The organism is Pseudomonas sp. BT76 TE3572, assembly GCF_050435365.1.
In the GTDB taxonomy this organism is placed as follows: Bacteria; Pseudomonadota; Gammaproteobacteria; order Pseudomonadales; family Pseudomonadaceae; genus Aquipseudomonas; species Aquipseudomonas fluorescens_W.
The window spans coordinates 7,020,677-7,070,866 of sequence record NZ_JBNDKE010000001.1; the positions used below are offsets into that span (position 1 = coordinate 7,020,677).

At 55.7% G+C, this 50,190-nt stretch carries 41 protein-coding genes and 6 pseudogenes (1 of these 47 running past the window's edge); 28 read left to right on the forward strand and 19 right to left on the reverse strand.

The genetic code is table 11. The features are described from left to right. The 5 genes from ABH912_RS32135 to ABH912_RS32155 form a co-directional block, all read left to right on the forward strand. Positions 1–722, forward strand: the 3' portion of a protein-coding gene (locus ABH912_RS32135) for a cystathionine gamma-synthase family protein (RefSeq protein ID WP_429512916.1). It extends 556 nt beyond the left edge of the window; 722 of the gene's 1,278 nt are visible here — the last part of the coding sequence; the start codon falls outside the window, past its left edge; the stop codon is at positions 720–722. Between the two features lie 147 nt (positions 723–869). Then, positions 870–2,300, forward strand: coding sequence for an amino acid permease (locus ABH912_RS32140; protein ID WP_429512918.1), 1,431 nt, complete (start codon positions 870–872; stop codon positions 2,298–2,300). Positions 2,301–2,360: 60 nt separating this feature from the next. Then, complete coding sequence (locus ABH912_RS32145; protein ID WP_429512919.1) at positions 2,361–3,251, forward strand: LysR substrate-binding domain-containing protein; 891 nt, start codon at positions 2,361–2,363, stop codon at positions 3,249–3,251. Positions 3,252–3,267: 16 nt separating this feature from the next. Beyond that, positions 3,268–4,647 carry a threonine synthase gene (thrC, locus tag ABH912_RS32150; protein WP_429512921.1) on the forward strand — a complete coding sequence of 460 codons (1,380 nt, stop codon included), beginning with the start codon at positions 3,268–3,270 and terminating at the stop codon, positions 4,645–4,647. A gap of 22 nt (positions 4,648–4,669) precedes the next feature. Then, positions 4,670–5,107, forward strand: coding sequence for an Lrp/AsnC family transcriptional regulator (locus ABH912_RS32155; protein ID WP_429512923.1), 438 nt, complete (start codon positions 4,670–4,672; stop codon positions 5,105–5,107). A gap of 211 nt (positions 5,108–5,318) precedes the next feature. Here ABH912_RS32155 and ABH912_RS32160 read toward each other — a convergent pair whose 3' ends face one another. Continuing rightward, positions 5,319–5,630, reverse strand: coding sequence for a DUF6124 family protein (locus tag ABH912_RS32160; RefSeq protein WP_429512924.1), 312 nt, complete (start codon positions 5,628–5,630; stop codon positions 5,319–5,321). Positions 5,631–6,016: 386 nt separating this feature from the next. Here ABH912_RS32160 and ABH912_RS32165 point away from each other — a divergent pair. From ABH912_RS32165 to ABH912_RS32175, 3 genes and pseudogenes are all read left to right on the forward strand, one after another. Further along, positions 6,017–6,094 (forward strand): annotated as a pseudogene (locus tag ABH912_RS32165) (YqgE/AlgH family protein); the annotation flags it as partial. A 132-nt stretch (positions 6,095–6,226) separates the two neighbouring features. Continuing rightward, positions 6,227–7,276, forward strand: coding sequence for a homoserine dehydrogenase (locus ABH912_RS32170; protein WP_429512926.1), 1,050 nt, complete (start codon positions 6,227–6,229; stop codon positions 7,274–7,276). Positions 7,277–7,280: 4 nt separating this feature from the next. Beyond that, positions 7,281–8,693, forward strand: a complete 1,413-nt coding sequence (locus ABH912_RS32175) for an aldehyde dehydrogenase family protein (protein WP_429512928.1) — start codon at positions 7,281–7,283, stop codon at positions 8,691–8,693. Positions 8,694–8,968: 275 nt separating this feature from the next. On the opposite strand, the gene ABH912_RS32180 is transcribed toward ABH912_RS32175, so the two are convergent. The 3 genes from ABH912_RS32180 to ABH912_RS32190 all read right to left on the reverse strand — a co-directional run bounded on the left by ABH912_RS32180 (position 8,969) and on the right by ABH912_RS32190 (position 11,898). Beyond that, positions 8,969–10,162: an MFS transporter gene (locus ABH912_RS32180; RefSeq protein ID WP_429512929.1), complete on the reverse strand. Its 1,194-nt coding sequence runs from the start codon at positions 10,160–10,162 to the stop codon at positions 8,969–8,971. Positions 10,163–10,407: 245 nt separating this feature from the next. Beyond that, a complete protein-coding gene (locus ABH912_RS32185) occupies positions 10,408–11,475 on the reverse strand; it encodes an SDR family oxidoreductase (RefSeq protein WP_429512930.1) in 1,068 nt (355 codons plus the stop codon). Between the two features lie 3 nt (positions 11,476–11,478). After that, positions 11,479–11,898, reverse strand: a complete 420-nt coding sequence (locus ABH912_RS32190) for a nuclear transport factor 2 family protein (protein WP_429512932.1) — start codon at positions 11,896–11,898, stop codon at positions 11,479–11,481. 116 nt (positions 11,899–12,014) lie between these two features. On the opposite strand from ABH912_RS32190, the pseudogene ABH912_RS32195 reads away from it, so the two are divergent. The 4 genes and pseudogenes from ABH912_RS32195 to ABH912_RS32210 form a co-directional block, all read left to right on the forward strand. Next, a pseudogene (locus ABH912_RS32195) lies at positions 12,015–12,931 on the forward strand (LysR family transcriptional regulator). 99 nt (positions 12,932–13,030) lie between these two features. After that, a complete protein-coding gene (locus tag ABH912_RS32200; protein ID WP_429512933.1) occupies positions 13,031–13,573 on the forward strand; it encodes a DinB family protein in 543 nt (180 codons plus the stop codon). Positions 13,574–13,996: 423 nt separating this feature from the next. Beyond that, positions 13,997–16,681, forward strand: a complete 2,685-nt coding sequence (locus ABH912_RS32205) for a bifunctional diguanylate cyclase/phosphodiesterase (protein ID WP_429512935.1) — start codon at positions 13,997–13,999, stop codon at positions 16,679–16,681. 360 nt (positions 16,682–17,041) lie between these two features. Next, positions 17,042–17,205, forward strand: a pseudogene (locus ABH912_RS32210) (transcriptional regulator); the annotation flags it as partial. 80 nt (positions 17,206–17,285) lie between these two features. Here the strand turns inward: ABH912_RS32210 and ABH912_RS32215 are convergent. Next, the gene (locus ABH912_RS32215; protein WP_429512937.1) at positions 17,286–18,611 is read right to left on the reverse strand and encodes an APC family permease; all 1,326 of its coding nucleotides are present in this window, start codon (positions 18,609–18,611) and stop codon (positions 17,286–17,288) included. Between the two features lie 95 nt (positions 18,612–18,706). Next, complete coding sequence (locus ABH912_RS32220) at positions 18,707–19,531, reverse strand: carbon-nitrogen hydrolase family protein (RefSeq protein WP_429512939.1); 825 nt, start codon at positions 19,529–19,531, stop codon at positions 18,707–18,709. A 111-nt stretch (positions 19,532–19,642) separates the two neighbouring features. Here ABH912_RS32220 and ABH912_RS32225 point away from each other — a divergent pair, with 111 nt between their 5' ends. Beyond that, a complete protein-coding gene (locus ABH912_RS32225; RefSeq protein WP_429512941.1) occupies positions 19,643–20,401 on the forward strand; it encodes a response regulator transcription factor in 759 nt (252 codons plus the stop codon). Between the two features lie 299 nt (positions 20,402–20,700). On the opposite strand, the gene ABH912_RS32230 is transcribed toward ABH912_RS32225, so the two are convergent. From ABH912_RS32230 to ABH912_RS32250, 5 genes are all read right to left on the reverse strand, one after another. Then, positions 20,701–21,948 (reverse strand): aspartate aminotransferase family protein, encoded by a 1,248-nt coding sequence (locus ABH912_RS32230; RefSeq protein WP_429512942.1) that lies wholly within the window; start codon positions 21,946–21,948, stop codon positions 20,701–20,703. Positions 21,949–22,050: 102 nt separating this feature from the next. Next, a complete protein-coding gene (locus tag ABH912_RS32235) occupies positions 22,051–22,875 on the reverse strand; it encodes an ABC transporter permease (RefSeq protein ID WP_429512944.1) in 825 nt (274 codons plus the stop codon). A gap of 5 nt (positions 22,876–22,880) precedes the next feature. Beyond that, the gene (locus ABH912_RS32240; RefSeq protein WP_429512946.1) at positions 22,881–24,128 is read right to left on the reverse strand and encodes an ABC transporter permease; all 1,248 of its coding nucleotides are present in this window, start codon (positions 24,126–24,128) and stop codon (positions 22,881–22,883) included. A 10-nt stretch (positions 24,129–24,138) separates the two neighbouring features. Next, positions 24,139–25,218 carry an ABC transporter ATP-binding protein gene (locus tag ABH912_RS32245; protein WP_429512948.1) on the reverse strand — a complete coding sequence of 360 codons (1,080 nt, stop codon included), beginning with the start codon at positions 25,216–25,218 and terminating at the stop codon, positions 24,139–24,141. 173 nt (positions 25,219–25,391) lie between these two features. Continuing rightward, positions 25,392–26,444 carry an ABC transporter substrate-binding protein gene (locus tag ABH912_RS32250; RefSeq protein ID WP_429512950.1) on the reverse strand — a complete coding sequence of 351 codons (1,053 nt, stop codon included), beginning with the start codon at positions 26,442–26,444 and terminating at the stop codon, positions 25,392–25,394. A 386-nt stretch (positions 26,445–26,830) separates the two neighbouring features. On the opposite strand from ABH912_RS32250, the gene ABH912_RS32255 reads away from it, so the two are divergent. After that, the gene (locus tag ABH912_RS32255; RefSeq protein ID WP_429512952.1) at positions 26,831–27,466 is read left to right on the forward strand and encodes a cupin domain-containing protein; all 636 of its coding nucleotides are present in this window, start codon (positions 26,831–26,833) and stop codon (positions 27,464–27,466) included. A gap of 123 nt (positions 27,467–27,589) precedes the next feature. Here ABH912_RS32255 and ABH912_RS32260 read toward each other — a convergent pair. Next, positions 27,590–27,724: pseudogene (locus ABH912_RS32260) on the reverse strand (hypothetical protein); the annotation flags it as partial. A 743-nt stretch (positions 27,725–28,467) separates the two neighbouring features. On the opposite strand from ABH912_RS32260, the gene ABH912_RS32265 reads away from it, so the two are divergent. Genes ABH912_RS32265 through ABH912_RS32275 form a run of 3 tightly spaced genes read left to right on the forward strand, consistent with a single transcriptional unit; the run spans position 28,468 to position 32,324 of the window. Further along, positions 28,468–29,901: an aldehyde dehydrogenase family protein gene (locus ABH912_RS32265; RefSeq protein WP_429512954.1), complete on the forward strand. Its 1,434-nt coding sequence runs from the start codon at positions 28,468–28,470 to the stop codon at positions 29,899–29,901. Positions 29,902–29,905: 4 nt separating this feature from the next. Further along, on the forward strand, positions 29,906–30,736 hold the full coding sequence (locus ABH912_RS32270; RefSeq protein ID WP_429512955.1) for a shikimate dehydrogenase family protein: 831 nt from the start codon (positions 29,906–29,908) through the stop codon (positions 30,734–30,736). Next, positions 30,723–32,324 (forward strand): GMC family oxidoreductase, encoded by a 1,602-nt coding sequence (locus ABH912_RS32275; protein WP_429512957.1) that lies wholly within the window; start codon positions 30,723–30,725, stop codon positions 32,322–32,324. The genes ABH912_RS32270 and ABH912_RS32275 overlap by 14 nt, the downstream gene beginning before the upstream one ends. Before the next feature lie 312 nt (positions 32,325–32,636). On the opposite strand, the gene ABH912_RS32280 is transcribed toward ABH912_RS32275, so the two are convergent. Both ABH912_RS32280 and ABH912_RS32285 read right to left on the reverse strand, forming a co-directional pair. After that, positions 32,637–33,539 carry a LysR family transcriptional regulator gene (locus ABH912_RS32280; protein ID WP_429512958.1) on the reverse strand — a complete coding sequence of 301 codons (903 nt, stop codon included), beginning with the start codon at positions 33,537–33,539 and terminating at the stop codon, positions 32,637–32,639. A gap of 103 nt (positions 33,540–33,642) precedes the next feature. Beyond that, positions 33,643–34,179, reverse strand: coding sequence for a 2,4'-dihydroxyacetophenone dioxygenase family protein (locus ABH912_RS32285; RefSeq protein WP_429512960.1), 537 nt, complete (start codon positions 34,177–34,179; stop codon positions 33,643–33,645). Positions 34,180–34,544: 365 nt separating this feature from the next. On the opposite strand from ABH912_RS32285, the gene ABH912_RS32290 reads away from it, so the two are divergent. The 10 genes and pseudogenes from ABH912_RS32290 to ABH912_RS32335 all read left to right on the forward strand — a co-directional run bounded on the left by ABH912_RS32290 (position 34,545) and on the right by ABH912_RS32335 (position 43,918). Then, positions 34,545–34,703, forward strand: coding sequence for a hypothetical protein (locus ABH912_RS32290; RefSeq protein WP_429512961.1), 159 nt, complete (start codon positions 34,545–34,547; stop codon positions 34,701–34,703). Positions 34,704–34,925: 222 nt separating this feature from the next. Then, positions 34,926–35,090 (forward strand): annotated as a pseudogene (locus tag ABH912_RS32295) (MFS transporter); the annotation flags it as partial. 343 nt (positions 35,091–35,433) lie between these two features. Beyond that, the gene (locus ABH912_RS32300; RefSeq protein ID WP_429512962.1) at positions 35,434–36,327 is read left to right on the forward strand and encodes an amidohydrolase family protein; all 894 of its coding nucleotides are present in this window, start codon (positions 35,434–35,436) and stop codon (positions 36,325–36,327) included. Between the two features lie 35 nt (positions 36,328–36,362). After that, positions 36,363–37,337 (forward strand): alpha/beta hydrolase, encoded by a 975-nt coding sequence (locus tag ABH912_RS32305; protein WP_429512963.1) that lies wholly within the window; start codon positions 36,363–36,365, stop codon positions 37,335–37,337. Positions 37,338–37,581: 244 nt separating this feature from the next. Continuing rightward, positions 37,582–38,577 carry a GlxA family transcriptional regulator gene (locus ABH912_RS32310; RefSeq protein ID WP_429512964.1) on the forward strand — a complete coding sequence of 332 codons (996 nt, stop codon included), beginning with the start codon at positions 37,582–37,584 and terminating at the stop codon, positions 38,575–38,577. A 345-nt stretch (positions 38,578–38,922) separates the two neighbouring features. Continuing rightward, entirely contained in the window at positions 38,923–39,612 is a 690-nt protein-coding gene (locus ABH912_RS32315) for an ABC transporter permease (RefSeq protein ID WP_429512966.1), read from the forward strand. Continuing rightward, positions 39,609–40,607, forward strand: coding sequence for an ABC transporter ATP-binding protein (locus ABH912_RS32320; protein WP_429512967.1), 999 nt, complete (start codon positions 39,609–39,611; stop codon positions 40,605–40,607). Before ABH912_RS32315 ends, ABH912_RS32320 begins: the two co-directional genes overlap by 4 nt. 2 nt (positions 40,608–40,609) lie before the next feature. After that, positions 40,610–41,278 carry an ABC transporter permease gene (locus ABH912_RS32325; RefSeq protein ID WP_429512969.1) on the forward strand — a complete coding sequence of 223 codons (669 nt, stop codon included), beginning with the start codon at positions 40,610–40,612 and terminating at the stop codon, positions 41,276–41,278. A 53-nt stretch (positions 41,279–41,331) separates the two neighbouring features. Continuing rightward, positions 41,332–42,213 carry a glycine betaine ABC transporter substrate-binding protein gene (locus tag ABH912_RS32330; RefSeq protein WP_429512971.1) on the forward strand — a complete coding sequence of 294 codons (882 nt, stop codon included), beginning with the start codon at positions 41,332–41,334 and terminating at the stop codon, positions 42,211–42,213. Positions 42,214–42,373: 160 nt separating this feature from the next. Next, complete coding sequence (locus ABH912_RS32335) at positions 42,374–43,918, forward strand: amidase family protein (RefSeq protein WP_429512972.1); 1,545 nt, start codon at positions 42,374–42,376, stop codon at positions 43,916–43,918. 3 nt (positions 43,919–43,921) lie between these two features. Here the strand turns inward: ABH912_RS32335 and ABH912_RS32340 are convergent, their stop codons facing one another. Continuing rightward, complete coding sequence (locus ABH912_RS32340; protein ID WP_429512973.1) at positions 43,922–44,806, reverse strand: LysR substrate-binding domain-containing protein; 885 nt, start codon at positions 44,804–44,806, stop codon at positions 43,922–43,924. A gap of 159 nt (positions 44,807–44,965) precedes the next feature. Between ABH912_RS32340 and ydiJ the strand changes: the two genes are divergently transcribed. Then, positions 44,966–47,989 carry a D-2-hydroxyglutarate dehydrogenase YdiJ gene (gene ydiJ / locus ABH912_RS32345; RefSeq protein ID WP_429512975.1) on the forward strand — a complete coding sequence of 1,008 codons (3,024 nt, stop codon included), beginning with the start codon at positions 44,966–44,968 and terminating at the stop codon, positions 47,987–47,989. Between the two features lie 153 nt (positions 47,990–48,142). Here ydiJ and ABH912_RS32350 read toward each other — a convergent pair whose 3' ends face one another. The 4 genes and pseudogenes from ABH912_RS32350 to ABH912_RS32365 all read right to left on the reverse strand — a co-directional run. Beyond that, positions 48,143–48,343, reverse strand: coding sequence for a hypothetical protein (locus tag ABH912_RS32350; RefSeq protein ID WP_429512976.1), 201 nt, complete (start codon positions 48,341–48,343; stop codon positions 48,143–48,145). 108 nt (positions 48,344–48,451) lie between these two features. Next, a complete protein-coding gene (ehuA, locus tag ABH912_RS32355) occupies positions 48,452–49,246 on the reverse strand; it encodes an ectoine/hydroxyectoine ABC transporter ATP-binding protein EhuA (protein WP_429513194.1) in 795 nt (264 codons plus the stop codon). A gap of 80 nt (positions 49,247–49,326) precedes the next feature. Continuing rightward, the gene (ehuD, locus tag ABH912_RS32360) at positions 49,327–49,983 is read right to left on the reverse strand and encodes an ectoine/hydroxyectoine ABC transporter permease subunit EhuD (protein WP_060543916.1); all 657 of its coding nucleotides are present in this window, start codon (positions 49,981–49,983) and stop codon (positions 49,327–49,329) included. Continuing rightward, positions 49,980–50,190 (reverse strand): annotated as a pseudogene (locus ABH912_RS32365) (ectoine/hydroxyectoine ABC transporter permease subunit EhuC); the annotation flags it as partial. The pseudogene ABH912_RS32365 and the gene ehuD, both read right to left, overlap by 4 nt.

Sequence of the window (50,190 nt, forward strand, 5' to 3'; positions counted from 1 at the left end):
CCATTGTGGTGGCGGATAACACCTTCGCCACGCCATTGAATCAGAACCCGCTGGCGCTGGGTGTGGACGTGGTCATTCACAGTGCCACCAAGTTTCTCAGCGGCCACGGCGACGTGCTTGGCGGCCTGGTGTGCGGTAACGAATCACTGATGGCCAAGGTGCGTCATTACCGGGAAATCAACGGAGCGACGCTCGACCCGTTCTCCGCCTACATGATCATTCGCGGCATGAAAACGTTGGTGCTGCGCATGCGTCAGCAGCAACGCAGTGCCCGCGCACTGGCCGAGTACCTCTGCGTCGAGCCCTTGGTGGAGTCGGTCAATTATCCCGGTTTGCCCGGCCATCCGAATCATGCGGTGGCGTGCGCGCAAATGTCCGGCTTCGGTGCAATCGTCAGTTTTGTCGTGGTGGGCGGTATGGACACGGTCAAGGTGCTGTTGCCACGACTGCGATTCGCCCACTGCGCGGGCAATCTCGGTGCGGTGGAAACCATCTACGGTCCGGCCCGCACCACCAGCCATGTCGAGAACACGCTGGAGGAACGCCTGGCCCTGGGTATTTCCGAAGGGCTGGTGCGGGTCTCTGTCGGCATTGAAGACACCGACGATCTGCTCGACGACCTGAAACAGGCATTCGCATTTGTCAGGAGGGCGGGCAACGAGCCCACACAATCAAACACGCAGCTTTCAATCAATGAAAGTTGCGCCGAAGTCGCAAGCTGAAGTGTTAGCGTTAAACCTCACTGCAAGGATGTGAGTGGGGCGTTCATGAAGTGGAATAATAATAAAACTTAGTGGCGATCTTTTTCTCTGCCCAGTCAGTCATCGCAGACGTTAATTCGTGCCCTAATAACTTTCATGAGAACAACCATGTCCATAAAAGAAGAACAACTTCACTCGCGTTCCGGTTTTAAACAGGAAATGCAAACACGGCATATTGTCATGTTGGCATTAGGCGGCGTTATCGGTACCGGACTGTTTCTCACGTCCGGGTACACGGTTAACCAGGCCGGTCCCTTGGGCGCGGTGATCGCTTACATCATCGGCGCACTCATGGTTTACATGGTGATGATGTGCCTGGGCGAACTGGCGGTACAGATGCCGGAAACCGGTTCGTTCAGTACTTATGCCACCCGCTTTCTGGGGCCTGGTACCGGGTATACCGTGGCTTGGTTGTATTGGCTGACCTGGACGGTGGCCATCGGTTCTGAATTCACCGCCGCCGGTATCTTGATGGCGCGTTGGTTCCCGGATACACCGGTATGGATCTGGAGTGCGTTGTTTGCAGGTCTGGTGTTTCTGACCAATGTGATTTCGGTGCGTTTGTTCGCTGAGACCGAGTTCTGGTTGTCTCTGGTTAAAGTGGTGACCGTCATCGTGTTTCTGATGATCGGCGGTGGCGCGATTCTCGGTCTGCTGCACATCGATCAGGGCCACAGTATCGGGTTGAGCAACTTCACTCGCGAAGGACTTTTTCCTACCGGAGTCATGCCGATAGCAATGACGTTGTTGGCGGTGTCTTTTGCGTTCTCCGGCACTGAGTTGATCGGTATTGCCGCTGGGGAAACCAAGGATCCGCAGCGCAACGTGCCGCGTGCCATTCGCACGACGGTGCTGCGCCTGGCGATCTTTTTCGTGGGGACCATTTTCGTCCTGGCAACACTATTGCCCCGAGAACAGGCCGGCCTGGTAGAGAGTCCATTCGTCACGGTGTTCACTTACATCGGGATTCCATATTCGGCTGACATCATGAACTTCGTGATCATCAGTGCCTTGCTGTCGGCCGCCAACTCCGGTTTGTATGCCGCGTCACGGATGCTCTGGACGCTGAGTGACCAGGGTCATCTGCCCAAGCGGTTCTCGGCCCTGACTCGCATGGGTACGCCGCTCAACGCCATTATCGTCAGCATGGCGGGTGGGGCTGCCTCGTTGCTCAGCAGTGTGTTTGCCGCCGACACCATCTATCTGGCGCTGGTGTCGATCTCCGGATTGGCGGTGGTGGTGGTATGGATGAGCATCGCTGCGAGCCAGATTGCTTTCCGCCGTCACTATGTGGCCAACGGCGGAGACATCCGCGACTTGAAATTCCGTGTCCGGGGCTATCCATGGGTGCCGTTGGGAGCGCTGGTCTGCTGCAGTCTGGCGTGTTTCGGGATTGCCTTCGATCCGGAGCAGCGTGTGGCGTTGTACTTCGGTTTGCCCTTCATCGCCTGGTGCTACTTCGTGTATTACATTACCCGCAAAAGCCGCGAGCGACGCTTGTCGGTTGCCCCCTTGGCACAACCGTCCGATGCGTTCTAGTCCGCGTCGACGGGATGGGCAAGCGTGCTCGGTGGAGGGGGCGTCCTAGAGGTTCAAGCCATGAAGCAAAAGACGCTACCCCCATTGAACTGGCTGCGGGCATTCGAGGTGTCTGCCCGCTGTTTGAACTTCACCCATGCTGCCGAAGAGCTGTTTTTGACCCAGGGGGCAGTCAGTCAGCAGATCCGCCAACTGGAGAGCCATCTTGGGGTGGCACTGTTCAAGCGCTTGCCCCGTGGCTTGGGACTGACCGAGGAAGGCCAGGCTTATCTGCCAGTGGTGCAGGATGCGATCACGCGACTGGCAGTAGGGACAAACGAAATTTTTGGCCAGCACAAACGTCGACCGATCAAGGTGCGTGGCAGCCTGGCGTTCTTCGTGCATTGGCTGGCGCCCAAGCTGGCGGGGTTTAGCCAGGCGCATCCCCATGTCGATATCCGCTACATCAGCAATATCTGGGTCAAGGAGCTGGATGGTGAGGATGACATGGAGATTCGCTGGGGCCACGGTCAATGGCCCGGCCTGGTGTCGCAGCGCCTGACCTGGGACACGCTGTTCCCGGTCTGCTCGCCGGACTTGATGGCAAGGTCGCCGCTGACGGTCTCCGCGGACGTGTCGCACCATCCGCTGTTGCATGTTCTGGGCTACGAAGAGGGTTGGGGGTACTGGTTGAACATGGTCGGTGCTGACACCGTCGACTTCTCGACCGGCATGCAGTTCGACACATTGATTTCCACTTTGCGCATGGCCGAGTTAGGGCAGGGGATCGCCCTGGCGCGGTCCTCGATGGTGGAGGAGATGCTTCAGGATGGACGGCTGGTCGAACCCTTTACTCAGCGTATCGAAGCCAGCGAGTCTTTTTATCTTGTGCGCGGTTCCGGGGCCGAGCAACACCCCGACGCGGTGATGTTTTCCACCTGGCTGGTCGAGCAGGCACATCGTTTCAAATGAATGGCCGGAGCCAACCATGCGTTATGTGAGTACCCGAAATTCGGCCGTGCAGGTCGACTTCGAACAGGTCGTATTGTCTGGCATTGCCGAGGACGGTGGGCTGTTCGTACCGCTTGAACTGCCGCTGTTTGAATCGCAGGACATCGCCAACTGGTCGACCTTACCCTATGACGAACTGGCCTACAGGGTGATCAGTCCGTTTGTGGGGGAGGCGATCCCCGAGACAGACCTCAAGCGCCTGCTCAAAGAGGCGGGCAGTCAATTCAGCCATCGCTCCCTGGCGCCATTGCATCAGGTCGATCGTAACGAGTGGGTGCTGGAATTGTTCCATGGGCCGACTCGCTCCTCGAAGGATTTTGCCGCGCAGTTGCAGGCACGGCTGGTGCCGTATTTTCTGCGCAAGCGCAGGCGTCGAGGGGTGGTGATCGGCGCCACCAACGGCGATACCGGGCTGGCGGCCATCGAGGCGTTCAAGCACTGCGAGGACACCTGCGTGGTGGTGTTTTACCCAGCGAAGGGTGTCCCCCTGGAGCAACTCAAGCATCTGCACGCAGCGGCGCACCCAAGGGTTCATCAGTTTGCAGTCAACGGCAGCTTCGACGAGTGCCAGACCATCGTCACCCAGTTGTTCCGACAATGGCCGTATGCGCAGTACGAGGTGATCAGTTTCAACTCCAGTAACTGGGTCAGTGTGTTGGCGCAACTGGTGTTTTACTTCCACGCCGTGTTGCAACTGGGAGGCGGCCAGCGACCGATTGGTTTCAGCGTACCGGCGGCGAGCTTTGCCGAGGTATATGCAGGCTACATCGCGCAAAAAATGGGCCTGCCGATCACCCAGATGATTGTTGCGACCAACCAGAATGACGCGTTGCACCAGTTGTTTCAGAAGAACCACTACAGCAGGTCACGAGCCAACAAGACGCTTTCGCCTGCCATGGACCTGTCGATCTTTTCCAATCTGGAACGGTTCCTTTGGGAACTCTACGGGCGTGACGGCCAGGCGGTGTGTGCCCTGATGGAGGGATTCGAGTCCAGCGGTGAGATGGTCATCGCCAACGAGTTCTGGTTGCAGGCGCGGATGATCATCGACTCCTACGCCGTCAGTGATGAGCAGACGCTGACGGAAATCACCTCGCTGTATCGCGACACGGGTTACGTCATCGACCCGCATACAGCCACCGGCGTGCTGGCCGCCCGGTTGTATCGGCGAAGCCTGGTGGCGCCAATGGTGACCCTGGGGGAAATCTCACCGGTCAAGTCGGCGGCGCTGCTTGGCGAGTTGGGCATCAGTGTGGCGGGGCTGCACCCTGAGGTCGCGACGCAAGGACAGGCGCAGGTTTACCGGATTCAACCGGACGACCTCGATACCATCCATGAGCTGCTCGGCGCGCTGTGAAGGCGCGACAACAGGAGGCTAAGTGAAGCGAATTCTGGACCCTCTAGATGAACTGATCATCGCGCAACTACAGCTCAATGGCAGGGCTGCACACGCCGAACTGGCGGCCAAGGTCAATCTGTCACGCAATGCGGTGCGCCAGCGTATAGAAAGACTTGAACGCGACGGTGTAATACAGGGATATACGGTACGCACGGGGGAGGGGCGACAAGCCACTTCGAACATCAACGCGGTGATTTTCGTTTACCGCTATGACCGGATGCGGGGGGCGGAAGTGCTGCAAGCGCTACGGGCCATTCCGGAAGTCATCCAGTGCGATGTCATGAGCGGCGAGTTCGACCTGATGCTGCGAGTGGGCGCTGCGAGCCCGCAGCGGGTGCATAAGGTCTGGACTGAAATTGCCGCGTTGCCCGGGGTGGAAAACACCGTGACCTCCTTCGTGCTGTCGTCTGTCGTATAGCCCATTTTTCGTACCGCTGAAAGCCAACCTGTGTTGGCTTTTTTTTGCGTGCATCGCGAGCATTTGCGCTGTTTATCGAGTGGTTGCGCAGGCATTGAAAGTCAAAAGATCGCAGCCTGCGGCAGCTCCTACGGGGTTTGCGTACACGCGCAAAATGACGGTCGCAGCGGACCCATGTAGGAGCTGCCGCAGGCTGCGATCTTTTGATCTTCTACTCAGGCGGATCGATTCGATCCAGCGCCCGATTCACCGCCAGCTCGCCGAGCATGATGACCTGAGCAATACCCAGCAGTGTATTGCGACTCGATCCCTGCGTCCGGTCCGCCAGATCCATCGTCATGACATTGGCCGAAGCCAGTGACTCGCAGGCGTGAGCCAACAGGGTTTCGGTATCGAGTTGCGGATTGACGATGAACATGCTGCAGAGTTTGCGGGGAGTGGCCTGTAGGTCGGCGGCAGAGGGGATGCGTTCGGAAGATATTGCCGGATCATTGTTCGGGGGATTGGGTGTGACCTTGAACATGATTTTCTTTTCCTGTTGTAGTGCAGCCACGCCGTCGCTGCTAAACGAGGGGTGGCGGCTGTACGCAGGTTAGCAGACCGGGGAAAAGAAGAAAGCCGGCGCGCCCAAGGGCGCCCTACGCACAGCCACCATCAAATGCAGGTATGGAATACCTGCCTGACGGACACTCGTACGATCTTCAAATACCACGGGCTGCTAAACCCGATCACTGGAAATCAGTGACGCGGGCCAAGTTACCGATGGCCTCCAAGGCGCACAAGCCGGCGGATTCTGGCGTACCTGTAGGCAACGACGCAAGGCGTTGTAGCTTTCATCGAGTAACACTGACAGGCGTTAAACAGGCCCTATCTATAGGCCCAAAACCTGTAGGAGCGAGCTCGCTCGCGATGGTCGCCAACGATAACGCTGCAAGTCTGACACCCCGCGGCGCTCTTCGGTTTTTCGCGAGCAAGCTCGCTCCTACCCGATCCTGAAGCTTTGCCCGGGCACTGGTCAAAAAGCCCATAAAATAGAGCAAATTGGCCTATTTCACTGCCCTGGGCCCAACCCTAACCTAGTGCCCGACAACCCATCACCCGGATCAAGGGCATAACAAAATGACAGAATACAAATTGGCGCTGGTTGGCTTTGGCGGTGTTAACCGGGCATTGGCTCAGCTGATTGCCGAACGTAACGAACAGTGGAAAACAGAACTGGGTTTCACCCTGAAAATCGTCGGTGTGACTGACTTGTTTCTCGGTTCGGTGATTGGTCGCGAAGGGCTGGACGCCAATGTGCTCGCCCAATTGCCGGCAGTCAAAGGTGCATTGGCGCAACTGTCGGGTGGCGACGTCACAGCCCTCAATGAAGCGGTGATCAAGGATTGCGGCGCGGACATTATTGTTGAAGCCACGTTTACCAACCCGGTTGACGGTGAACCGGCGACGTCGTTCTGCCGTTGGGCGCTCGAGGGCGGCCAGCATGTCGTCACCACCAACAAGGGCCCGATCGCCTTGCACGGCGCCGAGCTCAAGGCACTGGCTCGACGCAAGCATGTCGCCTTTGAATACGAAGGTTCGGTCATGAGCGGCACGCCGGTTATCCGCCTGGCCAGGCAGGCACTGGCCGGCAGCTCCATTGTCGGTTTTGAAGGCATTCTCAATGGCACCTCCAACTTCGTGCTTACCAGCATGGAAGGTGGCCTGGGGTTTGCCGAGGCTGTCAGCAAGGCTCAGGAGCTGGGTTACGCCGAAGCCGACCCGACGGCGGATGTCGAGGGTCATGACGTACGCCTCAAGGTGGTGATCCTGGCGAATGAACTGCTGGACGCGAAGCTGACGATCAGCGACGTCACGTGCAGTGGCATTTCCTCCCTCAGCCTTGGCGACATCGAAAAAGCCCGGCAGGACGGCGCTCGCTGGAAGCTGATCGGGTCGGCGATGCGCCACGCCGACGGCTCGATCAGTGCCAGTGTCGAACCGCGGCTGTTGAACAACGACCATCCGCTGGCCAGTGTTGGCGGCGCAACGAACGCGGTGTCGTTTACCTCCGAACTGCTCGGTGCGGTGACGGTTTCGGGGCCGGGAGCCGGGCGTACGGAAACAGCGTTTGCGCTGCTCTCGGACATCATCAGCATCCATCAATCCATTGCACGCAACCAGGAGTAAGACTGTGAAATTATCGCGCCTGGTTCTGGATATCGTGGAGTCGCCCATTGAAGTCTTTAACGCCTATGACGGTTCCCTCATAGGTAGCGTAACGAATGTCTGTGCGGCGCAAGTTCCGCAGTTGTTGGAGACCGGCCGCAGTGGTGCACGAGCGTGCGCGGCGTTAGCGCGTCATCGTCGGGCTCGTATTCTTGAGCAAGCCGCAATCAACATCGAACGTGATGCCGATGTGTTTGCCAGGCTGATCGTCGACGAGGCCGGAAAGACCCTCAAACAGGCGGAAAAGGAGGTCAAGCGTTGCGTCAACACCCTCAAGCTGTCGGCCGAGGAGGCCAGGCGCAATGCCGGGGAAGTGGTGCCTTTCGACGCTTATGAAGGCTCCGAATCGCGTCAGGGCTGGTTTTCCCGTGAACCTCTGGGGCTAATCGTTGCGATCACGCCGTACAACGATCCGTTGAACCTGGTGGCGCACAAACTCGGTCCGGCCATTGCGGGCGGTAACGCGGTGATTCTCAAACCCTCTGAGCTCGCGCCATTGTCGGCCATTAAACTGGTGTCTTATCTGGTCGCGGCAGGCTTGCCTGAATCAGTGGTTACCGTCGCCACCGGCGGCGCGGAACTGGGCAAGGCGTTGGTCGCCGCCCGTGAGGTGCGGATGATTTCCTTCACCGGCGGTTTCGTCACCGCAGAGCAGATCGCCCGCACGGCCGGGTTGAAGAAACTCGCCATGGACCTAGGCGGCAATGCGCCGGTAATCGTCATGGGCGACTGCAACCTTGAGGCCGCTGTCGAGAGTTGCGTGTCCGGAGCCTTTTGGGCAGCGGGGCAGAACTGCGTAGGCACTCAGCGCTTGCTGATTCAGGCGTCGATTTATGAAGCGTTCCGGGAGCAATTCGTCAGCCAGGCCCGTGCGCTTGTGGTCGGCGATCCATTACTGGCCGTTACCGATATCGGCCCCATGATTACTGCGCAAGCCGCGCAGAATGCCGAGCAAGTGGTCAACGAGGCCTTGCAAGAGGGCGCCACGTTGCTCTGCGGCCATCGGCGTGCAGGATCGTGCTACGCCGCCACCGTGTTGGAAAACGTCGATCACGCCAGTCGACTCTGGCGCAATGAAGTCTTCGCTCCGGTGGTGGTATTGCAGCTTTTCGAAACCTTCGATGAAGCCATCGCGTTGGCCAATGAACCCGAATACAGCCTGCATGCCGGGATCTTCACCAATGATCTGGCAACCGCGATGAGCGCCGCACGGAGGATCGAAGCCGGGGGAGTGATGATCAACGACTCTTCCGACTACCGCTTCGATGCGATGCCGTTTGGCGGTTCCAAGTACGGTAGCCTGGGCCGGGAAGGGGTGCGTTTTGCCTACGAGGAAATGACCCAACCCAAGGTGGTGTGCCTTAACACGTTGGATTAGTCGATTCGCGGTAAATGGACCAGCTCGTATGGCATTGGGTCGGTTTGGTCACCGGCCCATTGCGTTTTGCTGAATCCCTGACTGATACGAGGTAAGGCATTTCCCTATGCACCTTGCTGACCAATCAATCGCAGGGGGAAATGACCAGTTTTTCGGATGATTGAGGGGGGCGTTCGGCAAACACGCCTTCCTGACGTTATCGCTCGGGATGCCCTGGGCTCGGTCAGTTGTAGTACCCCCATGTGAGCCCTGAAGGCTAAGCCAGTCCCGCGCAACTAGCTTGTGCGTTCCTGGATTGAACGCCAGGCGCGATGCTCGCTCAACATCAACGTCGCTATAGCCACCAGCACAGGTACAAAGGCAAGCGTACAGATAACGGTCCAACCGTATCGATTCAATATACCTCCCGATGCAAACGAGCCGAGCACCACGGCGCCAAAAACAATGAAATCATTGAGCGCCTGGACACTGTTTCTTTCGCTTGTTTTATGGCACTGAAGGACGAGCGCAGAGGCGCCGACAAAACCGAAATTCCAACCAATCCCTAGAAGCACCAAACATAGATAAAAGTGGTAGGACTGCACACCGGCAAGCCCGACAGCAATAGACGCGCCGGTTAACATCAACCCCATCAACACAACGCGGTTTGCTCCAAAGCGGCGGATCAGATTTCCAGTGAAAAAACTGGGTGCGTACATTGCAATGACGTGCCACTGCACTGCCAGGTTCGATGATTCCAGTGAAAGATCCTCATGCTTCATTGCCAGTGGGGCCGAAGTCATCAGGAAATTCATCAAGGTGTAAGTTATGACGCCACAGAGCATGGCGTTGATGAGTCGAGGCTGGCGAACAATCACCGCAAGTGGGCGGCCTGGAGTACGAACAGCTGCCTCATGGCGTGGCAAATCGACACCTAGCAGCACCGCCGCCGAAACCACTGCCATTAATGCGGCTGCAACGTAAGTAGCGATAAACAGGTGGGACTCCCATAGGTCCATCGTATAGGTGACCGTCTGTGGACCTAGTACACCCGCCACTAACCCGGCAGCCATGACGATTGAAAGCGCCCAGGGCTGCCTGTTTTCTGGAACACATTCTGCGGCGGCGAAACGAAACGTCAGCACCACAGCGGCATAAGCGCCACCAAACAGCATCGCAGCACAGAAAATGAAGAAGGAAGACAAATAAATGCCAATCGCAGCCAGCACTCCCATCAGGATGCCGCACAACGCTCCCAGCATAAACACGAGACTGCGCCCATAGCGCTGCGCAATGGCGCCGGCAGGCAGCGTGCAGCTCGCCATGCCCACGACAAAAATGGAGATAGGCAGCGTCGCCAATGCTTTATCCGGTGCAAGCATGTCTCCCACGATAGCGCCGGTTGCATAGACGATGACTGAGTTACCACCCGCCAATGCCTGGGCGGTTGCCAGTCGAAAAATTTTGCTGTTCCCAGATGCGGCTGACACGACTTCTCTCCCTTGAATGAATCGTCCCTTAATGCAGCTGCAGCGTGCCGATTATCTATGAAAGCTAATGGCCGCGCTGCTCCTTACGGTATCCACAAATTGACGTCCTTGTTCTGGTGTGTGGTAAATGACCAGGAAGTGCGGTTTCGGGAACTCAAGGTACACCTCGCGTACCCGCATAAAACCGCACAATGAGGCTCGAGATCATCGGCTTTGGGACTAGACGATAATCCTTTCTGCGAAAGTCAGTTGTCGACCATGACCGATGAGCTTTTTTTCTTCGAGGCGCGCGCACTGTGCTTTTCAAACCAGCCGTGATCGCGGTACCACGCCACGGTGTCAGTGATTGTCAACTCTAGCGCCCGGAAACTCAGGCCAAGTTCCTGTTCACTCTTGCGGTGGTTGAAGCAGGTGCGGTACTCCTCTCGTATCAACAGGCGCAACGTGGCCATGCTCAACAGAACGGGCTTGCCGGTCAGGCGTGCATAGATCTCCTGCACAGTCGCCAAGGTATATAGAAAGGGCAGTGGTAGTTGTCGAACGGGCGTCTTGACGCCAGCGATACGTCCTAGAACAGGGACCAGCTGACTCATCGTCATATGCCGGCCCGCCGCGAGATAGCGCTCACCTCGTCGGCCCTGTTTGGCGGCAGCAATCAGCGCCCCTGCCACATCACGGGCATCGACAACGGAGAAGGTGCCAGGGATCAGCCCAGGCAACTTGCCGTTCACGACATCGTTGACCAATTGTCCGGAGGAGGTCGGGCCAATGTCGGCAGGACCCCACATCCAACCGGGCAGGACCATGCAGGCATGCATCTCGGGATGTGCTTCCAGGAACGACAAGATGACACGGTCGGCGAGGATCTTGCTGCGGTAATAGTCATCCGCGTCGGCGTCGGCCCGCAGACATGTCTCATCGATGGACATACCAGGTGCGCCGTCGAGCACAGCAATGGATGACGTATGGACGAACCGTCGTATACCGGCGCGGTAGGCCTGGTTAAGCAGGCGCCGCGTACCAGACACATTGATCTTTTCGAGTTCTTTCCAGTGGCTGCCGCCCTTGTAGTTGTCGCGAAAGAACGCCGCGGTGTGAAACACCGTATCGCAACCTTGCAGCGATGCTGCGAATGCGTCGACATCGGCCATGTCACCCACGACCAACTCCACCCCCGGCAGATTGTTGAACTGCTGTTCGCCTTTGGCTCTTGAGCGGACCAGGCCTTTGACCGTGTAGCCACGAGCGACCAATTCACGTACCAGGTTGTTGCCCAGCAAACCGGTTGCACCAGTAACAAATGCGCTGCGCATGGCTCAACCCTCACCCTGTTCGGCTAACGGCATCAACACCGCACTGTCGAAGAAGGCCTCTTCACGGATGGCCAGTCCGTTTCTGAAGGTGAAGTGTGCGGCGTAGTGCACGGTAATATGGCGTCCATGGGGTGGAATCACCCGGCCTGGCAGCACCAAGGGTGCGGCGAAGGTGCCGGTCAGTAAGGCAGTCAGCGTCAAACGATCGTCAGCGACCATGAATGGGGTGAAGGTCACTTGGGCATCAGGGAACGCTTCGAACAGCGCAGTCTCTCGTTTGCGCATGGATTCGCGACCGGTTTGAATCCCCATACCATCGAGGTAGATGAAGTCTTCGCAAACCAACGCAAGCATCGCCTCCACATCACGGCGATTGAAGGCTCTTGAGGCGCGTTCCGCATAGTCGTTGGGGCCAGTAGTCATACAATTCATTCCATTCGTTTCGAGGGCCTGTAGATATACCTTTGAGGCCTCTGCCGAAAAACAGCGACTACTGCATAATGGATTTGCACATATGCAGACCAGGGAGGACAGGACGCATGGCGTTGCAAGCAAATTGGGACGATCTTCGTCTGCTGTTGGCAGTCTCGCGGCGTGGCAGCTTCCTTCAAGCTGGCCAGTTGCTGGGTATCGCGGCGTCTACCGTGTCCCGCCGCCTGACCCAACTTGAGGTCGCACTGGGCGAGCCACTCGTCGAGCGGGGCGTTGAGGGATGCTGGTTGACCTCGCGGGGCCAATCCCTCGTGGACGTTGCCCTGGCTGCGGAAGCGGGCTTGAGGCGTCAAACCGCTGCTGGCATATCCGAGCTGCACACAGAGCTATCTGGCAGTGTCCTGGTCAGTGCAGGCGAGGGGTTCTCGTCTTGCGTGCTGGAGGCCGCGAGTCGTTTCACTTCTCTGCACCCGCGTTGCTCGGTGGAGTTGATGGTAACAGCCGACTTTCACAAGATCGTCCGCGGCGTGGCAGACATTGCGGTACGTACAGCTCATCTGGGTGAGCCGTCGCTGATTTATCGACCCATAGGCCGGCTCGCCTACGGTGTCTTCGCTGATGCAGGTTATCTGAAGCGGTTTCCGGGGGTGACCCCGGCCACTGCGGTCAATGTTGCCTTGCTTCCCCCCTGGACATGTTGCCGCAAATGCGTGCGGCAAAGGCCGGTGGTCTGGACCGCGCGCAGATCAGCGTGAACTCGTTCGTCGTGCAGCTCGAATCGGTGAGGCGAGGTATGGGGGTGGCCGTACTGCCCCGTCTACTGGCGAAGGATCTGATCGGGTTGTTCCCGGATCTCCACCTTCCAGATATGGAGGTCTATCTGGTAACCCGGCCACAGGCATTAAAGCAGGCTCACATCAAATGTTTTTTTGCCATCCTGGAGCAGGTGTTGCTCGAAGCCCTGTCCATGGAAAATGTCGAAGGTTACCTCTTGGGGGGCGACCGGCGAGTATCGGAGCAATAACGATCTCTACCGCGTACGGGTCACCGTGCAATAGACTGGGTTTTGCGATGAACATGGAGCGTGGAGCGCTTGTCAAATACCCACTCAAAGGATGAGCACATGAGCCGTACCGGCCATATCTGCCTGATGGCGACCTATAACAAATGGATGAACGAAAAGATCTATGGAGCGGCCAGGTGCTTGTCCGATGATGAGCTCTCAGCTGATAGAAAAGCGTTCTTCAGATCGACTCTCGGGACGCTAAACCACGTGGCAGTCGGAGACACTGTGTGGCTAAAGCGATTCGCCAAACATCCAGCGAACCACTCGGCATTGGAGCCGGTCAGGCGACTTTCTGATCCGAAAAACCTTGACCAAGCGTTGTTCTCTACTATTCGAGAACTCTCAGTATATCGAGAGAGGCTTGATCAGATAATCGTCGAATGGGCCAGCTCTATTACAGAGTCCGATCTAGACCATACCCTCCATTACGCCAGCTTGAAGGGTGTAGTGTCCGACAAGGATTTTTACGGCCTGGTGATGCATTTCTTCAACCATCAGACCCATCACCGTGGCCAGGTTACTACGCTGCTTTCACAGGCAGGTGTCGACATAGGTGATACAGATTTAGTCGTCCTCATCCCATCCCGATCCAGCGTATGAAGAAAAGCTGGATACCAGTATTGAGAATTCACAGCCAAAGAGGGCAATTCGATTCGGATCGCACTGATTGCATCGCTGTTGCCCTGGCTTAATCCATGACGAACACCTTCGCACCGCTGGTGGTGAACGAGCGCTCTCCCACGGCGTCGTTGCCCACCTGATAGCTTATCCCGGAGGAGGGCAAGGTGAACTTGCGACGATCCTCCAGTGCGTGGCTTTCGCAAACCCGCGCGGATCTTTTTCTAGAGCGCCCGATGCGCTAACCGCAAACAGCCCGGTTTAGCGTCGCCCTTCGACGGCATTTTGCGCGTTGCTACTCAATAATCTGTGAGTATTTCAAGTTTTCGACGGCAAGTACTACCTGACCGACTAGCCTATGAAGTGTCCCGCTATGCCCTCAATTGGTTTTGTCGAGACTTCCTTATGCAGTGGCGATCACATTCCTTAGCGGCCCGTCTTGCGGCAGGTATTGTTTCCATCATTTTGTTTGTCTATGCGCTGGCGGGGCTGGCGCTCTACAAGAGCAAACAACAGCATGAGCTTCAAGCAATCATCACAACAGAGAACCTGGCGAGGTCCTTAGCTATCAACGTCTCCGGCATCCTTGATAAGGTTGATGTCGGCCTGTTTGCTGTAACCAGTGAAGTAGAGCGGCAAATGGCTGTCGGAGGCATTAATGGGGCGTTGCTGAACGGGTATCTAGCACAGCAGCAGGCGCAGATTCGGGATTGCGAAGGACTGTGGGTGGCGGATGAGAAAGGTGATGTCCCCTGGGGAACATTAATGACTGCCGGCAAAGTAACGAATATAACCGACCGAGAGTATTTCCAACGCCTGCATGAGAACTCGCATCTCGGAATGGTCGTATCCAGGCCGGTGATAGGACGCAGCACAAAAACCTGGTCGGTCCTCCTGTCCAGACGTATCAACTACGCTGATGGCTCCTTTGCGGGTGTGGCGCTGGGCTCGTTGCGCATGATGGAGTATTTCAGCGATATGTTTTCCACTATTGATGTTGGAAAACAAGGGGTCATCGCTATTCGTGATGATGAGATGGCGCTCATAGTCCGGTATCCGAAAGCAGCGAATGAAAGCGGGCAAGTGGGTGCCAGGCTGGTTTCAGCCAAAGCTACTGAAACCACTCGATCGTCCCCGAATGCAGGGAACTACACCGCAGTTGCTCCAGTAGACGGCATCGAACGACTCTATAGCTATCGAAAAATTGCGAATTACCCTCTCTATATCTTCGTCGCAAAGAGCACCGACGACATTCTTGCTCCCTGGCGAAAGGAAGTTGTCATAACACTTTTACTGGTGGCAATTTTCACCCTGGTTATTCTTGTTTACACGCATACCAGCTATAGACGTGAAACTGAATCGCGTAAGACGAAAAAAATGGAACTCTTTCGTACTGTGTTTCGCACCAGCCCGGATAGTCAAGTCATAACCCGCCTGGAGGATGGGCGACTTCTTGAGGTCAATGACGGATTTACGCCCGTATTTGGCTGGACACGGGAAGATACTATTGGCAAAACGGTTTTTGATATCGATATCTGGCGCTATCCGGAAGAGCGTCACAAGTCGGTTTGTCTCCTGCAGCAAAACGGATACTTCATTGATCGTGAAGCTGAATTTGTAAGCAAGGATGGCCGAACGTGGCCCGGTCTGGTTTCGGCGCACATGATGACCCTGGATGACACTCTATGCATTCAGGCGATCGTCCGGGAAATCAGCGACCGAAAGGCTGCTGAGCAGCAGATCCAAAGACTATCGTTCGCTGACCAGCTCACGGGATTGCCAAATCGCCGACTCTTTATGGATCGGCTGGAACAAGCGTTGATTTCGAGTGCTCGCCATCAATGGATGGGCGCATTGATGTTTGTCGATCTCGATGATTTCAAGTCCATCAACGAAACCCTGGGGCATGGACAGGGCGACTTGATTCTAAATGAAGTCGCCCAGCGATTGAGGCGTTGTGTGCGGGAGGGTGACACCGTTGCCCGCCTTGGAGGCGACAAATTCGCTCTTATTCTGGAGAGCCAGAGCACCAATCCCCAGGAAGCGGCGAGCCATGCTGAAAACATTGGCGAAAAAACCCTGCGGGAGATCGAGCAGCCTTATGACGTGTGTACATCCATACTGCACCGAACCTGCAGTATAGGTATCACACTGTTCGGCGAGCAGCATGAGGATGCAAGCGAGCCCTTGAAACGCGCCGAGTTGGCCATGTACCAGGCCAAAGCCTGCGGGCGCAACGTTTTGCGCTTTTTTGACCCCCAGATGCAGGCGATCGTCAGCGCTCGAATCGCGCTTGAGGATGGCTTGCGCAAGGCTATCAAGCAACACCACATCCTGCTGCACTACCAGCCGCAGGTTACGGATGAAGGTCGGATTACAGGCGTGGAAGCGTTAGTGCGCTGGAAAGACCTGCGCGGGGGGATGATTTTTCCGGCAGAGTTCATTCCACTGGCAGAGGCGAGTGGCTTGATTTTGCCGCTAGGCCAGCAGGCGTTGGAAATCGCCTGTCAGCAGTTGGCCGCATGGGCGGATAGATCCGAGTTCTCGCACCTGAGCATCGCCGTCAACGTCAGTACTCGGCAATTTAATCAGGATGACTTTGTCGAACAAATACGGTCTGTGCTCAAGCGCTACGGTGCCAATCCTCATCGTCTCAAGTTGGAAATTACTGAAAGTATGCTGGTTTCTAACGTCGAGGATGTGATTGCCAAGATGAATGCGTTGAAATCCATCGGCGTTGTCTTTTCGCTGGACGATTTTGGCACCGGTTATTCCTCCCTGTCGTATCTGAAGCGCCTGCCGCTGGACCAGCTCAAGATCGACCAGGGATTTGTACGCGATATCCTGGTGGATCTAAACGACGCTGCAATCGCCAAGACGGTGGTCGCGTTAGCAAACAGTATGAACTTGTCGGTCATTGCTGAGGGTGTAGAAACGGAAGCGCAGCGTGACATGCTGGCTGCTTTGGGTTGCCGTAACTATCAGGGATATTTATTTGGTCCCCCGATGGACATAGATGCATTAGAGGATTTTATCGAAGGTGGAATCGGCCTCGTCCTTCTAGACCGCTCGGGGTATCGGAGCAAGTGAATTGCCCTTGGTTTCGTAAATCCTCCCTAAAGAAGTAACCCGGTGGTAACTTTTCGGGGATTCGCTAATTTCGGTTCGACTCTCTTAGGCACCGTTGGCAGCGAGCGCCGCTAGACGACTCAGCAAATGCTATGCCCATTTCAAGCATGGATCAGGTTCTCCGGTGGTGGCCATGCCTGAGTTCAGTCGAGCTGAAAGTCCGACTTTTTCAACAGAGTCGACCCAATATAGCTGTCGGTCGGCATCGACAGACGTTGGCGGTTTTCTGCCGATCACGAAAGGCTAGAGTCGACGAAAAACAGCCGATTAGACTCGTTTAGGAAATTAGGGACGATTCACTGCCTGATCACTTCAGCAGGGGATCCTCAGGCTCGCCGTCGCGCTCCAGCCGTTGAGTCCAAAGCAGGTATCCGTAAGCCACGCCAAGTGAAGACGTAGAAACCAAAGGTGGCAATCACCAGACTCTGAAAGAGTGGAACGCTGAGTACGGCTCCGCGACTGTCGAGTCCTGGCTATCCAAGTGATCTTGGTTTGAGTACAAAAGGGCCCATTGAGGGCCCTTCTGTTGTTGAATAGATGTTGAAATGGCGGCTTAGCAGACTGGCTAAATTGCCTCTTCCAAAACCAATTCTGGCGGCTGGTTACGAAGCCCGCCTGTTAGGAAGATCAAGTAAACGAAGCCGATCGCCAGCCAAGATAAGCCCAGCTCCACAGCCTTGTGATCCAAGCTGAACATTAGCCATAGATCAGCAACCATTCCTGCGATTGGAAGCAGCAGGTACAGAACAAACGCCGTAAACCCACGGCGCTTTTCGGTGCGCCAGTAGTGGAAAACTACAGAGAGGTTGACCAGGATGAAGGTCAGAAATGCCCCGAAGTTGATGAAAGAGGTCGAGGTAGTCACATCCATGTTGAGAGCAAGCAAGGCTACTACTGCGCTTAATATCAAGCACCAGATTGGGGTGCCAAAGCGTGGAGAAAGGTAGCCGAAGAAAGCTTTCGGCAGCACCGAGTCTCGTCCAAGCACGTACAGCAATCTTGAGCCGCTCGCCTGAGCAGCAATGCCGGATGTGAACTGTCCAAGCACCAAGCCAATCAGGAAGATCGAGACGAACAGGTCACCTCCGATATTGCGAGCGATTTCGTAAGCGGCAGAATCTACATTAGCAAACTCAAGTGATGGCTGAGCCAGTTGCACAACGTATGAGGTGCCTACAAAAATCAATCCACCGATCAAAGTTACCCAAAGGATTGCCCTTGGCATGTTGCGCTCTGGATTATGGGTTTCCTCAGTCAAGGTGCTGACAGCGTCGAAGCCAAGATACGAATAGCATGCGATGGCTGCGCCGCTCATGATCATTGGCCATTGGATGCCCCCGCTTACAAATGGCGCCAAACTGAATAGTGGTTTAGTAGGGTCTCCAAGGGTGTAGTGGATGCACATAACCACGAACGCACCTAAAATCAGTACCTGCAATAGCAGCAGTAGAATGTTCACAGCTGTGGCCAATTTAAGGCCCACCACGTTGATCAGCGTTGTCAGCCCAATAAACGTTAGCAGCCACACGAACGCAGGCACCCCAGGAAAAGCCGAGTTGAGATACGCTGTCCCGATCAACCATATCGCCATTGGAAGGAACAGATAGTCCAGGAGGATCGCCCAACCCGTCATGAAGCCAAGGCGTGCATCAATCGCTTTACGTACGTAGGTGTACGATGATCCAGAAACTGGGAAAGCCCGGGCCATGTGGGCGTAGCTCAGTGCTGTCAGCAACATGGCTACAAGGGCTGCAAGATAAGCCGTCGGAACATGTCCTCCACTCGACTGTGCCAAGATGCCAAATGTGCCAAGCACGATGATGGGGGTCATGAGCCCGACCCCGAAAATCACCAGTGTGCTCAGCGACAAGGTGCGTTTTAAGTTAGCCATTGACGTCTCCGATTATGTTTTTATCGTCCGCCAGGAGCGGCCGGATACACGGTAGATATTTCAAAAAAAGCTGCTTGCTGTATCTGTTGGTTTGGCTATTGGTACTTAGTGATAATTAGCTCGCGGCGTTCACCGTCTTCCCGCAATTGCCCGTTCAGGCGCATTCGTTGATCGTTGCCGTAGATGTAGGGGATACGTGCCTTCGCAAGCAAAGATGTGTCCAAGGACATGCGAATACGCGCTTCCTCTCGACCTGCTTCAACCAGTAGGTCGCCAAAGGGATTCACCACAGCAGAACCACCGGCAAACACTAATCCGTCATCGCTAGGGCCGACTCGGTTAACCATGATTGCGAACGCTTGATTCTCTAACGCGCGAGCCATGATGCAGGTTCGGTGATTTGGCCCGTAAGGATCAAAATTGCCGTTGGTAACGATCAACAACTCAACGCCTAGCTGACCAAGCGCGCGGGCTGTTTCGGGAAATTCGATGTCGTAGCAAATCAAGAGGCCAACTCGAAGTCCGTTCCACATTCCCGTCACCATGCGGTCGCCTGGCTCAAAGACATCCCGCTCACCTGACCAAAGATGAGTCTTTCTATAGTGGAGGACTATGCCCTGATCCGGAGTTATCAACACCGTGGTGTTATAGAACCGACCACCATCGTTTTCAGCTAAACCTACGGCTACTGATAAGCCCTTTTTCTTCGCCGCTTGGCATATGGCTTTTAAGCTTGGGCCGTCGAGAGGCTCAGCGATTTGCGCAACATTCGCCTTAGTAGGAAATCCCGTGAGGTACGTTTCCGGTAGCACCAACAATTGCGTTTCGCTCGCGCACGTTTCGATGACCCCCAGCGCCCGAGCAAGGTTGTAAGCCGTATCGCCATCACGCCCGGTAATTTGGGCTAACTCGACATTCATTCGCAAACTCCACTAGACATTAATCAGGTCTCAACCTGTGACACTGCGGTATTATGGCTAGTCGCCGTTAGGGCGGTAATCGCACGAGATAGGTAATCCTAAGGAGTGACAATGACCCCCGCATTGCGAGAGATCGCCTGGCACCGAGCTTTTGGCATTCTCATTGAATCCATCGACCAGCCAGGCTTCTGGCAGGCTGTGGTGAGGCGAGTGGGTGATGTCCTTCATTTTGATAATTGGGTAGCACTGCTTTTTCAGGATGGCCGTCCCCATTTGTTAGCGGAATCTACTGCACCCGGCGGCGGCCCTGACCCACTATTCCAAGACTACTTAAGCGGAATCTATCTGATAGATCCGTTTTACCGTGTGAACTGTGAAGATGCCCGCAGTGGGTTGTTTCAGCTTCGGGACGTTGCGCCGGATTGTTTTGAGGAAACGGATTACTATCAACGCTACTTCCATCTGAATGTGGTAGCCGACGAAATCCAGCTCAACTGCCGTTTGGATGAACGACGTTTAGTCTGCCTGTCGTTCGGATCTCAGCGCAGGATCACTGATGAAGAGGTGGCTTGGCTGACATTGATGCAGCCTTGGTTACTGGCCTTGATGAGGCAACGAATGGCTTACGAGCGGCAAGATCTTGCAGGTGTGGAACCCAATGATGGGCTTGATGGTTTGAGAGCTGCTTTGACTTCGCGAGAGTTCGACATTTGCCAGCTCATGCTGAGTGGGCACTCCAGCAAAGGAATTGCCGACAAGCTTTTAATCTCGGTTGATACAGTGAAAACACACCGACGGCACATTTACAGCAAACTGAACATAAAAACCCAGTCGGAGCTTTTTGCCAGCTTCCTGAATAGTCACACCTAAACGGTAAACCGCATTCTCAAGGCTATGTGCGCGACGATAAAAATGGTCGAATGGGCCGATATATTTCCAATGGCTAGCACACCTGAATGTTGAGCCATTCGAGCTGAAAAAGTGTATTTGTCATGTTTTCGGGCCAAATGGCAGTGGGAAGACCAGTCCAGGCATTCACCCGGGAATGCCTGGAACCGGACGTCTCTGTTGCCAGTGTCGCGATGAGGCTCGGCATAACGCGAACGTCGTACACAAATGGTTGTCACTTATTAGATGGTGAAAGGAGGTCTGAAGGCCTCCTTTCTTGATCAGGCGTTCGCGAATTCAGCGCTTAACTTGGCAGCAGCTTTCTCAAAGGCAACTTTCATTTCTTCGATCACGATGCTGTTGTGCTCAAAGGAAATGTAGATGCGACCGTACGCAGACGGCATGATCAACACTCCTGCTTCGCGCAGCGCAAGGTGCAGGGCCTTGGTGAAGGCAGGGTTCGCTATCTCGACGGCCTGCTCGTATGTCACTGGAGTCGTCATTCCCAGCCACACACCAAACACATTCCCGTAGCCGCTGGTTGAAATGATCACGCCATGCAATTCGAAAATGGTCTCAATCGCAATGCGTAGATCGTTGCCGCGTTGAATGAGCTGCTCGTAGTCGCTGTTATCCAGTTGAGTCAGGGTGCTCGTCATGGCTGCGCAAGCCAGCGGATTACCACTGAAGGTGCCCCCGCGAAGGACTCGGCCTTCTTCAAAGCCTGCCAGGATATGAGGTTTGCCGACGATGGCGGAGACTGGGACACCGTTACCTATCGCTTTGCCGACACTCGCAATATCGGGGCTCAAACCTTCACGCAGCCCTGCCAGACCCGCATACAGCCGGAAGCCCATCAGAACCTCGTCACAAATCACGAGTGCACCGTGTTTATGAGCAATGTCCTGCACATGTTTGAGGTAACCAGGCAATGGCATGATGCAGCCAGCGTTGGCCAGCATCGGCTCAAGGATGACCGCCGCGATGTCATTGTCTTCTTCGAATAGACGCTCTACATCTGCGAAATCGTTGTAGCGGATCAGCGTGGTACGTTCGGTAGACGGACGCTTTCCGTCCTGGAAGCTCGCTTCCTTGGAGGTGACGTTGCCGTGGCTGACATCATCGAACCAGCCATCGAAACCGGCAGCCATCTTGGCAATTTTTCCACGGCTGGTATAAGCCCGAGCTGCACGGCAGGCGAGGTGCACAGCTTCGCTACCGGAGTTAGTGAAGATCACCTTCGAGAGCTCGCCGGTATGTTTGGCCAGTTCAGTCGCGGCTCCATGCTCACGGACATGAGCCCAGGATGGCGCCGCACTGTCGCCTAATGCTTCAGTAACTGCAGCATTTACCGAGTCGTTCGAGTGGCCAAGCAATACCGCACCAAAGCCCAGCGCGGTATCGATGTATTTGCGACCTTTGTCATCCCAAAGGTACGCGCCTTTGCCTTTGCTAATGAACAGTTTTTCACCATTCAGGTCAGGCAGGATACGAGCAGCACTGGAAACATCACCAACTAAATTAGGCATAAAAACCTCTGAATTTTGACAGTAGTTAGCCGTCCCGGGTATTGGTCCCGAGAGGGGTTTTACGTAGCTTTTAACGAGCCTGAATAGGCTACGTGTGCCTTCTTATTCTTGTTTTATCTTCATTTTCTCGTTGCGACGGCGGAGTAACTCCAGTGTCAGCAACATCAATACGGACAGGATGACCATGATGGTGGCGACAGCCGCGATGTTTGGACTGATGTTCTCTCTGATACCCGAGAACATCTGAAGCGGAAGCGTTCTTTGCGACGGGCTGGCCAGGAAGAGAGTGACCACCACTTCATCGAAAGACGTGGCAAACGCGAACAGTCCTCCCGAGATCACCCCAGGGGCAATCAAAGGCAACACGACCTTAAAAAAGACCGTGAGCGGCGGGGCGCCAAGACTGGCAGCTGCTCTGCTCAGATTGGTGTTGAAGCCCTGCAAGGTCGCGTTAACCGTGATAACTACGAAAGGGACACCCAGCATCGCGTGCGCCAGTACCAATCCAATGTAGCTATTGAGCAACTGCAGTTTGGCGAAGAAGAAGTACAGACCTACTGCGACAATGATCAGAGGCACGATCATTGGCGAGATAAGGAAGGCCATAACCACGTTTTTGAACGGGAAGTTGCCCCGACATAAGCCAACGGATGCCATCGTCCCGAACACCATCGCCAGCAAGGTGGCGCCTGGAGCGATGATGAAGCTGTTCTTGAATGCTTGGCGCCATTCTTGAGACGACGTCAGCTCTTCATACCAACGGAAGGAGAAGCCATCCATTGGATATGTGAGAAAAGACGACGAATTGAACGATAAAGGAATGATCACCAGTATCGGAACAATCAAAAACAGCAGTACAAGGATTGAGGTAGAGACCAATCCAAACCTGGCCAGTTTCTCTGCTGAGGAAGCGTAAGGCTGCAACATGTCGATTACCTCGCCTGGGTTTGGTTGGTGAGCTTTCCGTACACCACATAGAGCAGCAGTGTTGCGATCAGCAGCAGGCTACCTAGCGCCGATGCCATGCCCCAGTTGACGGTTTTGTTGGTGTAGAACGCGACGAAGTAACTGACCATTTGATCCGCTGCACCACCTACCAACGCTGGCGTCACGTAGTAACCAATCGCCAGAATGAAGGTGAGCAAACCACCGGCTGCCAGACCCGCGAAGGTCTGGGGGACATACACTCGCCAGAAGGCAACGAAAGGGTGTGCCCCAAGAGAAATGGCGGCGCGAACATAGTTCGAAGGAATGCTTTTCATCACGCTGTAGAGCGGCAAAATCATGAACGGCAGAAGGACATGAGTCATCGCGATGATTACGCCAGTCCTGTTGAAAACAAGCTGGACAGGTGCGTCCACAATCCCCAGGAACATGAGCGAGCGGTTGATCAGACCATCTGACTGCAACAGTACGATCCACGCTGCTGTGCGAACAATCAGAGATGTCCAGAAGGGCAGCAAAACGCAGATCATCAACAGATTGCTTTTACCCTCTGGCAAAGTGGCCAGCCAGTAAGCGACTGGAAAACCGAGTAACAGGCAGAGGATCGTTACAACGCCGCCGATGTAGAAGGTGCGTGTGAAAATATCCAGGTAAATCGATTGGTTCGGCTCTGCTTTGACAATGCTGCCGGTGGCGGAATCAACACGATGATCAAGGGCTGCAAGCAAGAAATAAGGCGTCAGCTTCGACGATGCCTGCTTCAGGGCCTTCCAATAGTTCACGTCTCCCCAAGCACTGTCCACCGCGATCAGCGCCTCACGCTTAGACGTTGCGGTGCTGTCCGGGAGCTTGCGCAGTGTCTTGGTGATAACGGTTCGGTAGGCAGGGATTTCGTAACTCAAGCGTTTTGTAAGCGCTCCGATCTGACCGCTCTCTTTTGCGCTGGCCAGGTCTTGTACCAAGGCATCGAAAGTGCCCTCGCTTGGCAGCGAGGTAGCGTCCCAGGATTCGAGCGCCAGTGTTGTTGCAGGCATGGCGCTATGCACGTCGGGGTTGTCCACGCTTCGAGTAAGCATGGTGCCGATAGGGAAGGCAAAGCATACGAGTACGAACAGAAACAGCGGCGCGATGAGCGCTAGCGATTTCATTTTGTATGAACGTTCGGATTTTCTAAGCTTGGCTCTAAGATCTGTCGCTTCGGCCTTGCCTGAAAGAATTACTGCTGACTGACTCATGATCGGCAACTCAGTGTGTGGTCACGTCCAAGGCACGAATGTGCTCTGGCGCCCAGGAAATGGAAATCGAGCTACCTACGGTCCAGCTGCTATCCATTTGCGAGGCAGGAAGCTTGATCATGAAATTCGGTTGCCCTGCAATTTCAGTAATCATTCGAACGTGGTCACCCAGGTAGATGTACTCCTGAATGCGAGCGGTCAAAGGCGTACTGCCAGCCGGCCCAACCACAACGCGCTCTGGTCGAATGCAAAGCGCGACCTGATCTCCAGGCTTGGCTCCAACTACCGATATCGCCCGGATCAAGCTGCCGTCAGCCAGGCGTGCGATGGTGTGACGTTCGTCTCTGGAAACAAACGTTGCGATCAGGGTGTTGTTTTCACCGATGAACTGAGCCACGAAGCTTTTGGTCGGGGACTCATAAATTGCTGCCGGGCTGTCGATCTGTTGGATCACGCCATCATTGAAGACAGCGACACGGTCGGACATGGTCAGAGCTTCGCTTTGGTCGTGTGTCACGTAAACAACGGTCAGTCCGAGCTGCTTGTGGAGGTGTTTGATTTCCAGTTGCATGTGTTCGCGCAACTGTTTGTCCAGGGCACCCAGTGGTTCATCCATCAATACAAGTTTGGGTTCAAATACCAGGGCACGGGCCAACGCGACCCGCTGTTGTTGACCACCCGACATTTGAGCGGGGTAGCGTTTTGCGAAGTCGGTGAGCTTCACCATGTCCAATGCACGGCGAACTTTTTCCTTTCTGTCGACGCTGTTCATTTTGCGGACGGAGAGCGGGAAGGCGAGGTTTTGCTCGATCGTCATGTGAGGAAACAGTGCGTAATTCTGAAACACCATGCCGATATCGCGCTTGTGCGGCGGTAGGTTGTGAAGCGGCTTGTCTTTCAGAAAAATCTCGCCGTGCGTCGGTGTTTCGAAACCGGCCAACATCATGAGACTCGTGGTCTTACCGGAGCCCGATGGGCCGAGTAGCGTCACGAATTCGCCCTCTTTGATATCAAGGTTCAGATCCTTGACGACGGGCCGAAAACCATCGTAGGTTTTCTGGATGTTTTTGAAGCTGACCAAGTGATTCATGTGGCATCCCTCATTCGGGAGTAGGCAGAAATAATCTTCGCTACTCATCCGCCTATTCATTCAAAAAAAGAGAAGCAATCGTTATTTGTTCAAGTCGCAGGTTGGAACTAGGTCTTGCTGGTAGTTGACCTGCCACCTAGTAACTGGTGGCAGGAGCAACCTAGGTGGATCGGTTACTTCTGGGCGATCCAAGCGTTGAAGCGCTCGGTCAGTGGTTCAGTGTTTTCGACCCAGAACTCGACATCCAGAGGCACCGATTGAGCAAGGTTCTCTGGGGTTGTTGGCAGGTCAGCTTTCAACTCCGCCGGTACATGTTCGTTGGCGTTTTTGTTGGTCAGGCCGTAAGCGATGAACTTCGGCAGCTTTGCCTGGTTTTCAGGTTTGCTGGCATAGCCAATGAAGTCCATGGCGGCTGCTTTGTTCTCGCTGCCTTTGAGGACAGTCCACGAGTCGATGGCCGAAACGCTGCCATTCCACAGGAACTTGAAGTGCTTGCCCTCGTTGCGGTTGAAACCGGTGATGCGGCCGTTGTAGGCAGAACTCATGACAACGTCACCCGCAGACAGCATTTGCAGCGGCTGTGCGCCGGCTTCCCACCAGACAATGCTTGACTTGATCTCGTTGAGTTTGTTGAAGGCTCGGTCGACACCTTCTGGAGTGCGCAGCACGTCGTAGACTTCGGCTGGTTTTACACCGTCTGCAATCAACGCAAATTCAAGAGAGTATTTTGGGCCCTTACGCAGACCACGTTTCCCTGGGAATTTCTTGGTATCGAAGAAGTCGGCCCAAGAAGTTGGAGTGGCCTTCAGTTTGTCGCCATCCCAGGCCAGACCGGTGTTCCAAACGATGGCGCCCACGCCGCAATCGTTCACGGCTTCGGGGATGAAATCGGATTTGTTACCGACCTTTGCCCAGTCAATTTTTTCGTAGAGGCCGGAGTCGCATCCGAGAGCCAGATCCTCGGCTTCGACTTCAACGACATCCCAGTTCGGTGTTCCTGCTTTTACTTTTGCGTCGAGGACACCGACGCCGCCATCCCAACTTTGGTCGAGGACGTTTTTTGCGATCTGTTTTCCGAATGGCGCGAAAAATATCTCACGTTGTGCATCCTGAAAATTTCCTCCCCAGGAAACGATCGTGAGGTCACGGGCGTTGGCAGCTTGTGAAGCTGCAATCCCAACGAGGGCAAATCCAAGTGCTGCTACAGCGTGGCATGGCTTGTGCATTTTAAACCTCGACGCAGGTTGTTGTGTGGTGTTGGTAAAAATTTTTACCACTCGAAAATAACCTAGGCAAGTTTTATTTTTGTAACGTCGAAAAATCTTCAATCGCCCGGATTAACGGTAAGCGGTTGTTTTTTAACGCCTAAAATTTGTGATTTTGAGCATTAGGTGGTCAGATATTGGTGGTTTTTTTTTGCTGGCTAAGGGTTTTTGTCATGGGCGAGCAATCTTGAAATCGTGTTACTTTGCTTCCCTAGGGGCGCATTGCATGGTGCGAAACAACCCAAATTGGTGCGTATGATTCGTGTTGGCTTCAAAGAGAGTGGGCAGTTCAAGTCATCGAATTGAAGTTTGGCCCCCTCGGGTGCCGTTTATCTGAGGATTTAACCGTGATAGAAACATCGGCGATTGGTCGAAGCCCCCATGCTCCAGAAGTGCCATCTGAAGACCCTTCAGAAATCCAGGAGACTGCTTCGGTGGGTGCGAGACTGAAAGCATTGCGACAAAGTCGCGGGCTTTCGATTCGAGGGTTGGCTGAGCAGGCCGGAGTTCCTCATGCCACGCTTTCGATCATCGAACGAGATAAATCCAGCCCGTCCGTAAGTATTTTGAAGCGCTTGCTACGCCCTCTGAATGTCACCCTTAGTGTGTTTTTTTCAGATTCGGCAGTTGTAGATCGGGCCGTTTTCTACAAGGCCGATGAATTGGTGGAGCTTGCTGATGGCAAGAAACTCTCCTATCGACAGGTGGGAGCGAACCTGGCGAACAGCTCCATGATGATCCTGCACGAGCGGTACGAGCCTGGAGCTGACACTGGGCAAGAGGGTGAGGAACTTTATTCCCACGAGGCCGAGGAGGGCGGAATCATCATCGAGGGCAAGCTTGAAATGACCGTTGGGGATGAAGTGCGAGTCCTTTCGGTGGGTGATGCTTACTACTTCGACAGCAGACTCCCGCATCGCATGCGCAATCCTTTTGACGAGGTTTGTATCGTGGTGAGTGCGGTTTCTCCCCCAACGTTCTGACCGATCTACTTCCTTGAGTTATCGGGTGTTTGTCTGCACGCACGCCAATTGGCTGCGCGTGCAGGCACCAGGCTTGATCCCATAAGCATCCTCCCCTGTGTTCTTACTCCGCTCGGAGCTTTCGGCTGCGGCGATAGCATTGGATGAGCCTACGAATAGGCCCGCTCCAATAACACCACCGATAGAGATCATCGTGACCTGTTGGCTTTTTAAGCCGCTCCCTGGCTTGTCGTTAGCTAACTGTTTGTTTTTACGCATCGGCTGGTACCACGGCACAAAGACTAATTTTTCTTGTATTGATCGATTCAAGACGATCATGACCGCCTACGGTACTTCGTATGCTGCATGGAGATTAGGTCGCGCCGATTCATATTCGGTGTGAATGCTCGTCACAGACGGGAGGGCGAATGAGCTTGAAGAGGTCATTCAAGGCGACTCATATTGATGATGGCTTTGAGGTGTCTGTGACGCAAAGGCATATTGGTATAGATGTTAGATGGCATGAGTTCAAGTCGTCGCAGGATTAAACTTTTGCTCTATTGCTGATTTATCAATGAGCGCGCGTATCGGGATTTTGTCGTTTAGATCTGAGTAAGCACTGTGAGCTTAATCTAAGTAGTTACAGGCCAAATTTTTTAGTGCGAGCTCTTTCATTCGTTGTATGGAAGAGATGGCAACATCCTTCCGTTCTTGTTCTTCATACCGGGTATGAACTGTAGGCACAGCTAGGCCGTAGACAGTAATGGGGGCGGGGGGGTAAGGTTTTATTCAATACTTGAGATGCTTGCAAGGCCATTATCACGGCAGCCTGAATAATTTGTGAAAGCTCACTGGCTCGAATGTAATTCATTGGCCTCATTTTGTTAGAGCCAAAATGTATTTCGGTTATTGCGAGGCGTGGCTGGCTCAGCTTGTTACGTGCTTGTTGATTGATCTGCGCTGACGAAAGTCATATTTACCCTTCAGTTCACCTACATCAATATCAGTGTCTGGGAGAATGCATGAATAAGAATTTTATTGCCGGAGAGTGGCTCGAAGGCGCCGATATCAACCTGAATATCAATCCTTCCGATACTAATGATGTGGTCGGTGAGTACGCGCGCGCTGATGCTTCTCAAGCTGCGATGGCTGTTGATGCGGCTTTTGAGGCGGCTCCGAACTGGGCTCGATCTACCGCCGAGGTGCGAGGTGACGCGCTCGACCGCATTGGCACTGAGATTTTGGCTCGTCGTGAAGAGTTGGGCCGATTGCTCGCGCGCGAGGAAGGGAAAACCCTGCTTGAGGGTATTGGTGAAGTGGTTCGCGCCGGCAGGGTTTTTAAGTTTTTTGCGGGCGAAGCATTACGCCTTTCGGGCGAACGCCTGGCATCCATTCGCCCTGGCGTTGAGGCAGATGTACGGCGCGAGCCAGAGGGCGTGGTCGGCATCATCACTCCCTGGAACTTCCCTATCGCAATCCCAGCCTGGAAGATCGCCCCTGCACTGGCGTTCGGTAACGCAGTCGTTTTCAAACCAGCTGATCTGGTGCCTGGCAGTGCGTGGGCACTGGCGGAAATTATTGTTCGCGCAGGTGCGCTGCCCTCCGGAGTGTTCAATCTGGTCATGGGGCCCGGCTCGAAAGTGGGTGATGTCTTTGCGAAGTCTAAAAAAGTACGTGCTTTGACATTCACAGGTTCCACTGGAACAGGTCGTAGTATTGGTATGACCTGCATGGAGCGCGGTGCCAAAGTCCAGCTGGAAATGGGCGGCAAAAACCCGCTCATTATTTTGGATGACGCAGATCTCAATCAGGCAGTTGAAGTAGCTGTCTCCGGCTCATTCTTCTCTACAGGCCAGCGATGCACCGCCTCCAGCCGATTGATTGTCCAGGATGGCATACACGATCAATTTGTTGAGGCTGTGATCAAGCGTCTCTCTTCGCTCAAGGTTGACCACGCATTGTCTGAAGGCTGTGACATGGGCCCTGTCGTGTCACAGGCGCAGCTCAAGCAAGATTGCGATTACATCAAGAGCGCCCAGGAAGAGGGTGGGAAACTCGCTTACGGCGGCGAGATGCTGATAAGGGACACACCAGGCTTCTACCTTTCTCCGGCGTTGATCACTGAAACCACTAACCAGATGCGTATCAACCGGGAGGAAGTTTTCGGCCCGGTGGCGAGTGTCATCCGCGTTAAGGATTACGAGGAGGCAGTCACACTGGCTAACGACACCGAATTCGGATTGTCATCCGGGATTTGCACCACTTCTCTCAAGCACAGCTCGGACTTTAAGCAACGGTCTACCGCCGGCATGGTGATGGTCAACGTCCCGACGGCAGGAGTGGACTACCACGCACCTTTCGGCGGTCGCAAAAACTCAAGCTATGGGTCTCGCGAGCAAGGTGGGTACGCAAAGGAATTTTATACCTCCGTCAAAACCACCTACACATTGGCCTGAACTCATGGAAAATAAAAACAAGATCAGTGGTACCACACGGGTATACGCGATCATCGCTGACCCCATCCATCATGTGCAGACACCAGGTGCGATGAACCGCCTGTTCACTGAGCGCGGTGATGATCGGGTAATGGTGCCATTTCATGTCAGCACAGAAGGTCTCCACGGCGTTGTTGCAGGACTGCGCGGAATACAAAGCCTGGATGGATTCATCGTTACGGTGCCGCACAAATCTGCAATCGTTGAGCTATGCGATTCTGTGTCAGATGCTGCGCGACTCGTAGGTGCGGTCAACGTCGTGAGACGCAACGAAGATGGAAGCCTGCATGGCGACATTCTGGATGGTGCGGGTTTCTTGGCAGGTCTACGTCAACGGGGCGTAGTGCCGACCGGCATGTCGGTCTACTTGGCAGGTGCTGGGGGCGCAGCAAAGGCAATCGCGTTCGCTCTCGCCGCTGCAGGCGTCAGAAAAATCACCATCTTCAATCGCACCACATGCAAGGCAGAGGCGCTTATCCAAAGACTCGCCACTGTCTTCCCTGCTGTGGAATTGTGTGTCGGCTCAGATGATCCATCTGGCCATGATTTGGTAGTGAACAGCACATCCCTTGGTCTCTCTGTGGATGACATTCTGCCCTTGAATGTGGCGTTGCTTACCTCATCGCAAATTGTCGCAGAAATCATTATGAAACCTGCGATCACTCCCCTGTTGGCAGCCGCAACTGAAAAGGGTTGTCGAGTGCTTGATGGAATGCCAATGCTGCTTTGCCAGATAGAGTTGATGGCTGCGGCGATGGCGACTAATAAGAACGAGCAAAATCATGAGTACATTTGATTACGTCATTGTTGGTGGCGGCACTGCAGGCTGCATCCTCGCCAATCGGCTCACTGCTTCCGGCAAATACAAAGTTTTGGTGCTGGAGGCGGGGGGTGAACCGAACGGTTTTTGGATTCCTATTCCTGCTGGCTTCACCAAACTGCTAGTGGACAAGCGATACAACTGGCGATTTAAGACCCAGGCCGAGGCGAACACGCGCGGAAGGGAAATTTCCGTACCCCGTGGTAAGGGCCTCGGCGGATGTACCCTCATTAACGGGATGATCTATGTGCGTGGGCAGCCAGGGGATTATGACGCTTGGGAGTCCACAGGGGCGAAGCAGTGGAATTTCGCCACGCTCAAGCCCTACTTCAAAAAATTCGAGACTTATGCTCAAGGCGATGACTCGCGTGGGCATGAAGGCCCGATGCATATTCAACAGGTTGCAGAGCGCTATCCCGTGTCGGACGCCTTCCTGGAGGCAAGCATTCAAGATGGACACCGACACAATAAAGATTACAACGGCGACGATCAGACGGGATTTGGTTACTACCAGGTTGCCCAGCACAAGGGGCGGCGCTGGAGCGTTGTGGACGGCTATCTCAAACCGGCAAGAGCACGCGCTAACCTGCATATCGAGACCAACGCACATGTGTTGCGCCTCGAACTTGAAGGCTCACGTTGCACTGGTATCACTTACCGTCAAGGCGGTCGCGAGGTCACTGTCAGTGCCCGACAGGATGTCATTCTGTGTGCCGGAGCCATTCAATCGCCGCAAATCCTGGAGTTGTCGGGAATCGGGCGACCTGATGTGCTAGACAAGGCTGGCATCCCACTCAAGCACCGTCTTGATGGTGTTGGGGAAAATTACATTGATCACTTTGCCACCCGTATGAACTGGCGGCTGAAGAACACGGTGACTCTCAACGAGCTGGCACGCGGATGGAGGCTTGGTCTTGCCGTGGCTGAGTACTTCACCAAGCGCACGGGAATTCTTACACTGGGTACCGGTTTGGTTCATGGTTTTGTGAAGACCAAGCCTGAAATGCCTACGCCGGATGTGCAATATTTCGTCGTACATGCAAGCTATGCGAATGCCGCCGAGCGAATTTTGGACAAGCACCCAGGCTTCACGATTGGAGTCAGTCAGCTACGTCCTAAGTCTCAGGGCAGCATTCACATCCAATCAAAGGATCCTGATGTCATGCCGGCGATTCGTCCGAATTTTCTGACCGAGGACGAAGACTGTACGAGTCTGATTGATGGCATGAAAATCGCGCGAAGAATTATGGAACAGCCGGCGATGAGTGCATTCGTCGATGCAGAAACCAGTCCGGGCTCCGAAACCAGGAGCGATGAAGATTGGCTCGAATTTGCACGAGACAATGGCCAGACGATTTATCACCCCATCGGCACCTGCAGGATGGGAGAGGACGAGGGCGCCGTGGTCGACTCACAGTTGCGAGTCCATGGCCTAAGTGGTCTTCGTGTCGTCGATGCCTCGGTCATTCCATCAATGATCTCCGGCAACATCCAAGGTGCGGTAATGGCTGTTGCTGAGCGTGGGGCCGACTTGATACTTGGCTCCGCGCCAATTCATTACTGAGAGCAGGCTCGCCACAGCAATGCTTGAAGTACCACTAAGCATTGCTGTGGTGTTGTGTTCCATGGATGTTTAATCCCGGAACGATGGGGGCCGCAGTCAAGCGCTGAAGGTCTTTAGCACAGACAGATATTGATAGCGTGTGGTATACGCAAGGTCGTAATTACGACCGCTTACCATTGGGTCGAACAGTTTTACCAGCGCTCCGGATTTGAGTTCGTCCTGCACCAGAATGTCGGGAACCAGCTCGATAACCGCCTCGCTTTTTCGCGTGAGGCTGGATGGTAAATGGGGCACGCTGTTTCTAGGCGATGCCTATATGGCCCAGGGTTGCTCGGCAATTTTGCTCTCAAGAAAGTCACGAAAAACCCTGATCCTCGGACTGAGGTGTTTGCGGTTTGAGTACACCAAGTAGATGGGTTCCTTTTCATCCAGGGCGTACTCCTCAAGCAATGGGATCAGGCGCCCGTTCCTGATATCCGCCCCGATATGGAATTGCGCAAGCTTCACGATACCTGCGCCCGATAGTGCCATCTGACGCAGAAGGTCGCCCTGGGCAAAAGACGCTTTTGCGCTGACAGGGATCAAGGTCTTGTGGTTGTCGATTTCGAACTCCCAGTTATTCCATGCGCTTTTGAAACTGAAGTTAAAGCAGTCGTGGTTCACAAGGTCTTGTGGGTGATTGGGCCTACCGCAACGCTCGATATATTCCGGCGAGGCGCAGATGACCCATGCACTTTCACCCACCTTTCTGGCAATCCGTGATGAGTCGGGTAAGACACCGCTGTGGATGGCTATATCTAGACCCTGTTCAAATTGGTCGATGTATTGGGGGCCAACTTGAATGTCGACGCTCAGGGCAGGGTATGTGGCAAGGAACTCTGGTAGCCAGGGCAAAATTTGATGCTTGGCGAAGGTTGTCATCGTATGGATGCGCAGAGTTCCGCTAACGCGCGTAGGGAACGCTTCAGCCAGGGAGTCTGCCTCTGCCATGGCGTTGACCACTTCCCGCGCACTGACCAGGTAAGCAGCACCTTCTTCAGTGAGTGTGAGATTGCGAGTGCCTCGCTGGAACAGGCGAGCTTGCAGCCGATCTTCAAGGCGAGTGATGAGCTTGCTGATGGCCGAGGGTGTCAGTCCATTTGAGCGCGCTGCTGCAGAAAAATTTCCGTGCTCGGTGGCCCAAATGAAGGCCAACATCTGCGAGTAATTGTCCATTGATCTACCTTGTCGGCGGGTTTTTCAAAAATCAGCGTGCCACCTTTCTGGGGCTGAAACAACAAGCGCGCCATAGGCGCGCTTATGATCTTCAGATCACTGATCAGCGAATAAATTGCTCGATATAGTCGTCAGGTAGACCCAGCTCTTTGTAGTGCTTGCGGGCTGCTTCAAGTTTGGTGAAAACGTCTTCGTAGCCGACCGCCACACCTTGTGGATCGACATAGGTGTATCCGCCCTGGACGTGGAACCAGGTGATCATTTCTTCAACGTCTTGCGGAACGAAAAGGGTATGGGTTTCGCCTGGAGGCTCATACGCAAAGGAGCCTTCGGATGCGACCCAATCATGCTCCAGGTAATACCAGCGGCCCTTGAGCACGATGGCGTGAACGCCGCCGGTGTGGCGATGGCGGGACAGCACGCCGGCCTGGCGTACGCGGAGCAGGTTGATGTAGTAACCGCCAGTGACGCTCAGCAGCAATGGCTTGAAGGAGACGGAGCCGGTGACAGGTACCCACAGCTTGTCGTCTTCCAGCCAGTTCGTCAGGACGCCTGGGTGCACCATGTCTGGCGACATGAATGGAACCTGAGGCAGTTGATAGGGGATCGCAAGTTCATCAGGCTTCGGTGCAGAGCTCATTTATGGTTTCCACGGCTAGGTTAGTGGGGCCCTAGTGGTGTCTTGAGGGCTTGAACCAAAGAGTAAGGCAGCAAGACAGGCGGAAAAAGACGGAAAACTTCACACTAAGTGTGAACGCTCGTCACAGTTTGAAGGGGCGGATTATGGGATTTTGGGTTGCGGATTGATTGGACAGTTCGGGTTGAATACCTAAGCCGTGTTGACTCCTACGCCGAATTGACCCATGTGCTGACGCAAGTCTGACCCATCTTCAATTCAGCACAAATCCAGCAAAGGTAATAGTTCGCGAGAAATCAGTCTGGGTCAGTGACGTCTTAGCAACTGGGTCAATTCGGCGTCGGTATCAACAGGACGATATTCTGAGTTTGGCGCTGGGGCCGGAAGGGCGGGGGATCTTTCCCAAGCTCGCGCTTCAGACCTGTCAGCGCGTGTATGTGATCGATGGCGGTCGCATTGCACTCGAAGGACAAGCGGACGAGTTGCTGCACAACGAACAAGTGCAGAAAGTCTACCTCGGCGAGTAAATCGTACGCCTGCCGAAAAGCCATCGGATGTCATCCACCTCAGCGCAGGTAGCCCCTCGTGCTGGCGTGGCTGGCTTTGTCGCCCCGTCTTTGTGAGTCATTCTCCAATGATTGCTCAGCTCTCGCCGAGCCTGACCAAACCTGATTACAGTGGTTTCTTGTGGTTTTGAAAAGGGATGGATTCAAGGGGAGGTGGGCATGGATTACGCCATTCGCACCGTATTGGCGACGGACACGCCCACCTATTATGTTTTGCTGATGGCAGGCGGTTACCTGTTGTAGATCTGGCGCGCTGGAGGTGTGCTTGCGAGCTTGAGTTCGCTGGCCGTATTGAGCGTGCAGTTGGTCTCGCTGCTAATTCGACTGGTATGCAAAGAACGGCGCTGACCCAGTGACAGGTTCAGCCGTGCACGCTGCCTGGGCACTCGAAGATCGCGATACACAACTCGTCTCTGATCATGTGACACATCAATTTTTCGCCATCCGCTTGACGGACTGCCGACCCATTGACCTCTGCGGTCTTTATTTTCATGACTCCAGAACCTTTCCAGGGCTTTAAAAGAGAATCCCGGGGGTACTTCGCCGCTACTCAGTCAGACGCCGATTGCCAAAGCCTGCGTGCTGAAAAAAATGCGCATGGCGAAATTTTGATACTACACGTCGAGTTGGCGGGAGCGACGAAGCACTGACGACGATTATTGTTTTCGCACAAAAGCAGGAAACAATAATCATGCTGCCGTTGATCAAAAGAATAGACAGTCACGTTCATTTTTATACATCGCAAGACCTGCGCCGAGTGGCTGGTTCGCTGCCCTATGCGTTACCTGCTCCGCATCCGCTGACTGCTTATCTGGATACATTGATCGATGCCGGAATTGCTCCGACGCTCCTCAATAACGTCCATTTGAGCATTCTGCCGGATTCAGAAAACGTATTTGCTTCATTTGACGAACTCAAGCATCTCCAGGCGGCCAACCCTCTACGCTATGGGGACGTCAAATTGGTGGGGACGATCAAGGCAGAGCCTGCTTACGCCACACAAGAACGTCTCTCGCACCCGCAGGTGGTTGGCGCCCGAATCGTTCTGCACGATGCAAGACCTGAAACGGTTTCCGATACGCAATTAAGCGATGGGCGGTGGGCGGCGTTTTATCGCCGCTTGCTACCACGCCAGCATCTGCACATTTACGCGAAAGAAGCCGAGACGAATCTGCGCGTATTGCGCCAGATCCCTCGCGATGTGCGGGTCATTATCGATCACTTGGGCACTTGTCACAGCGAGCGTGACATCACTGAGCCGGCTTACATCGCGCTACTCACTGAAGCCAGAGAACGAGGCAACGTGTGGTTCAAGGGCCCTGGCTATCGCACTTGCATCAATCCCGAGGAAACAGCTCGTTTCGTGACGCAAATTGTTTGCGCAGTCGGCGCGGACAAGATTCTTCTGGAAGCAACGGATGCACCTCATGTTGGAACTGACAACAAGGGAGTGCCGTATTCCAACCTCTTCAATCTGGACAAGGCTTTCAACTTTGTGGATGCCGTTGCCCAGCATGTTTCCAAAGAAACCCGAATTCCTGTTGGCCAACTTCTGCGAGGAGCATCTGGCCAATTGGTAAGTTGATCTACGCCCACGCTCCCACTTCGAGATAACCAGCAATGACGAACATTACAACAAAAGACATCAACTTCACCGTCAAGTATGGCGATGAAACCCTGAGCCTCAAAGGCACGGTATTTCAGCCAGAACAACTCGACGCCGCGGCGCAAAAACTGCCACCGGTCATCTTCAACTCCGGCTTCACCGGCGGGGTCACGATGTACGGCCAACTGTTCGGTCGCGCCCTGGCAGGCCTGGGTTATCGCGTCATGACCTACGACGTGGCAGGCTTTTTTTCCAACAAGCACATCCGTAACACCATCGAGTCGGGCGACAAGGTCATCACCAACGTCATCCTCGAAGACCAGAAAGATGAAGTGCTCGGTGCCGTTGAATGGGCGCGCGAGAATTTCGGTGAGATGCCGGTGGTTGCATCGTGGGCGATGGGCTCGGTGGCAAGCCTCGGTGCAGTGGCTGAACTGGCCGCGGCCGGCGGTGAACAGATCCGCTTCTGGGTGCCGATGAGCTACACCAACATCCGCAAACTGCAAGCCTTGCGCGCTGATCAGGCCGCAGCTGACGCGGCCATCGGGCAACTCGCGGATGACGCGCCGATCCCTCCGTTCGACACCGGTACTGATGCAACCCGTCTCGGTTACTACCCGCTGGATCCTGAAACTCAGGCTTATGTCGATCAGCAACTGGGCGGCTACACCGAAGCGGGCGGTGCGGACCGTTGGCCCGGCTGCACCTACGTGACGGCGAAGTCCTACAAGTCCTACGTGGCGTATGACCCGGAGCAGTCCATCGAAAGTGCAAAGGGCTTCCCGCCTGCGCTGATCATCCACGGCGCCGACAATACCTTGCACATGCCGTCGGAGTCTGTGCGTCTGCACCAGAACTATCCGGGCGATGCCGGCCCGAACGCGCTGATCATTTCGCACATGCAACATGGCCAGCAGAATCAGGTCGACAGCCCTGTGTTCAAGTCGATGATCCAGAGCATCGACGAAGCCATCCGCGCGCGCGGCTGATCCGCTCGCCATTTTCCTGCGAGACCTCGGGCGTCGAAGTCTCGCAGCGATTTCCAGCATCGCGGGGTGTGTTCCTCCCGTTGTCCTGATCTGTCGTAACGTTTCGGCATGGCTCGTTCGCTGTCTCAACGATTCAATCTGGCTGAATGCGTGCCCAATCCCTAACATGGCGGGTGCAAAGCCACTTCTTCGGGTGGCCCAGGCTGTTCACTTGAATGGCTGCCCCCCATGAAAGGATCTGGCGATGACAGCCCCCAGTGAGTCAGCGACGTCTGTGAATAGCCACGCAACCAAGCGAATCGGACTGTTGATTCTCCCTCAGTTCTCCATGATGGCCCTGGCGGGTGCCAGCGAGCCTTTGCGCGCGGCCAACCGGCTGTCCGGCAAAGCGCTTTATGAGTGGACCCTGCTCACGGAGTCGGGCGGACCGGTCAGCTCCAGCAGCGGTATCGAAATCCAGACCGTGCCGATTGATCAGGCGCCGGAACTGGATCGCGTTTTTGTCCTGGCGAGCCTGGACATCGAACATCAGAAACCACCCAAAATGCTGCGCTTCCTGCAGCGCGCAGCGTCCCGCGGGATCACCGTCGGCGCACTGAGCACCGGCACTTTCATCCTCGCACGCGCCGGGTTACTGGAAGGCAAGCGCTGCACCTTGCACTGGGAGTCCATCGGCCAGTTTTCGGAGGAATTCCCCACGATCGAAGTCACCAGGGAGCTGTACGTCAACCATGGCAACCGCTGGACGTGTGCCGGGGGGACGGCGGCCATCGACCTTATGCTGGCACAAATCGCCCTTGATTTCGGTAACCCGCTCGCGGCGAGCATTGCCGAGCAATTTCTGCACGCCAGGATACGCGCACCGGAAGAGCATCAGCGGATGTCGATCCAGTGGCGGTTCGGCATTCACGATCGCAGGCTGACAGCCGCCATCGCCTTTATGGAGAACAATCTGGAGAACATAGTCGGCATCGAAGAGATCGCCGACCGTTGCAATCTGTCCCACCGTCAACTCGAACGGCTGTGGCATCAGCACTTCGGCATGACGCCGAAGAAATTCTATCTGGAGGTCAGGTTGAATGAAGCACGCCGGTTGCTGCGTGAAAGCACCCAGCCCATTGCGTCCATTGCCTACGGCTGTGGGTTCGTCTCAGCGTCACATCTGGGTGCTGCTTACCGTCGCGTCTGGGGATGTACGCCCGGTGAAGAACGGCGGAAATTTGATGATGCCCACTCCTGATTTCAGTCATTGAGTGCATGGGTCAACAAACGCCAATGCCCTGAAAAACCTCTGAATCAATCCTCTCTGCAAAATCCCATAGCAAGCTAATGACTCGGCCCGACAGGCGGTGCGCTCTGGCAAGCCTTGGTCATTTGGCGATCCCGCATACTGCCGTCCTCAATCGACCCTTCGCCTTGCATTGCGAGTTGGCTTACCGCGTGACGTCGTTTTTTTGATAGAAATCGTCGAACTCGAAGCTCAGAGTGCCTGCAGTAGCGCGGTAATGTTTCCTACAGATCCGGCGTTCAATTCCAGATGCGCGACCGATAAAAACAACAATGACGTACAGAAGGCATAACAATCATGGAAACCTTGAGTTTCATTCTGGAAAACGGTGGGCTGATCAGTCTGCTACTCGGGCAGCACCTTCTCATCGTGGCGGTTGCGGTGGGTTTGGCGATCCTGACTGGCGTGCCTGTCGGGATCGCGATCTCCCAGCACCCCAGAACGCGCCGCTGGGTCCTGGCCTTCGCCGCGGTCCTGATGACCATTCCCTCCGCCGCGCTGTTCGGGCTGATGATTCCTGCGCTGTCGCAGATCGGCTACGGGATCGGTGTCGTGCCGGCGGTCATTGCGCTGTTTCTCTACTCCCAATTGCCCATCATCCGAAACACCACCACTGCGATCTCCAACATCGATCCTGCCTTGCGCGAAGCGGCGATCGGGATGGGCATGTCGACCGGGCAACGATTGCGCAAGGTTGAGTTGCCGATTGCGGTCCCGCTGATCATGGCGGGCGTGAGGATGGCGACCGTCATCAACATCGGCATCGCAGCCATCGCGGCCTACATCGGCGCCGGCGGCCTGGGCAGCCTCATCATTCGCGGCATCGCGCAATCGGATACCCGACAGCTGTTGGCCGGCGCGATCGTCATCAGTGTCATCGCCATTGCGGCCGATTACGCGTTGTACGGCTTGCAGCACCTGCTGACGCCAAAAGGCTTGAACAAGAACAAAGTGGCCACCGGCCGAATGAAGGAAGCGACGACGTGATCCAGATCGAAAACCTGAACAAGCAATTCGGCTCAATCACAGCAGTAGAAGATGTCTCATTCAATGTTGAAGAGGGGCAGATCTGCGTACTGCTTGGGCCGTCGGGCTGCGGTAAAACCACGACGCTGAAAATGATCAACCGTCTGATCACGCCTACCTCCGGCACGATCAGAATTGGTGGTCGCGACACGTCCGAACTGGACAGCGTCACCCTCAAACGCTCCATCGGCTATGTGATCCAGCAAGTTGGCCTGTTCCCGAACATGACTGTTGAGGAAAACATCTGCGTCGTTCCGAATCTGTTGGGATGGGACAAAACCAAAAGCCGAAAGCGCGCAGCGGAGTTGCTGGAAGTGGTCGCGCTGGATCCGTCCAGATTCCTCAAGCGCTACCCGTGTGAACTTTCCGGTGGTCAACAGCAACGCGTAGGCGTGGCCCGGGCCCTGGCAGCGGATCCGCCTGTCATGTTGATGGACGAGCCCTTTGGCGCGATCGACCCGATCAACCGGGAAGTGATCCAGGACGAGTTCATGCGCATCCAGCGCCTCGTCAACAAGACAGTCCTGTTTGTCAGTCATGACATTGATGAAGCGGTGAAGATGGCGGACTGCGTTGCCCTGTTCCATAACGGAAAAATCCAGCAATTCGGCAGTTCGGATGATCTGCTGGCCCGGCCCAACAGCGAGTTCGTGGCGAACTTCATGGGTGGCGACCGGATCATGAAGCGCCTGCGTCTGCTGCGCGCGGCTGACGTGGCCAGCAAGGTCCCGCCACGGGAACACATGCAGATCGTGGGCGGCAACAGCGGTGTTGTTTCGCAATCGCACCTGATCGTCAAGCCTGGGGATGACCTGCGCCAGGTACTTTCGCAATTGCTGGGTCGCGGCCAGGACTGGGCACTTTGCAACGACAGCGACGGACGCTTTATCGGCTATGTCCACCAAGCCGACATCTTGGCGCGACTTGTTGAAAACATTACTCCGGTGGTGCACTGACAATGTCTGACTTACTGATCGGATTGTGGGAAGGGCTGCAGTTTTATTGGGGCGACATCAGCTACCTGACGGTCCAGCATCTGCGAATCGTGGCGATCAGTGGGGGCCTGGCCCTGGTCATCGCACTGCCGTTGGGCGTCTGGATGAGCCGTCCGGCGAACCAGCGTTACGCCATGGCCAGCATGCAGGTCCTTAACGTAGGGCAGGCGATCCCCAAGCTCGCGTTGCTGGCGTTGGCCATGAGTTTCATTGGTGTCGGCAGTGGCGCGGCCATCATCGGGTTGTTTGTCGCGACGTTGTTGCCCGTGGCAGTCAATACCTACGAAGGCTTGCGCGCCGTGCCGCAGCACCTGGTCGAAGCGGCCGAGTCCATGGGCATGACGCCACGGGAAACGCTGTGGAAAGTTGAAATTCCGAACGCGATGAACGTGATTTTCGCGGGCATCCGCACGGCGCTGGCAATCAACGTCGGTACCGCGCCGCTGGCCTTCCTGGTCGGTGGCGGCGGGCTGGGCGAGTTGATCTTTACCGGGATCGACTTGAACGACTTCGGCATGATGCTGGCCGGTGCCGCAGCGACCGCACTGTTGGCGATTGCGGTCGATTTGGGCTGCGGCTTGATTCAAAACATTGCAGTGTCACGGGGCTTGAGGTTGGCCGGGCGCGAGTGAATCCGAAGACCATGGACAAAACCAATAATATGAGGTGCACGATGATTTATCGAATGCTAGCCAGTCTGATTTTTACCCTGAGTCTTGTTTCCGGTGTCGTGGGCGGTGCTTCTGCCAACAGCACGATTGTGGTCGGCGGCAAGAAGTTTACCGAGCAGCAATTGGTTGCCGAAATGACCGCTCAACTCCTGCGCGCAAATGGCTACAGTGTCGATAAACGCCCGGACCTGGGTTCTTCCGTATTGCGCGCGGCGCAAGAGAATGGTCAGGTCGATGTGTATTGGGAATACACCGGCACTTCGCTGATTACTTACAATAAAGTCACGGACAAGCTCAACGCTGACGAAACGTACAAGAAAATCAGCGAGCTTGATGCGCAGAAAGGCATCACCTGGTTGAACCCTTCCAGGGCCAACAACACCTACGCCTTTGCCATGCGCAAGGAAGAGGCAGAGAAGGATGGAATCGCCTCGATCAGCGATCTTGCCAAGAAAATCGAAACAGGCAAGTCCTATAAATTCGCCTCCAATGCTGAATTCTTTTCCCGGCCTGATGGCCTGCGTCCCTTGCAAGAGACATACAAGTTTGAGTTTGAGCGCAAGAACATCATCCGCATGGATGGCGGGCTGACCTATCAGGCGCTCAGGGACGGGCAGGTTGATCTGGCTTTGGTCCTGTCGACGGATGGGCGGATTCCGGCCTTCGGCTTTGTGGTGCTCAAAGACGATAAAGGCTTCTTCCCCAGCTACGCGCTGACCCCAGTGATTCGCACTGAGGTGTTTAAAGAGAATCCGAAGATCGGCGAGTTGCTCAACGCCCTGTCGTCCAAGCTGGATGACGACACCATCGCGGGCCTCAATTCCCGGGTCGATGTCGGCCGTGAATCCATCGAAAGCGTGTCCAAGGAATTTCTGCAAAAGAGTCAGTTGCTGTAGTTAATTCGCGGTGGCGTTGACGTCACCCGGTTTGATCATGACTGTCCGGGCCAGCTGCATATAGCTGGCCTCTTTTTATCCTGCTTAGTTGTGACGCTCAACCCAATCGCTTGGGGCGTGAGCTCATTCCGTTCGTCTGTACTTATTAGGGGAATTACCCATGCAGCTGAATAAAAAATTCGTGGCGTACTCGTTTTTGCTTCTGGCGACAAGTGCCCAGGCGGATGACGGTATCGACCGCATGAGTCTCGCCGATATGCGCCATGCATTGAATGCCGGGACCCTCAGTTCCGAGCAACTGGTCCAGCATTACTTGAATAACATTAAGGCCAACAATCACCAGGGCCAAAACATCAATGCACTGGTGACCGTCAATGAGCAGGCGATCGATCAGGCTCGCAAGTGGGATGCTGAGCGGGCGAAAAACCCCACTGCCAAATACGCACCGCTGGCCGGCATTCCGTTCGTGGTGAAGGACAATTTCGACACCGCTGGTATGGTCACCTCCGGTGGTTCCTTCGTGCTGCGTTCGTCGGTGCCAAGCCAGGATGCCTTCACCGTCAAGAAGCTGATCGACGGGCAAGCCATTCTGCTCGGCAAAGCCAACCTGTCGGAACTGGCGGCGTCTTTTGGCTGGTTTGGCTACAGCTCGTTTGGCGGCCAGACGCTGAATCCGAGAAACACCAAGCGTGATGCTTCCGGCTCCAGCAGCGGTTCTGCCGCCGCAGTGGCGGCGGCGTTTGCACCCTTCGCGCTGGGGTCGGACACGAGCGGCTCGATCCGGGCACCGGCCAGCGTCACCGGCACGGTGGGTTTTCGACCTTCGCTGGGGCTGATCAGTCGTAGCGGCATCATTCCGCTGTCGCTCGCGTTCGATACCGCAGGCGTCATTACCAACAGCGTGCTGGATCAGGCCATTGTGCTCGATGCGATCAAGGGCCAGGACAAAAGCGATCCGGCGACCCTCGACCTTGCTGCAGACAAAATGCAGTTCGAGCCGGCACTGAGCCGTTCCTCGCTGCAAGGCAAGACCATTGGGGTGGTCACCAATTTCAAGGGGGCGAATCCGGAGGTGGATGCGGTCTTCAAAGCGGCGCAGGAAACGCTCGGCAAACGCGGTGCGCATGTCGTCTCCATCGAATTGCCAAAAGCCTTTGAAACCCTATGGAGCGACGTGCTTGGCCCAGTGGGAGAGAGCGAATTCAAGCCGCAATTCGAACGCTATCTCGCCACCCTCGATCCGAACCAACCGCGAACGCTTGCGCAGTTTCTCGACCTGGCCAGGCAAAATCAGGCGCAAAACGCTGCGCACGGGATGAACCCGGCACGCCTGGCTGGACTCGAAACGCTAGCGAGTGCCACAAGCACCGATTCGCCGCAGTACATCTCCATCCTCTCCCGGAGGATTCCACAGTTGCGCGCGCAGTTGATGAGCATCATGAAGCAGAACAAAGCCGACAGCCTGTTCTTCGCGACCATCAACTGCCCGGCTTCGGTGGTGCACGGTGTGACCGATGACAGTTACGTGTGCAAGTCCGGCGATACCTACGCGTCGTCGTACATTGCCTCGGCCACGGGATTTCCCGAGATCACCGTTCCGGCAGGCATCATCGAGGGCAACCTGCCGGTCGGTGTTTCGTTCCTGGGCGGCTACGGCGAAGACGCCAAGGTGGTTGGTTTCGGCTACGCGTTCCTTGGGCGCTAGTCGTCAGATCTGTTCCAGCAACCAGGTACGAAACGCCACGAGTGATGGCAGCATTTCGTTGCGCGGCGGATAGGCCAGGTAGTAGCTGCGCTGGCTGGCAAAGGGCTGATCGAGGCTGATCAGTTCGCTGTTGGCCAGCTCGTCGGCCACCAGAATACGCGGTACCAGACCGATGCCGATGCCGGCCCTGACCGCCTGGATCAAGTGCGAGGTGAGTTCGAAACTCGGCCCCAGCCGCATCATCCGATGGGGCAGGCCGTGGTGGCTGAACCACTCGCCCCAGACGTTGGCGTTGCTCGCGACATTGAGCAGCGTCTGGCCACCGATGCGTTCCGGGGGCCAGGCGTCATGGGCTTCGGCCGCTTGCGGTGAAATGATCACCATCAATTCTTCGGTGTGCAGGCGATGGCTGATCAGGCCCGGCAGGTTGGCATTGCCGACGACGATCGCGGCATCGATCCCGCTGGTTTCAAAGTCGATGGTATCGATCCGGGAATTGATGTGCACCAGCATGCCGGGATGGGTTTTGTAGAAATCATGCAGGCGCGGCAATAACCACTTCGAGCCGAAGGTCGGCAAGGTGGCCAGGCGCAACGTGCCGCTGCCTGATTGATATGCCATGGCCTGCAACGTGGCGCTGCGGATGCGTCCGAGCGCTTCGCTCATTTCCCGCTGATAAAGACGACCGACATCGGTCAGTTGCACTTGCCGACCTTCACGGCGAAACAGCGTCAGGCCCAGTTGCTGTTCCAGCGCCTGGACTTGCCGGCTCACGGCGCTTTGGGTCAATGACAGTTCCAGCGCGGCGCGGGTATAGCTTTCATGGCGAGCGGCGGCTTCAAAGGCCAGCAGCAACGACATCGAAGGGGTGAGGTGACGGTAATTCATTCGTAAAAGTCATCGATAGCGGCAGGATTATCCGTTTGTCTGGCGCCACAGTCTGCAGGATCATTGGTGCAGCCGACGACCTGAGGCTGACCGATTAATGCTCAGGCGACAAGTGTTTTGAGTTTTCCCGTGATTAGACCGACAAGAGAACAGCCTGCGATGATCGCTCAGTTGCCCACCGTTGCACTCGCGGCACAGTACCCGGAATTTCTTCAAGCCCTGCGTGCCAGCGGCTTTCGCGGCCAGCTCAGCGCTGACTATGCCACCCGCACCGTGTTGGCGACCGACAACTCGATTTACCAGCGGCTACCGCAAGCGGCGGTGTTCCCCTTGGATGCGGATGACATCGCGCGCATCGCGACTTTGATGGCCGAGCCACGCTTTCGCCAGATCAAGCTGACCCCGCGCGGTGGTGGCACCGGCACCAACGGGCAGTCATTGACCGATGGCATCGTGGTCGACCTGTCGCGGCACATGAACACCATCCTCGAAATCAACGTCGCCGAGCGCTGGGTGCGGGTACAGGCGGGCGTGGTCAAGGACCAGCTCAATGCTGCGCTCAAGCCTCACGGGCTGTTCTTCGCGCCGGAGCTGTCGACGTCCAACCGTGCCACCGTCGGCGGCATGATCAACACCGACGCCAGCGGCCAGGGCAGTTGCACCTATGGCAAGACCCGTGATCACGTTCTGGAATTGCACAGTGTGCTGCTCGGCGGTGAGCGCCTGCACAGCCATCCGCTGTCCGACGCGGAGCTGGAGGCGGCTTGCGCGCAGTCCGGCCGTATCGGTGAGGTGTACCGGGTGGCGCGCAATATTCAGGAAACCCAGGCTGACCTGATCGAGTCGGTGTTCCCCAAACTCAACCGCTGCCTGACTGGTTACGACCTGGCACACCTGCGCGACGAGCAAGGGCGTTTCAACCTCAACAGTGTGTTGTGCGGTGCGGAAGGGTCATTGGGCTACATTGTCGAAGCCAAGCTCAACGTGCTGCCGATTCCCAGATATTCGGTGCTGGTGAACGTACGTTACGGCAGCTTCATGGATGCGCTACGTGACGCCGATGCGTTGCTGGCGCACAAGCCGTTGTCCATCGAAACCGTGGACTCCAGGGTGTTGCTGCTGGCGATGAAAGACATCGTCTGGCATAGCGTCGCCGAGTATTTCCCGACGAACGCCGAACGTCCGACACTGGGCATCAATCTGGTGGAGTTCAGCGGTGACGACGTAGTGCAAGTGAACGCTCGCGTGGCGTCGTTCGTAGCGCATCTGCAGGCCGACTCGACGATTGAGCGGCTGGGCCACACATTGGCGGAAGGCACTGAAGCCGTGACCCGCGTCTACGTCATGCGCAAACGCTCGGTCGGGCTGTTGGGCAGCGTCGAAGGCGAGGTTCGCCCGCAGCCCTTCGTTGAAGACACCGCCGTGCCGCCGGAGAAGCTGGCTGACTACATCACGGAGTTTCGTGCACTGCTCGATAGTTATGGCCTGAGCTACGGCATGTTCGGTCACGTCGATGCCGGTGTGTTGCACGTGCGTCCGGCGCTGGACATGAAAGACCCGATCCAGGCCGCGCTGGTCAAGCCGATTTCCGACGCCGTGGCCGAGTTGACCCGGCGTTACGGCGGGTTGCTATGGGGCGAGCACGGCAAGGGTTTGCGTTCGGAATACGTCCCTGGGTTTTTTGGCGATTTGTACCCGGCGTTGCAATCGCTCAAGGGCGCGTTCGACCCGCACAATCAGCTCAACCCCGGGAAGATCTGTACACCGCCGGATGCTGCCCAAAGCTTGCTCAAGGTCAACGAAGTGACGCTGCGCGGTGATCTGGATCGGCAGATCGACGAGCGCGTCTGGCAAAGCTTCGGCACCGCTATGCATTGCAACGGTAATGGCGCCTGCTACAACTACGACCCCAATGATGCGATGTGTCCGTCGTGGAAAGCCACCCGTGAGCGCCAACACTCGCCGAAGGGCAGGGCGTCGCTGATTCGCGAATGGTTGCGGCTGCAAGGCGCGGCCAACATTGACGTATTGCAGGCAGCCCGCGACAAGATGTCATGGTGGAGAGGGTTGCCGGCGCGGTTAAGCAATAACCTGGCGCGCTCGCGTGGCGAGGCGGATTTTTCCCATGAAGTCTATGACGCGATGGCGGGCTGCCTGGCCTGTAAATCCTGCGCGGGACAATGCCCGGTCAAGGTCAACGTCCCGGAGTTCCGTTCGCGTTTTCTGCAGCTGTACCACGGTCGCTATCAACGTCCGCTGCGTGACTACCTGATCGGCTCGCTGGAATTCACCATCCCTTACATGGCTTACGCGCCGGGTCTGTACAACGCGGTGATGGGCTCGAAATGGGTGAGTCGCCTGCTTGAGCGGCAGGTCGGCATGCTCGACAGCCCGCTGATCCACCGTCATGACTTGCAGGCCACGTTGACCCGCTGCAAGGTCGCGGTCGCCAGCGTGCCAGCCCTGCGTGAACTGACCGTGGCACAACGTGAGCGCAGCGTGGTGTTGGTGCAGGACGCCTTCACCCGTTACTTCGAAACGCCGTTGCTGGCGAGCTTTATCCAGTTGGCGCATCAGTTGGGTTATCGGGTGTTTCTTGCGCCCTATAGCGCCAACGGCAAACCTTTGCACGTGCAGGGCTTTCTCGGCGCCTTCGCCAAGGCGGCGATCCGCAACGGCAATCAGCTCAAGGCGCTCGCCGACTGCGGTGTACCACTGGTGGGGCTGGACCCGGCGATGACGCTGGTCTACCGCCAGGAATATCAAAAAGTACCAGGGCTCAACGATTGCCCGAAGGTATTGCTGCCTCAGGAATGGCTGGTCAATGCGTTGCCGCAAAACCCGCATCCCGCGACCGGGACCTTCCGTTTGTTGGCGCACTGCACCGAGAAAACCAATGTCCCGGCCAGTACTTCGCAATGGGAGGCGGTGTTTGCGCGGATTGGGCTCGAGCTGACGACTGAGGCGACCGGCTGCTGCGGCATGTCCGGAACCTTTGGCCATGAAGCACGTAACCACGGCAGCTCACGGACCATTTTTGAGCAGTCCTGGTCAGGCAAGCTGGAAAAAGAGAGCGAGGCGTTGGCAACGGGATACTCCTGTCGCAGTCAGGTGAAGCGCTTTGCCAACATGCAATTGCGCCACCCATTAGAGATTGTGTTAGAGCATTCGCTCGCGAAGTGAAGAGGAACGGTCGGTTGAATCATCGCTGTCGCTCGTTTCTATCCTGCCGCCAGTCAGTTAACTCGAGTCGCACGGCCGTGGGATCGTCGTTGGGCTTGTTGAGACGAGATCAAGATCATTACTTTTGTCCCTTTCTCCTGCGGCCTCTGCGTCTTAATCGGACTGCAGGAGTGCAGAGCAATTTAGCATCCGAAAAATTGGCTGCTGGTCGAAAAGCAATACTTCATCCAGGGTGCAGGCTGGCAGGTTGTTCCAAACCCCAGAAACGACGAAGCCCTGAATAATCAGGGCTTCGTCGTATAAAGATGCCGTTGTTGAGGCAGGCGTCATTCTCTGTAAGGGGGTATCGGTCATTACAACGCTCCTGAATCAGACCACTTTACCAATTCCCCCGGCGGGACGATGAACAGAGATCCCAACCCGTAATCGACCCGAGTGGCGGCCAGGGCCGGTGAACTTTGCCTAGTTGGCTTCTTTCACCGCACTGAGAAACGCGCACGTGCGTTCCTGTTGCGGGTGTTCGAAGATTTGCGCCGGGGTGCCCTGCTCGTGAATCTGCCCTTTGTAGAAAAAGCACACACGATCAGCGAATTCCCGGGCGAACCCCATTTGATGCGTCACCATCAACATGGTCAGGTTGTGTTCGGTGCCGAGCTTGCGGATCACGTTGAGTACTTCGCCGCACAGTTCCGGGTCGAGCGCGGAGGTCACTTCGTCGAACAGCATGACTTTCGGGCGCATGGCCAGTGCCCGGGCGATCGCCACCCGTTGTTGCTGACCACCGGACAGCTGCGACGGGTAATGCCCGAGCTTGTTGCCCAGACCCACGAGTTCCAGCAAGTCTGCTGCACGTTCACGGGCTTCGACCGGTTTCATACCGAGCACCTGCACCGGCGCTTCGATAACGTTTTGCAACGCTGTCATGTGAGGGAACAGGTTAAAACTCTGGAACACCATGCCGATCTTGCCGCGCACTCGGCGGATGTGCCGGTCATTGGCGGGCACCAATACACCGTTGCGATTGGGCATGTGGGTCAGCAAGTCGTCTTCAATGCGGATCAGTCCGTCATCGATGCCTTCGAGTGTCATCAGTACCCGCAGCAGTGTGGATTTGCCGGAGCCGCTGGGGCCGATGATCGCGACTTTCTCACCCGGTGTGACGTCCAGATTCAAATGATCGAGCACGGTAAAGTTGCCGTAGCTCTTGGTGACGTCCTGGAAGCTGACGATCGGTTTTACCGGTTTGGTTTCCTGCATGGCCGTGGCCTCCTGCGGATGCAGCGGGGTCGGGTTGCTGTGCCGTGAAAGGTCACCGGATGTCGACAGTGGAGTAGTCATTAGCGTAGCTCCAGGCGCACTTCAAGGCGCCGTACCAGATAAGCCAAAGCGATGCTTAGGGCGAGGAAAAACAGGCCGACCATGGTGATCGGCTCCAAATAGCGGAAGTTTTCGGAGCCGATGTTCTTGGCCTGTTGCATGATTTCCACCACGGTAATCGCCGACAGCACCGGCGTGTCCTTGAGCATCGCCACCAGGTAGTTGCCCAATGGCGGCAAAATCGGCCGCAGGGCCTGGGGCAGGATGATGTTGCGATAAGCGCTGTACGGCGCGATGTTCAGCGCTGTGACTGCTTCCCATTGTGCGCGTGGCACCGCATCGAGGCCGCCGCGATATACCTCGGCGATGTAACAGGCGTAATGCAGGCCTATGCCGAGAATCCCCACTTGCATGGCGGTCATGCTGACACCGTAATTGGGCAGCACGTAGTAAAGGAAATACACCTGGATTAGCAGCGGCGTACTGCGAATGAACTCGATCACGGCGGTGGTCGGCCACGACAGCCAGACTCTGCGGCTCCTTCGACCGATAGCCAGGAACAGCCCCAGCACAATGGCAATCAGGAAGCCGACCAGGGTAATCCCCACGGTGTTAAGGGAAGCGCGCAGTAAATCGGGGAGGATTTGCCAGGCATAGGTCCAATCGAACAGTGTCATGACAGACCTCCACGCATCCGCCCGCGAGCCAGATGGCGCTCAATGTGACGCATGCCGATGTTGATCGCCTGCGCCAAGACGAAGTACATCACCAGCGCCAGGCTGAAAATTTCCAGAGTCTCGAAAGTTGCCTGATCCAATTGACGAGCCCTGAAGCTCAGGTCTGACAGGGTGATTAACGACACCAGTGAAGTATTTTTCAGCAAT

Coding starts and splice junctions, on each gene's coding strand:
- ABH912_RS32190 (WP_429512932.1), bottom strand. CDS start 11,898: ATGACTACTGGCCCCAACGACTATGCGGAACGCGCCTCAAGAGCCTTC.
- ABH912_RS32200 (WP_429512933.1), top strand. CDS start 13,031: ATGAGCCGTACCGGCCATATCTGCCTGATGGCGACCTATAACAAATGG.
- ABH912_RS32140 (WP_429512918.1), top strand. CDS start 870: ATGTCCATAAAAGAAGAACAACTTCACTCGCGTTCCGGTTTTAAACAG.
- ABH912_RS32220 (WP_429512939.1), bottom strand. CDS start 19,531: ATGAATGTCGAGTTAGCCCAAATTACCGGGCGTGATGGCGATACGGCT.
- ABH912_RS32265 (WP_429512954.1), top strand. CDS start 28,468: ATGAATAAGAATTTTATTGCCGGAGAGTGGCTCGAAGGCGCCGATATC.
- ehuD (WP_060543916.1), bottom strand. CDS start 49,983: ATGACACTGTTCGATTGGACCTATGCCTGGCAAATCCTCCCCGATTTA.
- ABH912_RS32350 (WP_429512976.1), bottom strand. CDS start 48,343: ATGACCGATACCCCCTTACAGAGAATGACGCCTGCCTCAACAACGGCA.
- ABH912_RS32185 (WP_429512930.1), bottom strand. CDS start 11,475: ATGCGCAGCGCATTTGTTACTGGTGCAACCGGTTTGCTGGGCAACAAC.
- ABH912_RS32245 (WP_429512948.1), bottom strand. CDS start 25,218: ATGAATCACTTGGTCAGCTTCAAAAACATCCAGAAAACCTACGATGGT.
- ABH912_RS32305 (WP_429512963.1), top strand. CDS start 36,363: ATGACGAACATTACAACAAAAGACATCAACTTCACCGTCAAGTATGGC.
- ABH912_RS32250 (WP_429512950.1), bottom strand. CDS start 26,444: ATGCACAAGCCATGCCACGCTGTAGCAGCACTTGGATTTGCCCTCGTT.
- ABH912_RS32235 (WP_429512944.1), bottom strand. CDS start 22,875: ATGTTGCAGCCTTACGCTTCCTCAGCAGAGAAACTGGCCAGGTTTGGA.
- ABH912_RS32160 (WP_429512924.1), bottom strand. CDS start 5,630: ATGTTCAAGGTCACACCCAATCCCCCGAACAATGATCCGGCAATATCT.
- ABH912_RS32230 (WP_429512942.1), bottom strand. CDS start 21,948: ATGCCTAATTTAGTTGGTGATGTTTCCAGTGCTGCTCGTATCCTGCCT.
- ABH912_RS32215 (WP_429512937.1), bottom strand. CDS start 18,611: ATGGCTAACTTAAAACGCACCTTGTCGCTGAGCACACTGGTGATTTTC.
- ABH912_RS32275 (WP_429512957.1), top strand. CDS start 30,723: ATGAGTACATTTGATTACGTCATTGTTGGTGGCGGCACTGCAGGCTGC.
- ABH912_RS32315 (WP_429512966.1), top strand. CDS start 38,923: ATGGAAACCTTGAGTTTCATTCTGGAAAACGGTGGGCTGATCAGTCTG.
- ABH912_RS32225 (WP_429512941.1), top strand. CDS start 19,643: ATGACCCCCGCATTGCGAGAGATCGCCTGGCACCGAGCTTTTGGCATT.
- ABH912_RS32280 (WP_429512958.1), bottom strand. CDS start 33,539: ATGGACAATTACTCGCAGATGTTGGCCTTCATTTGGGCCACCGAGCAC.
- ABH912_RS32170 (WP_429512926.1), top strand. CDS start 6,227: ATGACAGAATACAAATTGGCGCTGGTTGGCTTTGGCGGTGTTAACCGG.
- ABH912_RS32145 (WP_429512919.1), top strand. CDS start 2,361: ATGAAGCAAAAGACGCTACCCCCATTGAACTGGCTGCGGGCATTCGAG.
- ABH912_RS32325 (WP_429512969.1), top strand. CDS start 40,610: ATGTCTGACTTACTGATCGGATTGTGGGAAGGGCTGCAGTTTTATTGG.
- ABH912_RS32335 (WP_429512972.1), top strand. CDS start 42,374: ATGCAGCTGAATAAAAAATTCGTGGCGTACTCGTTTTTGCTTCTGGCG.
- ABH912_RS32300 (WP_429512962.1), top strand. CDS start 35,434: ATGCTGCCGTTGATCAAAAGAATAGACAGTCACGTTCATTTTTATACA.
- ydiJ (WP_429512975.1), top strand. CDS start 44,966: ATGATCGCTCAGTTGCCCACCGTTGCACTCGCGGCACAGTACCCGGAA.
- ABH912_RS32285 (WP_429512960.1), bottom strand. CDS start 34,179: ATGAGCTCTGCACCGAAGCCTGATGAACTTGCGATCCCCTATCAACTG.
- ABH912_RS32205 (WP_429512935.1), top strand. CDS start 13,997: ATGCAGTGGCGATCACATTCCTTAGCGGCCCGTCTTGCGGCAGGTATT.
- ABH912_RS32270 (WP_429512955.1), top strand. CDS start 29,906: ATGGAAAATAAAAACAAGATCAGTGGTACCACACGGGTATACGCGATC.
- thrC (WP_429512921.1), top strand. CDS start 3,268: ATGCGTTATGTGAGTACCCGAAATTCGGCCGTGCAGGTCGACTTCGAA.
- ehuA (WP_429513194.1), bottom strand. CDS start 49,246: ATGCAGGAAACCAAACCGGTAAAACCGATCGTCAGCTTCCAGGACGTC.
- ABH912_RS32310 (WP_429512964.1), top strand. CDS start 37,582: ATGACAGCCCCCAGTGAGTCAGCGACGTCTGTGAATAGCCACGCAACC.
- ABH912_RS32240 (WP_429512946.1), bottom strand. CDS start 24,128: ATGAGTCAGTCAGCAGTAATTCTTTCAGGCAAGGCCGAAGCGACAGAT.
- ABH912_RS32340 (WP_429512973.1), bottom strand. CDS start 44,806: ATGAATTACCGTCACCTCACCCCTTCGATGTCGTTGCTGCTGGCCTTT.
- ABH912_RS32330 (WP_429512971.1), top strand. CDS start 41,332: ATGCTAGCCAGTCTGATTTTTACCCTGAGTCTTGTTTCCGGTGTCGTG.